Genomic DNA, 57431 nt, shown 5'->3' with positions numbered 1-57431 from the left:
TACTGATATTTAGATTCATAATTTTCTTATCATTGCTGCAAATGCTCCAACCTTGATAATATTCAATTTTTTCTATATTTTTTTCAGTATTTTTATATAGAAATATACAATGTTCTACGTCTTCAATTATTGTATTAAATGAAAGGAAAATTGTAGTTTTCCTTTTATTTAGAAATAAAGCTAGATTATTGAATACTAACTGAACTTCATAGCTATAGTAGTATTTGTTGTAATTACTTGTATCTATTTCAGTGTAGATAAATCCTATAAAGCACTCTACATGATCCTCCAGTGCAGCAGACGATGTTAAATTGAATATTGAGTGTTGACTCGATGTACCCTTCAAACATTCGATATACGCGCAATAGAGGGCTACTAGTGCAGTAAGCTTATTAAGCTTCTGTTCTTCTTGTTTTAGCCAGTAACGGCTAGCAATATCTAAAGTGTCTGAGTGATCATAATCCTTAAGGTATTTAACTTTCACAGAATGTTCCATCCATGACGATTGTCAAATAAATTAAAGGTTAAAAAATGTACTATGTCAATGAAAAATCTATAAAGAATCAATTTGACAACTTTGGTCAATTAGGAAAAGACTGCGATCATCGAGTTCAATAATCACCACAACCGCTAACTGTTCATCTAATAAAACGAAGTCGGTGACTTTACGGTTAAATTTGGCCCGTATTTTATAGTGATCACTGGTAATCAGCGAACTAAATGAAACTTGAGCTAGAACATGATGGCGTGGAAAGGCTTCTTTTAAGCGAATAAACATTTTACGTTCAAATGGCGTAATGACGTGTTTGGCATAAAACTTTTGTTTACGGCGAAATAGGTCAGGGTAGACCATCATCACTAACGTAATAGTAGAGAAGCAGCCGATGATAAAAAAGATGATTTGACTCAGATCGAACACAATATTTTCTAGCGCAAAGAAAAAACCCACTCGAATGGAGTGGGTTTTTAGAATTTTGGCTCTCCAACCTGGGCTCGAACCAGGGACCTGCGGATTAACAGTCCGTCGCTCTACCGACTGAGCTATTGGAGAATCTGCACGCATTCTATGTGGCAAAGCTCAAAGGGTCAAGTCTTTGGCCTGATATTTTTATATAATCTGCTTTAAATGATTTAAAAATAAACGGTTTAGCTTTTATTGATACGATTTGATTCAATCTTTTTAGTTTTCCATGGAGATATTTGGGAGATTCAAGCTGAGAAGGGCCTGTATGGAAAGCTGCTTTGGAGTGATTTTGAGAGATTGGTTTTACGTATGGGTGAATGTCATTTTTATAGACAGAAAAAAGCCCAAGTCATAATGCTTGGGCTTTTTAAAATTTGGCTCTCCAACCTGGGCTCGAACCAGGGACCTGCGGATTAACAGTCCGTCGCTCTACCGACTGAGCTATTGGAGAATCTGAAATGCAGTATAGAGAAAATTACACATCGGTCAAGTTACAATTCTAAAAAAAGTCGAATTTTAGATTAAATGTTTTTTTTATAAACAATTTGATATGTCATAGCTGTATACCAGAAGGGTATAGGGTGTGAATCAAAACAATGAGTGATAAAAAAAGCCCAAGTCACGATGCTTGGGCTTTTTAGAATCTTGGCTCTTCCACCTGGGCTCGAACCAGGGACCTGCGGATTAACAGTCCGTCGCTCTACCGACTGAGCTATGGAAGAATAGTGGCTCTCCAACCTGGGCTCGAACCAGGGACCTGCGGATTAACAGTCCGTCGCTCTACCGACTGAGCTATTGGAGAATCTGATGCGCATTTTAGGGAGGAAAGGAAAATGGGTCAAGCAAAAAATATTGAGAAATGAATTGTTTGCTTTATAAATATGCGTTTAGGTAGCAAAAACAAAAAAACCGCTCAAAAAGAGCGGTTTTTTAAACAAGACGAATCTTATTTTTCAACGCCAGCAGCTTGACCTGCATATTTCGCGTTTGCATAATCCCAGTTTACAAGGCTTTCAAGGAAAGTTTTGATGTAAACAGGACGCGCATTACGGAAGTCGATGTAGTAAGCATGTTCCCAAACGTCAATGGTTAACACTGCAACTTTACCGTGTGCAAGTGGAGTGTCTGCATTTGAAGTTTTAAGAATAGAAAGGTTGCCATTTACTTCGTCAGCAACTAACCAAGCCCAACCTGAACCGAATTGAGTTGTTGCAGCAGCAGCAAATTCTTCAGCGAATTTTTCGTAAGAACCGAACGCTTCATCAATTTTAGCAGCTAAAGCACCTGTTGCTTTACCACCACCGTTTTTAGCCATACAGTTCCAGTAGAATGTGTGGTTCCAAACTTGTGCTGCGTTATTGAAGATACCTGCTTTAGCTGCATCACCAGCAGAAGCTGTGATGATTTCTTCTAAAGTTTTGCCTTCAAGGTCAGTACCCTTGATTAGGTTGTTTAGGTTAACAACATAAGTATTATGGTGTTTGTCGTGGTGGAATTCTAAAGTTTCTTTGCTGATGTGCGGAGCAAGATCTTCGTAGCCATATGGAAGTGCAGGTAAAGTAATGGTTGTCATGTTTCATTCCTTGCAGATTTGCTGGGTTTTACTTTAAGTGCATTTATTGTAAATGATTCTATAGACAATAGGGCAGTCTTTTAATACACAAAATATGCAAAAAACTTCGCAAGGAGACATATACGATACACAAGATATCGTTAGAGTCTTTTGTACAGAATGTGTTCATTTCAAAAGACTCTAAGCTGTAGATGGATTGAGGTGGTTGATTAATTTTTAGCTTGTAACGCAGTATGGTAACGGCGATTCACTTCATCCCAATCGACCACATTATAAAAGGCATTGATATATTCAGGACGGCGGTTTTGGTATTTTAGATAATACGCATGTTCCCATACATCTAAACCGAGAATAGGGATATGACCCTCCATCAGTGGGGAATCCTGATTTGCACTGCTCTCAACAATTAGGTTGTGTTCAGGTGTCACGCTCAGCCATGCCCAACCACTGCCAAAACGGCTAATCGCGGCTTTGGTAAATGCCTCTTTAAAAGCATCAAAACCACCAAGTTGCTCATCAAGAGCCTTTGCCACAGCTCCAGTCGGTTGCCCACCACCTTGTGGACTCATGACCGTCCAAAACAGTGAGTGGTTGGCATGACCACCTGCATTATTGATCACCATATTTTTAAGATCAGTAGGGACTTCATTGACTTTGGCAACCAAATCTTCCACAGACAGTTTCTCCCATTCTGTGCCTGCAATCGCGCCATTAATGTTATTGATGTAGGTTTGATGGTGTTTACTGTGGTGAATTTCCATCGTTTTCGCATCAATATTGGGTTCGAGTGCATCATAGGCATAAGGAAGAGTAGGTAAAGAATAAGCCATGTGTTTGATTCCTTTAATCATCAAAATTGTTTTATTGGGATTTTTCAAAGCAGTTTTATTATCCACTTAAAAGTTAATGAGAATCAATATGTTTATTATTTGTAATTTTGAAGCGAAAGGTCGCAAGTTTTATTGTTCATGTTAGGTTGGAAGTTCAGTATGTATAACAAGAATGAGATGCAAAGCGTTTTTGAACTGATGCTATGTTTTGATTTAAAAAGATGAAAGGCTAGGAATAATATCTTATAAATTAATAATTTGCTGAAATGGAAGTGATGTCGGATGTCATGCATTGTAAGCGCATTGAAAGGACTGGGATGAAAATAGTTTCATCCCAGCGATTGCTTAGATCGGGTTGTTTAACTCGAAATAAACATATTCAATATCAAATTGTTCTGAAATGGCTTGACCTAATCGCTGCACACCATAGCGTTCAGTCGCATGATGTCCACAAGCAAAATAATGTACGCCTAATTCTTTAGCTTCATAGAAGGTACGTTCACTGACTTCGCCTGAAATATAGGCATCACAGCCTTGTTCAGCGGCTTTTATAATAAAATCTTGTGCACCACCGGTACAAAAACCGACTTTTTCAATCATGGTCTTGTCCGCAGGAAGATGGATGGCATCAAACTTTAATTTCTCAGACACAAACTTTTTAAAGTCTTCCACAGGCATGGGCTGGTTTAAATAACCAGTATTACCAATAGAATGACGCTCAGATGGATCAAGTGCCTCAATAAGTTCCAGTTTGAGCAAATCTGCAATCGCTGCATTATTTCCAAGACTCGGATGGCTGTCGAGGGGGAGGTGATATGCCAACAAAGAAATGTCATGTTGAATCAGACTCTTGATCCGTTTACCGCGCATACCTGTGATGGGGTAGGCTTCACCTTTCCAAAAATAACCATGATGCACCAGTAAAAGATCCGCATTTTCTCGGATCGCGGCATCTATGGCATCTTGCGATGCAGTCACCGCCGCTAAAATTTTACGCACTTCGGTTTTACCTTCAATTTGAAGGCCATTCGGTGCATAGTCCTTAAACTCAGGTGATTTGAGGGTTTGATCACACCACTGAATAATGTCTTGTAATTTTGCCATATCGACTTAAAAACTCTTTTAAATTGATTACATCGGGACCTATTGTTTATTGTAACTAAAGCATGACAAAACTCTTGCTTATTTTTGTGCTTCGGCTTGAATTTCGCTTTACAATAGGCATAAATTACTTAGTCATCAATGAATTAAAACATTTTAGAGGGTGAAATCGTGCGCAGGACCTTTTCCTGGTTACCTTGGGTATTACTCATTTTAGTCATTGCTGGATTTTTTGCTTGGCAGCAGTATCAAAAGCCAAAAGCGCCTGTGGCGTCAGATGGTATTAAGATGCCTGCTGAAAAGGTTGAGCCTTTAATTAACACCACGCGTACCGGTGGGGTGGTTTCTTATAGTGCCGCCGTGAAAGTGGCTGCGCCAGCAGTAGTGAATATTTTTACCACGCAAAAAGTCAAACAACTTGACCATCCATTGCTCAATGATCCTGCGTTCCGTGAATTTTTTGGCAATCAAATTCCAGATCAGTTTAGCCAAAATAAAAATGAAAACAGTTTGGGTTCAGGTGTGATTGTTCGCCCTGATGGTTATATTTTGACGAATAATCATGTGATTGCTCAAGCCGATCAAATTGTTGTGGCATTACAAGATGGCCGTCGTGCAGTGGCAAAAGTGATTGGTACCGACCCCGATACCGATTTGGCTGTGATTAAAATTGAGCTGGCGAACCTGCCTGTTTTACCCTTTAAGCTAAGCGGCAACGAAGTGGGTGATGTGGTCTTGGCCATTGGTAATCCATTTGGTGTGGGGCAAACGGTTACGCAAGGTATTGTCTCTGCTACAGGACGCTCTGACCTAGGTATTAACACTTATGAAGACTTCATTCAAACCGATGCTGCAATTAATCCCGGCAATTCAGGCGGTGCTTTGATTGATGTTGCGGGGAATTTGATTGGAGTGAATACGGCGATTTTCTCTCAGTCAGGTGGGTCTTTAGGTATTGGTTTTGCCATTCCTGCAAGAATTTGTCAACAAGTGCTGAACTCTATTCTCAAAGACGGCCGTGTGGTACGTGGTTGGCTAGGTATCAGTTTACTGCCTGTTGAACAAGTCAATATTCTAGAGCCTAAAGGGCCTGGTGTGGTTGTCGCGGACGTATTAAAAACGGGACCTGCTGCAAAAGCTGGTTTAAAGAAAGGCGACAAGATTGTGAAAGTGAATGATGAAGTGATTACTTCAACCTCACATTTGATTAATTTTGTGGCTCTACAACCGCCAAATAGCACCATTCAGATTTCACTTGAGCGCGATGGCAAACCTTTAGATGTGGCTGTGGTTGTTGGGGAAAGAAAAGAGCAAAATCAAGACTCTCAATTTATCCCATTACCTGAATAAGACTTAAGAACGTAAATAAAAATGCCTCTTTTATAGAGGCATTTTTTATGAGTAGATGATTTACAGTGTGAATATTAAATGCAGAGCATGATCAATAGAAAACCTAGTGCATTTTAAATGCCTAAGATTGGTAAATGATGATCTCAGTTTTAGTCGAAAATCAAAGCTCACTTATTTTTAGATCTTGCCCATTCGCATCAAGCATGAATAACGCGATTAACTTATGTGGAGTGGAAGTGTAGGTCTAAGCTAAAAGAAGGCGTGTGATTGAGGATGCATTGTACAGCCTTTCATTACGCTTCTTATTTAACATAGATGTTACAGGAAATGTTGAGCGTAACTTTTAGGACAACCATTGCTTTTATCGTTTTAAATGGTGTTTTTGTTTAAGCGAGTCGTTGATGGCTAGGTTGAATCGACAGGAGGATTTATAAGCACAAAAAAACAGCAACCGAAGTCGCTGTTTTTATATATCTGGAAATTACGCTTCTTGTTGGATACCCGCAACGAGCCAGTCTTGGGTAGAACCCGCAGGTTTTACAAAGTGCCAAACTTCAGCAAAAGGTTGCGGTAAGCTGTTGAGGTCTTCACTTACTGTACCAGTAAAACGTACGCTAACCACGTATTGGCCATTTTCTGTCGCAGAGTCTGAAACCATCGCATTAAGGTTTGAAAACTCAGCTACATCTTGATCTTGGTTTGCCATAATGTCTTGATACATAGACTGGTAAAGATCAGGTGTTAAGTAACGCTGAATTTCAGAAATGTTACTTGCAGTGTTCATCGACTGAATATGATTGAAACGTTGACGAGCAATACGTAAGAAAGCAGCGGGTTCTGTTCCGTCTGGCAGTTGACTACCACTATTGGTATAGGCAGCGCCAAAAGGTGCATTGTTTTGTGGTGCAGCAGCTGAACCACCTACAGACTGACCAAAAATATTGCTATTGTCATTTGATGTACGTGGTGCAGCTTGTTGGCCAAACGGTGCTTGAGTTGAACCATTGTTTGGCGCGTATGGATTAGCTGCTACTTTTTTTTTTGCGCCCATTTTACGGAAAATGAAGAAGGCAACAGCAGCGGCAAGAAGAATCCAAATCCAGCTCGGAATACCACCTTTTTCTTCCTGTGCTTGCGCTTGAGAAGCAGAGTTGTCATCTGCCAATGCATTTGCAGCAACAGCACCAATTGCAGCACCAGCTACACCAGCCGCAACCATACCGCCGACGCCTGGACCAGATTTAGCTGGAGCCGTAGCAGGCGCGCTAGGTTGTTGAACTGGAGTTGCTTGACGAGGTTGTTGATAAGACTGAGTTGGTGCAGCTTGACGGCTCATGCCGTGGCTTTTACCACCACCTGCACGTTTAGCTTCTGCGGCTAAGGGTGCAACTAAAAGAGCCGCTGTTAAAAAACCAGCAATCAAACCACGCTGTCGAACTTCCATCAAATTTTCCTACTCTATAAAAAATAAATTTTAACTCTACCTTTATGCAGTCTTTCATCCTAAATTTCAATAAAAAACGTGTTTATTTTATGAGAAATCCAAATGAATGGAATTTAGCTTAGTTGAGTTCGTCACTTAAGCTCATGGCTTCAGTGAGTGCCTCATGTAAGCGCGCCACAGCGATGACCTTCACCCCAGCAATGTCTTTTTGCGGTGCGTTGCCTCGCGGTAGAATAATGTATTTAAAACCATGTTTAATAGCTTCTTTTAAGCGTTCCTGTCCATTGGGGACTGGGCGAATTTCCCCAGAGAGTCCTACTTCACCAAAAACAGCCAATTGTTGTGGCAGCGCTTTACCCCGCAGACTCGATGCACAGGCCAATAAGACAGCCAAGTCAGAGCCTGTTTCCGTGATTTTTAAACCACCGACAACGTTGACGTAGACATCTTGTCCAGATGTTTGCACGCCACCATGGCGATGCATCACCGCCAAGAGCATATTTAAACGGTTTTGTTCTAAACCTAAGGCGACTCGGCGCGGTTGACCATGTGCATCATCAACCAAAGCTTGAACCTCAACCAACAGAGGACGTGTGCCTTCACGGCTGATCATCACGATTGAGCCTGCAATGGCTTCATCATAACGGCTTAAGAAAATGGCTGAAGGATTCGCTACTTCTCTTAAGCCTTTATCGGTCATGCCAAAAACCCCGAGTTCATTGACTGCACCAAAACGGTTTTTAACAGCTCGAATCATCCGATAACGTGAGTCGGACTGACCTTCAAAGTACAGAACACAGTCCACCATATGTTCAAGCACACGTGGACCAGCCAGTGCACCTTCCTTGGTGACGTGTCCGACGATGAACAAGGCTGTGCCACTATTTTTAGCAAAACGAGTTAGTAAAGCAGCAGATTCGCGAATTTGAGAAACGCCGCCCGGCGCTGACTGGAGTGTTTCGGTATACAGGGTTTGAATGGAATCTAAAATTGCCACGGCGGGACGCTCATGGGCAAGCATTTCACATATCCGCTCGACACAGGTTTCAGCCATGACTTTGAGTTTATCTGTGGGTAGATCAAGACGATTTGCACGCAAAGCCACTTGAGAGAGTGATTCTTCACCTGTGACATACAATGCCGCACTGTTGGCCGCGGCCATATGCGTTGCCGTTTGCAATAAAATGGTCGATTTCCCGATGCCCGGATCACCGCCAATCAGCACCACGGAACCCGTGACGAGACCACCCCCAAGAACACGATCAAACTCACCAATTCCTGTAGCCAGTCGAGTCTCATGTGAAACTGAAATTTGATTTAAGGTGCTAATAGCAGCAGCTTGACCTGCATAGCCGCCACCCATTTTGGGCTGCGCACGATGTGTGACTGCAGGTGCAATATTGACTTCAACTAGACTATTCCATTCTCCACATTCAGAACATTGGCCCGCCCATTTTGAATGGTCAGCGCCACATTGTTCACAGCGGTAAACACTTTTTGCTTTTGCCATACCTTATTTGATGCACTATTTGGAGTATTCGATGGTTCAACAGCATACAGAGGATTGGATTTGAAATGAATGCTCTGAATCAAAAAGCCACCCGAAGGTGGCTTAGCGATTGAAGATTTTATAAATTTGCTTTGAAAATAGCCTTAGTACAACTCACCTGATTTACGTTTTTCGACAAAATCACGCGACTCTTTCACAATCACGGTCGACAGCAATAACAAGGCAATTAAGTTTGGAACTGCCATTAAACCATTAAAGGTGTCGGCAAATAGCCAGACTAAATCAAGAGATGCCACGCAACCAATAAAGACTGATGCGATGTAAATGAGACGGTACAACAGAACATACTTTTCACCGAGTAAATAAGTACAGCATTTTTCGCCGTAATAGCACCAACCTAAAATGGTGGAGTAAGCGAAGAAAACAATACCAAAAGTCACGATCCAGCCTCCGACACCCGGCAGTAATTGGTTAAAAGTATGGGTAGTTAATACCGCGCCTGTTTCGCCACCAAAACTATTGCCCGCCATGATAAAGCCCATAACCAAAACGATCCCTGTAATACTACAGACGATAATGGTATCGATAAATGTACCTGTCATTGAGACTAAGCCTTGACGTGCAGGGTGGTCGGTTTTTGCAGCAGCTGCGGCGATCGGCGCCGAACCCATCCCTGCTTCATTTGAGAAGACGCCACGAGCGACACCGTAACGAATGACAGCACCAATTGCGCCACCTGCTACAGCTTCACCCGTAAAGGCATCACGGAAGATCAGTTCAAGTGCAGGCATGACGAGTTCAAGATGGTTGAAGATAATAATGAGGCCACCGAGGACATAGCCAATCGCCATAATCGGAACGATGAAAGAAGCGGCTTTAGAAATAGATTTAATCCCGCCTAAAATAACCAAAGCAGAAAATACCGTAATGACGATACCTGTGATCCATGTTGCAACTCCCGTACTGTTTTCAACAGCGAGCGCAACTGTGTTGGATTGTACTGAACTACCAATCCCAAAAGACGCCAAGGTGCCAAATAGTGCAAAAATCAGTGCTAACCATTTCCATTTTAGGCCGCGTTCAATGTAGTACATTGGACCGCCAGACATTTCACCTTTTTCATTTTTGATTCGGTATTTAACTGCCAGTACGCCTTCACCATATTTGGTTGCCATACCGAACAGGGCTGTCATCCACATCCAAAACACCGCACCTGGGCCACCAAGGACACAAGCGGTTGCAACACCAGCGATATTACCCGTACCAATGGTGGCAGAGAGTGCTGTCATGAGGGATGCAAAGTGGGAAATATCTCCAGTATGAGAATGTGCTTGGTCATGTTTGCCAAAGACTTGTTTAAAAGCAAGAGGCAACATGCGGATTTGCCAGAAAAACAAGCGTAATGTGAGGAATATCCCTGTTCCGACAATGAGGACCAACATATAGGGTCCCCAGACCCAACCACTGATGGTTTCCATAAAAGTTTGTAAACTTTGTGTATTCATTTTTCTTTTAGTCCTCTATGTTTTAAAACTTGAAATTTCTAGAAAAATTTTGAGTTTTATTAAGCAATTGATATGCCACAGTCATGCTTCCTGCACGATTTTTTATTGATTTTTAATCTTGTTGTATTTGTTACACGGAAATTTATTTTTGACAAGTGTTTTGCTGATTTTTTCAACAGGAACTTTTACGTGTCCTTTGTCGTATTAAATATAAGAAAAATTAATTAACTTTTCAAAAGATGTTGAAAATATAGATTAATACAATTTTATTTTTATTTTTTTGTTCTTTTCGGGTAATTTTGGCGACTGGAAATAAAAGACGACATCAAGAATGAGTTTAGAAAATACAGAATCGACCTCTGAACAAGGTGATTTAAAACGGAGTTTATCCAACCGCCATTTACAACTCATTGCGATTGGCGGTGCGATTGGTACGGGTTTATTTATGGGGTCGGGGAAGACGATTAGTCTCGCTGGGCCATCTATTTTAATCATTTACATGATTATTGGTTTTATGGTGTTTTTGGTCATGCGTGCGCTTGGCGAATTACTGCTGTCTAACTTAAAGTACAAATCGTTTATCGATTTCTCTACCGATTTGATTGGGCCGTGGGCAGGCTATTTCGTTGGCTGGACCTATTGGTTATGTTGGATCACGATTGGTATTGCGGACTTATCAGCTATTATTTATTACCTTCAGTTTTTTAATGGAGGGATGCCGTTCACACCTGGGGAAGGGGTGATGATCAGTGTTGCGGCCATTGTGTTCATCATGGGCTTGAACTTGGTTACGGTGAAACTGTTTGGTGAGCTAGAGTTCTGGTTTGCACTGATTAAGATTATTGCCATTGTGGTGTTGATTGGTGTTGGTTTATGGATGATCTTTACAGGGTTCACTTCTACGGCGGGTAAAGTTGCATCATTTAGTCATCTTTGGTCACATGGCGGCATGTTCCCAACAGGTGTAACAGGCTTCCTTGCAGGTTTCCAAATTGCGATCTTTGCCTTTGTGGGTGTAGAACTGGTCGGTACTACGGCTGCTGAAACCAAAGATCCAGAGAAAAATTTGCCTAAAGCTGTGAACTCGATTCCAATTCGTATCATTGTTTTCTATGTGCTGTCTTTAGTGATTGTAATGTCTGTGACACCATGGAACGTGATCGATCCTGCAGTTTCGCCTTTTGTGAACTTGTTCAGTCAAGCGGGTATTGCAGCAGCAGCAATTATCATGAACTTGGTGGTATTGTCTTCTGTGATGTCATCAATGAACAGTGGTGTGTTTTCAACGTCGCGTATGTTGTTTGGTTTGTCTCGTGAAGATCAAGGGCCAAAAGCATTTGGGCATTTAAACAAGCGTGCTGTTCCTGCAAATGCATTGTACTTTTCAGCCATTTGTTTACTGTTAGGTGCTGCACTACAGTACTTTGTACCAAATACTGTTGAAGCCTTTACTTTGGCAACTACACTGTCGACGATTTTGTTTATCTGCGTCTGGATTATGATTATCTGGAGCTACATTGTGTATTACAAAACACGTCCAGAGTTACATGCAAAATCGACCTTTAAATTACCGGGTGGTCTGTTTACCTGTTGGTTTGTGATTGTTTTCTTCATTGGCGTGATCTATGTGTTATCACTAGAAGCAGATACCATGAAAGCTTTAATGGTGAGTCCAATTTGGTTCATCATTTTGATTATTGGTTATTTTGGTTTCTACAAACCGAAACATAAATAATCGATGCGATTGAGAAAAACGCCAGTCTTTAACTGGCGTTTTTTTTTAACTCACTATAATCTTTAGCGCTTAGTGGTTTGGTCATGTATGTTGATCAGGTTATACTTCTTCAAAATATCAAATAGGTGATCAGATGCGTTCTGTCATTTGCTGCATCAGTGTCTTGGTGATGAGTACTGCATTCGTCGGTTGTGGTCAGTCTGGTACATTACATATGCCAAATGATCCAAACTACGATAAGCGAGCGAAATATTTGCTTTATAAAGACGCAGCATCTAAGCCGTCTGCACAAAAGGAAGATACAGCGCCCGTGAAGCAAGAGTTTGCTGCACCTTCAGTTGAAACCAATCAGCCTTAATACCTTAAACGCTTCATAGAAAGGATACATTCATGAGTTTTACCCGCAATCATGGGGTTTTGCATGCTGAGCAATGCTCACTGCAACAGCTTGCGCAGCAATTTGGTACACCACTGTATGTTTATTCAAAAGCGACTTTTGAAAAACACTTTACAGAGATGGATCGTGCTTTTGACTTTATCGATCATCAAATTTGTTTTGCGGTTAAGTCAAACTCAAACATTGCGGTATTGAATGTCCTTGCAAAGCTCGGTGCGGGTTTTGATATTGTGACCGGCGGAGAACTGGCTCGTGTACTAAAAGCGGGTGGCGATGCTTCTAAAATTGTCTTTTCGGGTTTAGGTAAAACTGAGATTGATGTTCAAAAAGCATTAGAAGTGGGTATTGCATGCTTCAATGTCGAGTCTCATGCAGAGCTGGATCGTATTCAAAAAGTTGCAGCGAAGCTGGGCAAAAAAGCACCCATTTCATTGCGCGTCAATCCAGATGTAGATGCGAAAACGCATCCTTATATTTCAACAGGCTTAAAAGAAAATAAATTTGGGATTCCGTCTGATACGGTGTTTGAAACCTATCAATATGCTGCAACGCTGCCGAATTTAGACATTATTGGGATTGACTGTCATATTGGTTCACAGCTGACTGAAACACAGCCTTTTGTGGATGCATTAGATCGTGTGATTGTGATGATCGATCAGCTTAAAACCATGGGTATTCAGCTGAAACACATCGACATTGGTGGTGGTTTAGGCGTGACCTATAAAGATGAAGTACCGCCTACCGTTTTTGAATATGCCAATGCAATGAAGCCCGCTTTAGAAAAATTGGGTTTGAAAGTGTATATGGAACCGGGACGCAGTATTTCGGCAAATGCAGGAGTACTCCTGACCAAAGTAGATTTACTCAAACCGACTATTCACCGTAACTTTGCGATTATTGACGCAGCCATGAACGATTTGATTCGTCCTGCACTGTATGAAGCATGGATGAATATTCAGCCCGTTACACCGCGTTCAGATGTCGAGGCAAAAGAATGGGATGTGGTTGGTGCAATTTGTGAAACAGGAGATTTCTTGGGGAAAGAGCGTGTGCTTGCACTCAAAGAAAATGACGTACTGGCTGTATTGGGCGCTGGTGCTTATGGTTTTGTCATGAGTTCAAATTACAACAGTCGCGGTCGTGCCGCTGAAGTGATGGTGGATGGTGAAAACGCACATTTGATTCGTGAGCGTGAAACCATTGAGTCGCTTTGGGACAAAGAACGTTTATTGCCTGAAGGATAATTCAAGATGTTATTAGAATTTACCAAAATGCATGGTCTAGGCAATGACTTTATGGTGGTTGATTTAATCAGCCAAAGAGCATTCCTTGATACTGTTACGATTCAGCGCTTGGCGGATCGTCATTTCGGCATCGGTTTTGATCAGTTGTTGATTGTTGAGCCACCCGATTTACCTAATGTCGATTTCAAATACCGTATTTTTAATGCTGATGGTTCTGAAGTTGAACAATGTGGTAATGGCGTGCGCTGCTTTGCACGCTTTGTACATGAGCGTCAGCTCACGACAAAGACCAAGATTAAAGTGCAAACCAAGGCAGGGATTGTAGAACCCGAACTCGGTCAAAATGGCTGGGTACGCGTGAATATGGGTTATCCAAAATTCTTACCACAGGAAATTCCATTTATTGCGGATGCACCAGAAGCTTTGTATGACATTGCTTTGACGAACAATGAGCAATTGACCATTGATGTGGTGAATATGGGTAACCCTCATGCAGTTACTATCGTTCCTGACGTGATTACAGCTGATGTTGCACGTCTGGGCCCTCAGGTTGAATCGCATGAGCGTTTTCCGCAGCATGTGAATGCTGGGTTTATGCAAATCATTGATGAAAAGCATGCGCGCTTACGAGTGTTTGAACGTGGAGTAGGCGAAACCTTGGCCTGTGGAACAGGAGCTTGTGCGGCTGCGATTTCAGGTATGCGCCGTGGTTTACTCGATTCATCTGTTGAGATTGAGCTCGCAGGTGGTAAGTTACATATTAAATGGCGTGAAGGTGATGTGGTTTGGATGACGGGACCAACCTCAAATGTCTACGAAGGACGTATCGATCTGAGTTACTATCAAAACTAAGTTTAGCCTCAAACAAGAAGCACTGATTCATCAGTGCTTTTTTTATGAAAAATGAACATAGGCATATAAAGAGCTGAGACAGTGCTACTATGCAAAAGCCAATTAATTTTTCACCGAATAGAACTATAGAGGCTGACTTGTGACTTTTGAGCCGATGCAACTGCTCGCGATGTGGTTAAAACAACGAGAAATACAAAATCAGTCTGTTCATACTTTGCAGGCCTATGAACGAGATGTGTCTGATTTTTTGCTATTTTGCGAACAGAAAAAGCTTGAGTTAGGCGATGTTGAAGCCACTGATTTGCGCGAATTTATTGCACAAAAAGTTGAATATCAACAGTTGAGCTCCAGCAGTTTACAGCGGATGTTGTCCTCTATTCGTCAGTTTATGAAATGGGCTGAGCAGGGGCAACATTTGGCTTTTAACCCTGCCGATGACTTTCAACTTAAACGTAAACCTCGTCCTTTACCAGGGCTAGTGGATATTGAAACCATCAATCAAATTTTGGATCAGGCCTTGCCTGAGAAAGAAGTCGAACAGCAAATGTGGTATCGAGACAAAGCTTTGCTTGAGCTGCTTTATGCCAGTGGATTACGCTTAGCGGAAGTGCAGGGCTTAAGAATTAAAGACATCGACTTTAACCGACAGTTACTCCGTATTACAGGTAAGGGCAATAAAACTCGGGTTGTACCTTTTGGTTCAAAAGCCAAAGATGCGGTAATGAAATGGCTGAGTATTTATCCGCTGTGGAATGGTGATTTTGTGCCAGATGCACAAGTTTTTATTACTCAAAAGGGCAATCCTTTGGGGATGCGCCAGATTGAAAATCGGGTCAAGTTCCAAGCACAGCGTGCAGGCGTAAATATTGATCTGCATCCGCATTTACTCCGCCATTGTTTTGCTAGTCACATGCTGTCAAACAGTGGTGATTTGCGCGCAGTGCAGGAAATGTTAGGACACAGTAACTTAAGTACCACCCAAATTTATACCCATGTCGATTTTGACAGACTGGCTCAAGTGTATGATCAGACACATCCACGAGCACAGCAAAAGGTGAAAACTTAGTTCATTCATACTTTAAAAATAGTGTCACATAATGCATGCACTATAGCGCTGTGTTTTAGGTTAAATGCCAAAGGTCAGAACAAACGGCGTAAACACATCCGTAGATAACTATTGTACGCATGTACGCACTAGGGCGGTCTGTGAGATTCGGCATTATTCTTGCTTTACTTACTCTTGCTTGAATCAACTTGATCAATAAGTAGCAATGATCGCTCACTTTTGTTGGAAAAAGTGTGATTATGAACTTTTGTAGAATAATAAATCGGCAAAAAATAGAGTATAAACTTAAAAGAGGATGGGCTTAATGTTCCAGTTTAATGAAACGGTAGATTTAAGCTTATATTGAAGATGACAAATGCGAAAATAGGTCAGTATATGATTTCAGATATACAAGCAAAGTATGATCAACTCAGCTCCGCGCAAAAAGATATTTTTGCGGGCTATGGTTTGCGTCAGGTCAAACACTTTGTTGAAATTAGTTTAGCCAATATTGAGCCTGTACTGCCTGAAAATGCATTTGTTCAAGGCGTCAATGCAGCAGGTAAAGTTCAGGCTTTTAATGCAGAGACTGGGCAATACTATTTATGGATTTCCGATTTACAGTGGCAAGCGACTGCACAACCCTCAAATAGTATTGATTTAAAAGACGACTTTCTTGAAGTCTGGAAAATTTTTAATCTTGGACAATATGAATTGATTGATTTAAGTCATATTCATCGTGATTTTTTAGAAAGTCAGTTGGCTTAATGGCATAGAGCGTATGTCGAAGCAGAGGGCTATTTTGGTCGAGTTTAGGATGATTAAAATAGCCACGATGTTGCATGCCGAGACGTTTCATTACCGCTTCAGAAGCCCTATTTTGAACTGCGGTAAAACCAACAACTTCATCCAGTTTTAAAACCGAAAAAGCAAAATATAGACAAGCCTGTGCAGCTTCTGTGGCATAACCCTGATGCCAAAACTTCGAGTCCAATCGCCAACCAATTTCGACACAGGGTGAAAAATCAAAGCACTCAGGTTGAGCATCTAAGCCTGTAAACCCAATGAATTCCTGACTATGCTTCAGTTCGACTGCCCAAAAGCCCCAACCATTTTGATTGATGAATTGCTGAAACGTTTGCGCAAGGGCATCGCTTTATGTTTGCGTGAGTGGACTAGGAAAATAACGCATCACTTGAGCATCGGCATTTAACTGCGCAAATACAAGAAAGTCATCTGCGCGCCAAGCTCTTAGACGTAAACGCGCTGTTTCTATCGCAAAATTTAAATGCGCTGACATTAGATTTCATTAAGCGGGAGTTGGAAACTTTGTTTAATGATTTGACTTGGCAAGTCTGTTTTGACACTGGTAATGCCATTTTTTTTGGTCAAATGTGTGGATTGGAATTCACGATAGCTTTCTAAATCAGGTACTACAACTTTCAGCATTGCATCGCATTCCCCTAAAATAATGTAGCATTCCATGACTTGTGGAAGTTCTTTCATGGCTTCAATAAAGGTGTCGATGGTTTCGGCATCTTGACCGACCAGCCAAATACGCGAGAACAGAATCAGTTGAAGGCCAATTTTTTGTGGATCGACCACTGTGGTATAATTTTGAATGACGCCTGCTTCTTCTAATAGTTTGACGCGTCTTAGGCACGAAGACGGCGATAGACCGATTTCTCGTGCTAAGTCATTATTTTGAATGCGGCCATTGTCTTGTAAGTGGCGAATGATATTTTTATCAATACGGTCAAGTTTTATGCGCACAGACTTTGGTGATTGTTTCATATCTTAGAATATAATTTGAAAAATACGTTTTATTATAGAATAAATTGAAAGCCAATTTTGTATTATTTCGCACATACTAATTTTCACTTTCTAATAGATGAAAGGGGAAAGGAAATGTCTGTATATGTACTCTTTGCACTGACCGTGCTGCCGCTGATTTTTACACCTGGGCCAGATATGTTATTTATTCTGTCTCAAGTTATGGGCAAAGATGCAAAAGCAGGCATGATGGCGACTGTCGGCGTATGTACAGGCTATTTACTACATTCAATTTTAGTGGCTTTGGGTATTGCTGCCATTATTGTGTCTTTCCCGCTTTTGTTTGAAACCATCCGTTGGTTGGGCATTGCCTATTTGTTGTATTTGGCCTTTGGTTTATTAAAGTCGGTTTTTAGTTCTAAAAAATTGCAACTAGACCGAAAAACGGAAAATAACCCAATCAAAAAAGGCTTTTTTACCGCACTATTAAATCCTAAAGGTATGCTTATCTATTTTGCAATCTTGCCGCAATTTATCGATAAATCTGCCAACACTGTCAGTCAAGGTTTGATTTTATCTTTACTCTTTATCGCGATGATTTTTGTGGTCTACTGTAGTTTGAGTCTGGTTTTTGCAAAACTGACACAGAAGTCCCCAATAGATGAACGTAAGCAAAAATGGATTGATGGTACTTCAGGTGGTTTGCTGGCATTGGCCGCGACATGGCTGATTGCCAATTAAACTCAGAGAAGAATGTCAAAATGGCATGCTTTTTTTTTGAGGAAGTTTTTTAGATTGGTTAATAAAGAAGCAATACTGTGTCATCGTATGTCTAGAATAATGAGTATTTGAATCTAAGAATGTGTGATCTATCTTAAATGACAGATTTGTGAAGCCTGATAAAGATGTGAACAGACAGTCAATAATCTATTTAATGGTGAATATTAGAGAAAAGAAATCAAATCTTTGAATAATGTAAATCAGATAAAAATATAATAAAAATCATAACTTAATCTGAGTGCGATTTTGTGCAAATATAGTGCGTACAAAAAAGTATGAACGCGTCGTTCAGCTAAATTTACGCATTTTTACAGCTCTTTGGTGAATTGTGACTTGACCGAAATGCCGTACACATTGCAAGATAGGGCACCTAAAAAAATTTAAGTGAAGAGTTAAACTAACTTTTCTCAACATTTACATTTGCTAAAACAGCCGAGGATTACATGAAGGCTCTTGTTGCTGTAAAACGTGTGGTTGATGCCAACGTTAAAGTTCGCGTTAAGCCGGACAACAGTGGTGTTGACTTAACCAACGTTAAAATGTCAATTAACCCATTCTGTGAAATCGCAGTGGAAGAAGCGGTTCGCTTAAAAGAAAAAGGAACTGTTTCAGAAATCATCGTTGTTTCTATTGGTCCTAAAGAAGCGCAAGAGCAAATCCGTTCTGCTATGGCGCTTGGTGCTGACCGCGGTATTTTAGTTGAAGCTGATGACAGCCAACTGGGTGCTTTAGAAATTGCGAAAGTGTTGAAAGGCGTTGTTGACGCTGAACAACCTCAGTTGATTCTTCTTGGTAAGCAAGCAATTGATGATGACTCTAACCAAGTCGGCCAGATGCTTGGTGCGCTTCTAGGTGCAGGTCAAGGTACTTTTGCTTCTGAAGTTAAAGTTGATGGCGACAAAGTGCAAGTAACTCGTGAAATCGACGGTGGTTTACAAACTGTTGAACTTGCACTTCCAGCGATCATCACCACTGACTTACGTTTGAACGAGCCACGTTATGCTGCTCTTCCAAACATCATGAAAGCGCGTAAAAAACCGCTGGATACGAAGTCTCCTGCTGATTTTGGTGTTTCTACGACAACTAAACTTAAAACAGTTAAAGTTGAAGCGCCTGCTGAACGTAAAGCTGGCGTACAAGTGAAGTCTGTAGACGAACTTGTAGAAAAACTAAAAAATGAAGCGAAAGTGATCTAATACAGAAGGATAAAATCATGAGTATTTTAGTTATCGCTGAGCACGACAACAAAGCACTAAATGGTGCAACTTTAAACGTTGTTGCTGCAGCTCAAAAAATCGGTGGTGATATCACTGTATTAGTTGCTGGTTCTGGCGCTCAAGCTGTTGCTGATGCTGCTGCAAAAGTTGCGGGTGTAAGCAAAGTATTACTTGCTGACAACGCAGTTTACGCAAACCAATTGGCTGAAAACGTTGCAGCTTTGGTTGCAGATATTGCTAAAGGTGGTTTCAAACACGTATTGGCTGCATCAACTACAACGGGTAAGAATATTCTTCCACGTGTGGCTGCTCTTCTTGATGTGAGTATGATTACAGACATCATTGCTGTTGAATCTGCAAATACGTTCAAGCGTCCAATCTATGCAGGTAACGCGATTGCAACAGTTCAGTCTGATGAAGCAATCATTGTTGGTACTGTACGTGGTACAGCATTTGACCCTGTCGCTGCTGAAGGTGGTTCTGCTGCGGTTGAAGCTGTAAGCGAAGCAAAAGATGCTGGTATCTCTAAGTTTGTTGCTGAAGAGATAGTGAAATCTGAACGCCCAGAATTAACTGCTGCGCGTATCGTGGTTTCAGGTGGTCGTGGTGTGGGTTCAGGTGAGAACTACCATACTGTTCTTGATCCATTGGCTGACAAATTGGGCGCCGCTCAAGGTGCATCACGTGCTGCGGTTGACGCTGGCTTCGTTCCAAACGACATGCAAGTAGGCCAAACAGGTAAAATTGTTGCGCCTGACCTGTATATCGCTGTAGGTATCTCTGGTGCGATCCAGCACTTGGCGGGTATGAAAGACTCTAAAGTGATCGTTGCGATCAACAAAGACGAAGAAGCACCGATCAATGCAGTAGCGGATTACTGGTTAGTAGGTGATTTGAATACCGTTGTTCCAGAGTTAGTATCTAAAATCTAATTCCTGACAACGTTTCAAAAAACGCTTTTGTGCAAGCAGTTTAAGCAATGCTTAGCTGTCATGTGCAGGAGTGTTTTTTTATGTGCGTAAATCAATCTCAATATTATAAAAAATCAAAATTACTCGATATTTATTTTGTTATTTTAAGTCCTTGTATTCTGCAAATAATAATAAAAATTTAAGCATTTCTTAAGCTGAGTGTGCATCTGAATATTCAGATTTATGATACTATTTGCCATTCATTTTTAAGCTTAACTTACATAAAACTTTTTTTGTTAAGTTGGGAGTTGTAATCTTGCTGATTGATACTCGCGTATCTTGGTCTGTTCTGATCCTTGCTGTTCTGTGTTTAATCTTTCCATTTTTAGCTGATCTACAGTTTCCACTTTTAGGTGGTGCTGTTGTACGCGGCGTGGAAAATATTCAAGCGTTACTTTTATTGATATTTGCTGTATTTAGCTATTTTTACATGCAACCGATGCGTCTGCCTGAGGGTAAAAAGTATTTTTGGATCTGGGCTGTACTGTGGTGGTTGCTTTTATTTGGGCGTAGCACCAGTTGGGGTAGAGACTATTTCCCTGAAGTCCCAAAAGTATATTTTCGTGGCATCTCGGTGGTTTTGATTGGTTCAGTCGTATTTATGTTATTGGTTAAACCATTGCGCGATGAGATTGCGATAAAAATGAAGAACATTACGATACCTGCTTGGGCAATGCTGCTCACGGTGTTGGGATTGATTATTTCTGACGGCATTGAACACAGTCGCATTTATGGTGGAATTTTCTTACATCAGATTGCTTATAAAGACCTAATGGAGGAGCTATATGAGTTTCCTTTAATATTGGGCTTGTTTATGGTGGCATTTCATATTATGCGGCGCGATAAGCAAGAGATCGATCAGTAAGTCCAAAGATAGGCAAGACATGGCTTAAAGCTCTCAAAAATGAGGGCTTTTTTGCATTTTACGCAACGTTAATAGGGAATGTGATGGAGCTGTAAATGTACATCCTATACATGTGTAAAATATAACCCCTAAATTAAAGAAAATTAACGAGATTAACTGTGGTGACGTGACACAAAAATCAGAGTGTTTATGCTATAATTTACGGCTATATTTCAGTTTTTAGTTCAGTATTTTGAACTAATAATTTTGCAAGTTTTACGACATATAAATGCAAGCGGTTTTACGTTTGTAGAATAAGGAGTATGCATGAGCGTATCGGAAATCAGACCGATTGCGATTGAGGATGAACTCAAGAACTCGTATCTTGACTATGCAATGAGCGTGATTGTTTCTCGTGCTTTGCCAGATGTTCGAGATGGTCTAAAACCTGTTCATCGTCGTGTGCTTTATGCAATGCACGAATTGGGTAATGACTACAACAAAGCTTATAAAAAGTCTGCCCGCGTGGTTGGTGATGTGATCGGTAAATATCACCCACACGGTGATTATGCTGTTTATGAAACCATTGTTCGTATGGCTCAAGACTTTAGCTTGCGTTATCAATTGGTTGATGGTCAGGGAAACTTTGGTTCGGTCGATGGCGATAGCGCAGCTGCAATGCGTTATACCGAAGTTCGTATGCGTAAGTTGACTCATGAAATTCTTGCCGATCTTGAAAAAGATACGGTGGATTGGGAAGATAACTACGACGGCTCTGAACGTATTCCGCAAGTGATGCCAACGCGTATTCCTAACTTACTGATTAACGGTACTACAGGTATTGCTGTGGGTATGGCGACCAATATGGCGCCGCACAACATGACTGAAGTCGTGAACGCTTGTTTGGCCTATGCTGAAAACCCAAATATTTCAATTGAAGGATTGATGGAATATATTTCGGGTCCAGACTTTCCTACAGGTGGCATTATTTACGGTAAAGCGGGCATTGTTGATGCTTACCGTACGGGTAAAGGTCGTTTGCATATTCGTGGTAAATACCACTTTGAAGAAGACCAAAAAACAGGTCGTACCACGATCGTTTTCACAGAAATTCCATATCAAGTCAACAAAGCGAAAACCATTGAACGTATCGCTGAGTTGGTGAAAGAGAAAAAACTGGAAGGCATTTCTGAGCTACGTGATGAATCTGACAAAGACGGGATGCGTATTGCCATTGACTTAAAGCGTGGTGAAAACGCTGAAGTTGTGGTAAATAACTTATTCCAAAACACGCAGTTGGAAAACTCATTCAGCATTAACATGGTGTGCTTAGACAACGGCCAGCCAAAGTTAATGAACTTGAAAGACATTGTTGCGGCATTTATTCGTCACCGCCAAGAAGTGGTGACGCGTCGTACCATGTTTGAGTTGCGCAAAGCACGTGAACGTGGCCATATTTTAGAAGGTTTGACGGTAGCATTAGCAAATATTGATGCGATCATTGAAACCATTAAAACTTCTGCAAATCCGGCTGAGGCGCGTGAGCGTTTACAAGCAGGTGAGTGGGCAGCAGGCAATGTAATTGCACTGCTTGAAAAAGCAGGTTCTGTTTCTGTACGTCCAGACGAAATTGAAGGTGAAGACCCAAGCCGTCCGTTTGGTTTAGATGGTCAGATATATCGTTTATCGCCTGCGCAAGTCGGTGCTATTCTTGAGCTTCGTTTGCACCGTTTAACAGGTCTTGAACAAGACAAGTTACAATCTGAATATACTGAAATTTTAGGTCAAATTGCTGAACTCACAGCGATTTTAAATGACTTCAATTTATTGATGGCAGTGATTAAAGAAGAATTAGCTTTAATTTTGCAACAATACGGTGATGCTCGTCGTACCGCAATTGTTGAGTCTCGTATTGACTTCTCGCGTGAAGATTTAATTCCTGAAGAGCAAGTGGTACTGACTGTTTCAAAAACAGGTTATGCGAAAACACAACCGCTTTCAGACTATGCTGCGCAGCGTCGTGGTGGACGTGGTAAATCTGCGACCTCGATGAAAGAAGATGACTACATCCAGCATCTGATTGTGACATCTAACCATGCCACAGTGTTGTGCTTTACCAATGTTGGTAAAGTCTATCGCCTGAGAGTGTTTGAAGTGCCTCAAGCATCGCGTGGTTCGAAAGGTCGCCCAATGGTGAACTTATTGCCACTGGATGCCGATGAGACGATCACAGCAATTCTTCCTGTGATTGATGCGCCGAAGAAATTTAAAGAACGCTTAGCTGAGTTCAAAAACTTTGTGCGTAGCAATGTCGCGACATTACGTGAAAATAGTATTATCGACGCGCATTATGACGCGTTAAAAGCTTCATTCGATGAGTTGGCTGAAGATGCTGATGAACTCTCTGATGCATTACGTAAGCAATTGAAAGAGTTGGGTGTTGAGCTTTCAACAACAGATTTGGACAATGAAACAGTTGTTGAATTTGCTGATCTTGCAGAGAAAATGCGGAAGAATTTCTTTGTATTTATGGCAACAGCGTCTGGTACAGTCAAGCGTGTTGAATTAGAACAATTTAGTAATGTTCGTTCAAATGGCTTACGTGCGATTGAGCTAAAAGAAGAAGATACCTTGATTGGTGTTGCAATCACCGATGGCGAACAGCAAATCATGTTGTTCTCAAATGAAGGTAAAGCAATCCGCTTCTCTGAAACTGATGCACGTGTGATGGGACGAACTGCAAAAGGGGTACGTGGTATGCGTGTCACTTTAGCTGCAGCCCAGACCGAAGATGATGTTGAAACCGACACAGATTCAGATGATGAAGAATCTTCTGATTTAAATGTGGCGAGCCGTATTGTTTCATTAGTTGTTGTACCTGAAACTGGCGAAGTACTGTGTGCTTCTGCAAATGGTTATGGTAAACGTACGCCAGTAGATGACTTCCCAACCAAGAAACGTGGCGGTAAAGGTGTCATTGCAATCAAAACATCTGAACGTAACGGTGAGTTGGTCGGTGCGGTTGCCATTGATGAATCTAAAGAGTTGATGTTGATTTCTGATGGCGGTACTTTAGTTCGTACTCGTGCCTCTGAAGTTGCTAGAACGGGTCGTAATGCACAAGGTGTACGTCTGATTCGTTTAGGTAATGAAGAAATCTTGGTCGGTGTCGTTGCTGTTGAAGCAGTTGAAGTCGAAGATGATATTTTAGATGCTTCTATGGAAACAACTGAAGAAACTGTGGTTGACGAAGTAAATGTAGATGCATCTGAAAATACAACAGATACCAACACATCGAACGAAGACTAACTGAATGAAAAAGAAAAGGGCGCTTCGGCGTCCTTTTTCGTGTTGGCGATGACCGAGTGGTGGATAAGATTTTATGAAAGCAAAATTACTGGTTTTGAGTTGTGCGTTGGCTTTAACAGCGTGTGATAAATTGGGACAACAGGCATTGGATTCGATCCCAAATCCGAGTCCTGCTCAAGAGAAAGCAGCTCAGCAGGCTTATCAAGCCTTTACTCAGGGCGATTTTCCGCAGCTATATACTTATTTTGAGCCAGAGTTACAGCGTAAATTTAAAACTCATGAAAAAGACATGCGCAAATTTGCAAAATCGATTCCTAAACAAGCCATAACGACTCAAAAAATTGTATCGAAACACATTGAAAAATCGACGGAAAAACCAAGTTTGTATGCAGTTACCTATGAGTATGCTTATAGCAATAAAAACCTAGTTCAATACGATGTTGGTTTTGACAAAGCCGGCGGAAGCACAAAAATTCGCAGCTTTGATGTCAAACTTTATGGGGCTTCAACGGATTAAATTGGTAGGATTGCTATCAATAGGTTCTAAAATTTAGCGATGCTTGAGACGCCAATAAGCAAATGCTGCGCACGCTATACCAAACACAAAGAGATAGAGTAGTTTCGGCAGAATAAGTGTAGTTGGTACACCCATTTGGTTCAGTTGAATAAACATTTGAATCCCTTGGGTCGATGGCAAAACATTGCCCAAGTATTGCATCCAAGCGGGCATTGCGGCGTGTGGCCATGCTGTTCCTGAAAGTAGAAATAGCGGAATAGAGGTAAATACAATGACATGTCCCGCACGTTCAGGCATATCGAAAAATGTTGAAATCAACATGCCTAAAGCCACGATACAGCCTATAAAAATCGGCACGGCCAGTAACATACCACTAAAATTTCCCCCATGTGGGTAGTCATTTAACCAATAAATAAAGCCAAATAAATATAAACAACCGAGCATACCAATGGTCAGGATGGCGCAAAAAATCGCAAAAAATTCCGTCGTCGTTGGTCGCCATTTCTGTTCGCGGTATCCGGCCAATAACATCCCTAAACCGAGCACGATGGTTTGATGAATAATCAGCGGAGCAATAGCGGGGAAAATATAACTGCCATAACCCGACATGGTGTTAAAAAGCGGCGTTTGATGAATGGAAATGGCTGGTGAAAAGTGTGAAATATTGCCAAATTTTTCCATGTGTTCGCGTACAGCATTTTCAATTGAGGTAGCGAGACCTAGCCCAATTTGTTTGGTTTTTAAAAAGTTTGCCGCGCTGAGATAGAGCCCAATCCCACCGACTTCGCCATGCCGAAGACTATTGGAAAGATTTTCGGGTAAGAGCAAAATACCATCGGCTTGCTGTTGTTTAATCATATTTTCAGCATCGAGAAAATTGCCCGTCACAGCTTTCACTTCAACATTTGGACTGAGCGAAACTTGCTGAATGATGTTATTGGTCACGATACTTTGTTCTTCATCCACAATCACAATGGGCAAAGCTTCTGCTTGCTGTGCTTTGTAGGCAGTCGGATAGAAAACACTATAGAAAATCACCGAGAGGATGAGCGTGGTTAAAATCGACTGATTGGTGATAATGTCTCTAAATGTCTTGAGGTAATAGTGCAAAAATGACTTCATGACACTGCTCCTTTGATTCGTTTTTTGAGCAGCAGGACAGAGGTTACAGCGTAAAAGACCACATAGAGAATAAGAATGAGTAAAGGCAATAGCGATGAACTGATTGGGCTACCAATGACCCATTGTTCGGTTTGTAGTTTGGCATAATGTGTGTAAGGAATAATATTGGCCCAAAATTTGGTAAACAGTGGTGCGTTATTTAAGGGGAGCGTCACTCCTGCAAAACTGAGCGAAGAGCCACCATACACAGCAATTAAACCAAAGGTTTTAGATAAGTTGTTGGTGGCTAAAACAATGGTGCTACTGATCAAGGCATAGGCGCTATAAAATAAAAGCTGTGCCAACATTATCAACCAAAGCTGACCTGCAACAAACCAACCGCGAATCTCAATCAGCCAAAACATCCACGCCCATGTCCATAAGGTAAAAATTAGTACATAGGTCAGGTTTTTAGTGAGGATGGCTTTAAAAGCAGATTGGTTGTTTAGCCAATTTTGCGCTGTATCAAACTTAAATTCTTGACCGACTGAAAATGCGACACAGCAGCAGAGTAGTAAATGCAAAATTGCAGGAATCATAAAGGGTTCTAAATAGAACTCATAACTCAAATTTGGGTTGTATAAGGTCGAAATTTTAACGTGTGGTGTAGGTACATCTAAATAAGGAATAGTATTTTCTAAATAGCTTTCACCAGCATAGTCTGCCATGGCTTCAACTGTGCTGAGTAACATGGCTGATGAAATGGTGTTCCCCACACTAAAGTAACTTTGGTTATAGGCAATGCTGATTTCAGCATCTTTAGCTTGAACAAAACGTTGCTCGGCACCATGGGGAATACTGACGTAACCCCAAACTTTAGTTTGGTTCAGCAGCTTTTCAACTTCGGCATTTTGATCACTGACGATGGCGACATCTAAAGTATGGTTGAGTCTCAAGTAGCGCTGTATATTTTGGCTCAGTTCACTTTGGTCTTGGTCAATAATCGCAATAGGCAAATGTTCGGGTTTACCTTGGGCAAACATGCTGGAAAAAAGCACGATAATAAACAGTGGGGCAAGCGTGACTAAACATAGATCCCACTTATGCTTCAGTAAATAGTTCAGTTCCCGCAGTAGCCCGCTTAGCATTATTTGCTCTCTTTGACTTTAAACAACACACTCATGCCAACTTTTAGGTCTGGAATGGCTTGCGCAGGCGTCAAATGAACTTTAAAGCTACGAATGTCATAGCCTCCTGTTTGGCGTGTAGTCTTAATAGTGGCAAATTCGCCTTCGGCATCAATATTCTTAATATTAAAGTTGGTATTCAGGTTTAAGGCTGGAATAAAGCCTTCAATTTGTTTTGCTTGGTAGATGTTGGCGTATTGGTCTTCACGAATATTCAGTGATACCCAAAGCTCGCGATCTTGAATAATACTGACAATCGGTACCCCCATTGCTACCAATTCAGAGGGTTTGCCATAAGTTTTAGAGACAGTACCGTCAATGGGGGAGAGTAGTTTGGTTTCAGCTTCAAGTGCATTGACTTCAGCAACAGCTGCTTTTGCAATTTGCACTTGAGCATCTGCTGAACTTTTTTGCTGTGGAGTGCTGCCACGTTCAGCCCGAGCGTATTGTTGATATGCCGCTTCTGTCATTTGAGCAGCTGATTGCGCCGCAGCATGCATTTCATCACGACGTTGTCGGGAGATGACACCTTGTTGGTACAGGTTTGCACCACGTTGATAGGTGGTTTGTGCCAAAGTTTGCTGTGCTTTCAGTGCTTGCCAGTTGGCGTATAAACTCGCAATATTTTCTTCCTGAGAACCACGGTCAGCGGTGGACTGGAGTGCTAAAGCAGCCTGTAAGCTGGCCAATGCTTGCTGTTTTTTGGCATCGACTTCAGGGCTATACAGTCGAACGAGTTCTTGGTTTTTACTGATCTTTTGTCCGTCATGTACATAAATCTCATCAATTCGACTGGGCACTTTGGTGCTAACATGGATCGTTTCTGCCTCAACCCGACCTTGGATTTCAACCGTTTTCGGTTGATAGGCCTTCCACAGTCCAAAAGCAATCACGATGAATAGAATTATAAGAGCAAGCCCCCCAATCAGCTTGATCGCTTTGGACTTTTGCTCGGGGTTTGTATTGGCTGATGCTGGCTCAGTCTGTTCTCTCTCAGTCTGTGCTTGTTCTTGAGTATTATTTGTGGTTAATTCCTCTGTTGATGGCTCTACTTGATCTTCTTGTTTTTCAGGTTTTTGCGGATCAGATTGGTTTTGATCTTGATTCATTAAATGGCTCTCATCAAGGAATTAACGAATAAATCGCGTATTGGGTTGCAGAAGATAGGTTTGGAACTGATGGATCGAACCATGACTTTGTAGAAGCGTCGCCAGTGACATGACATATTTATACGCATTCAGTGCGGTTTCTGCTTTTAAAGCACTGAGCATATTTTGTGCATCGATCACTTGGGTCGCTGTTCCCATATCTTCTTTAAAGGACAGTTCTTGTATACGTAAATTTTCTTGCGCTGCTTTTATATTTTGCTGTAATAACTGATCACTTTGCTGCGCTGTGGTGGCTTCGCTATACGATTTATAAATCACATTTTCAATTTCTTGTTTAGTTCGTGCTGTCATCAGTTCAGAAGCGTAGCGTTGTAACTCTGCTGCTTGGACATTTTTGTTTTTATCAATGCCTGAAAACAGATTGTACTGTGCGGCTAAGCCAACGATCCAGTTATTTTTATCGTCTAGACTGTATTCACCAAAGGCAAAAATATGTGGTTTCTTGGCGGCTTTTTGTGCGGTGACATTGGCTTGTGCCAATTGAGTGTCCATTTGCAGTTTTTGTACTAAAGCCGATTGATCTGCATATGATCTGAGTAGGGTATTCAGATCTTGGTTTTGGGTACTGTTAATAAAGAGTGGTGTGGTGAGTTCAGTAATTTGGCTGCTTTGTAAAAGGTTATTCAGTTGAAATAAACTGGCTTTTAAATTGGCCTGACTGGCTTGCTCACTGCGCTGTGCATTGTTTTTTGCCACTTCAAATTGCATGCGCTGGCCTTTACTAATAAAGCCCTGTTGTTCGAGTTTAAGAGCATTGTCATAGTGTTTTTGCATTGCATGCCAATTATATTGGCTAGACGCGAGCAACTGTTTTTGCAGTTGAACATTGAAATAGGCTTGAATCAGCTCAAAGCGTTGTAGGTCTTGCTGTTGTTTTGTATTGAGTTCGCTACGTTTGGCTTTGATATTGGCGACTTGTTTCGCACTTGAGGTTAACCCACCTGTATAAAGCGGCATCATTGCAGAAATCGTCGGGCGTATGACTTGATCTTCTAAGGTAATTTGCGAGCTATTCGGAATAAGCCCGACACCTTTGTGGATGGTTTGATCAATACCTTGCTCTAAACCACTTAAATCGCCCAAATTTGGATAGGCGTTTTGCCACTCATCAATTTTCGTGGCTACACCATCAGTCAGTGTGTGTTCTAAATTATTTTTGAGTGCACCCAGAGGCACATCGAGCTCATTATGAAAAGCATAAGCACGTACGTTCAGATCGATACGAGGTAGCCCCAAACCTTTGACCGCTTCTGCTTCTAGTTTTGAAGCTTGTTGTAAGGCTTGGGTGGCCTGTGTGCTATACGAGTCTTGTAACACACTTTGCTCAGCTTGTTGATAGCTGATAGATGCAGCAAAAGTCGTCGAGCTGATTCCGAGACTGAGACCGAACATGCTTAATGACAAGATTGATGGCAGTGATGTACGCAATAGGTATTTGTTGGCTGGTGTATTAAGCATGTTGAATAGTCTTTGTGGCATGAGCACGACTCTTTTCTATATTTTTGCACATTATACGCATAATCTAACTGTTCTGAATGCTGACTCAGTTACTGAATTGTTTAATTTGCAAATGTATATCAATAGATTAGCGACATTTTTAAGCAAAGGAAATGCTTTCGTTTGAACTTAGGTGAATGGGAAAGTGTTGCTGTAATTGATTGAGCAGTGATGAGTTCAAACTGGATCGTTGATCTTGATTGAGTTTTTGACTGTAAAGGTGAGATTACATTGAAATATTTTCAGTTGAATTTACTGCAAGCACTGGCTATCTGTGGTTAAATGCCATCATTTTATTGTGTTTCACTTTGAAAGGAAAAATCATGCGCGCGTACAACTTCTGTGCTGGTCCTGCTGCATTACCTACTGCCGTTTTAGAAAAAGCACAAGCTGAAATGCTTGATTGGCAAGGCAAGGGTCTTTCCATCATGGAAATGAGTCACCGTAGTAAAGACTATGTTGCTGTGGCTGAAAAAGCAGAAGCAGATTTACGTAAACTCATGAACATTCCAGAGAACTATAAAGTCTTGTTCCTTCAAGGTGGTGCTTCACTTCAGTTCTCCGCGATTCCTTTAAATTTGTTGGGTAAAAACAGCAAGGCGGACTATATCCATACTGGAATTTGGTCTGAGAAAGCACTGAAAGAAGCGCAGCGCTATGGCGATATCAACGTCATTGAAGCGGGTACGCAAATTGATGGAAAACTTGCCATTGCAGACTCAAGCACTTGGAACTTATCTCAAGATGCGGCTTATGTGCATTATGTAGACAATGAAACGATTGGTGGTCTTCAGTTTGCGGCTATTCCAGAAACCAATGCGCCATTGGTTGCAGACCTGTCTTCAAGTATTTTGTCTGCACCTGTTGATGTGACTAAATTCGGTATCATCTATGCAGGCGCGCAAAAGAACATTGGCCCAGCGGGTTTAACCTTAGTTATTGTTCGTGAAGATCTGCTAGATCAAGCCAAACCTGAAATTCCAAGCATCTTGAAATACGCTTCACAAGCGAAGAATGATTCGATGGTCAATACACCATCGACCTATGCATGGTACTTGTCAGGTCTGGTGTTTGAATGGTTGCTTGAACAAGGTGGTGTTGAGGCGATTCATAAAGTGAACCTTGAAAAGGCAAAACTGCTTTATGGTTATATCGATGCAAGCGATTTTTATGCGAACCCAATTGCTGTGCAAAACCGTTCAATTATGAATGTGCCCTTTACTTTGGCGAATCCAGACTTAGAAAAACTTTTCCTTAAAGAAGCTGAAGAAAACCATTTGTTGAATCTTGCGGGTCACCGTTCAGTTGGTGGGATGCGCGCAAGTATTTATAACGCGGTTCCATTAGAAGGCGTTCAAGCGCTAGTGAATTTTATGGATGACTTTGCGAAACGCAATGCTTAAGTCATAGAAATAAAAAAGCCCATCAAACGATGGGCTTTTTTTATTGGTTTTTTAACAGATTATCTAAAACAATCGTGACGTTTTGGTGTCATACCCATAAATTATTCATTTTATTTATCACCTAGTACGGACGCCCCCCTGCAAGACTAATACGTTTGAGTAAGCGACGTTGATCGACAGGGAAGGGACGACGTGAATGTAGTGTCACCTGATTATCCCAAAAGATAATATCTCCAGTTTCCCAGTGATGTTCATAGCGAAACTCAGGTTTGAGGATATGCGTACGAAGTGCAGCAATCAGTTCACTGCCTTCGGTATCATCGACATTGAGTAATTCAACTTCCGAACGGGTATTGAGCCAAAGCGCTTTACGCCCAGATTCTGGATGTGTGCGGACTAAGGGATGAGGATAGGCATGACCTAAAATGGGTTGATCTTTAAAGCGATAATAAGGACTGTCGCCATAACCCGTATTGCCTGTATTACTTTGCGCACAGACGAATGGGTTATAAGTAATCAGCTGTAGCTGGTCGATCTGCTTTTTGACGTCATTGGGAAGCGCATCATAGGCTTTGATGGTATTGAACCAAGAGGTTTGTCCGCCGTCTTGAGGAAGCTCAAGGGCATAGAGCAGAGAGCCAAAAGAGGGAAGAGGTGTCCACTGGTGATCTGCATGTGGGGTGAGTTCGCCATGACCAGTATAGTCGCCTTGACCGACCGCATTGGAAACAGGAACCACATCGGGTGGAACACCAGTCTCAGTCTGGCTAGCAAGCACTGGATTGTCTGCACTTGGGCGGAAAATAGAACCAAAATAGCTGGCAAAGGCTAAATATTGCAGATCATCCAAAGTTTGGTTTTTAAAAATTAAAATCAGATATTCGGCCAAAGTTTGTTTTAAGCGATAGATGGTTTCTCCTGCTTGGGCTTTACGGGCATCTAAACCAAAAACCACAGCACCTAAGGCTTCTTCCGCCAGTGGGATAATTTGTATTTCTTCTGGATTTTGAAATCGTTCAGGTTGATGCCAACGCGGGGCATCATGAATCGCTTGTGAAAGTTGGGTTAATGCGGTCATTTTGATTATTTTCTCTAGATATAGGGTCTAGAGAAAATGTAATCAAAATATGTGTAATCTTAAAATTAAAAGAAGTTCTAAACTTATGAAAAAATTTAAAAAAATGCTAAGCTGCTGATTATATTGCTTTTCTTTTATAATGAAATATTGAGCTCAAAATATGCAGATTTAATGTGCGCAAAATGCCTGATTAAAATACTCAAACAGGTCAGGCGTATTCAGCCAAAGGCTAATCGCCAGAGCAAACAAAGCAACGATGCTAATGCCGATACCACACTTAAGCCATAAAAATGAATTAGTCATGGACAACCGCCTTTTCATCGACAAAGAAATGTACTAGTACGCCAAAAACACTCAGAATAATAGAGAACAGCCAAATCAAGTCATAATTACCTGTCACGTCATGGTTCACACCACCTAGCCATCCACCGAAAAATGAACCAACTTGATGAGTAAAGAACACGATGCCACTCAGCATGCTGAGGTACTTAATACCAAACATATTAGCCACAATACCGTTGGTTAAAGGCACTGTAGATAACCATAATAAACCCATCACTACACCAAAGCTATAGATGGTGAGTGTGCTGAGCGGGAGCATCAAAAAGGCAATAATGGCAATGCCTCTGAGCCCATATAAGCCCATCAGCAACTTCGGTTTAGAATATTTTCCACCTAGCCAACCCGCAGTGTAAGTACCAACGATATTAAATAAACCGACCAGTGCTAAGAAAACAGTTCCGGTGGTTGCATTAAAACCATGGTCAATCAAATAGCCGGGTAAATGGATACCTATAAAGACCACTTGGAAGCCACAGACCAAAAAACCGAGAGATAAAAACCAAAAAGGTTTATGATTTTTCGCAATGACTAATATATCTTTAAAGCTGAGCTGAACTTGGTTGGTTGACGCATTCGGTACAACAAAGGCGGGAGCTTTGAGCATCCAAGCCAGAGGAACAATCATTGCAATTAAAAGTGCACTAACGACCAACGCCGCAGACCAGCCAAAGTTTTGTAACAGCAGTAAGGTTGACGGCAGCATAATGAACTGCCCAAAAGAACCCGCTGCACTGGCAATACCCATAGCAAGGCTACGTTTTTCAGGCGGTGCAGCACGACCCACCGCGGATAACAATACAGAAAAAGAGGTCGCAGATAATGCTAGGCCCAATATAAGACCGACACTTAAGTTGAGTAACCAACCCGTAGAGCTGACTGCCATGAGCAGCAAACCGATGGTATACAACACACCACCGACGGTAACCACGATTTTAGAGCCATATTTATCTGCTAATGCACCTGTAAAGGGCTGTGCAGCGCCCCAAATTAGGTTTTGCATCGCAATCGCTAGACTAAAAACATTATGTCCCCAGCCAAACTCATCACTCATCGGCACCAGGTAGAGTCCAAAGCCATGTCGGACACCCAGTGATAATGCCAGAATTATTGCACTTCCAATGAGCATGTAAATCAGCGGTTTGGAAAAATGAGTTTCTGACATATTTCAACCAAAAAATGAGCTTAGAGTTCGCTATATTAAGTGAATTATTTGCTGAAAGCGATGATAAAAAATTGACTATTTGATCAATAAAAATAATGAATATTCATGAAAAAAGACGACTTAGTGTCGTCTTTTTTGTAGTTCTTTTAAAGCTTAGAACCGGTAGCCGACACCTGCATACGCCAGAATGGGGTTAATTTCAATATCGGCTGTGGATTTAATCAGTTCACCGTGCGTGGCATCTTTGACGGTGATCGTGGTTTCATTTTTAAGATGAGCATAGGACACCGAGCCGACAGCAAACCATTTATCATTAAAGTCATAGGTGAAACCGACAGTTGCAATAGGCGCGAAGGCATCAGTTGCTTCTAGCTTAACTTTGGGATTGGCTAAGCTCTTTTTCCCCTCAAGTGATGCACCCGCATTTCCTTCTTTAATATTGGCAATCATATGACCTGCCGCAATTAAATCTTTTTCAGTTTGTGGGTTAATTTCCAACTCATTAAAGTATGCATACATCATTCCAACACCGACATAGGGACGGAATTTATTCACACCTGTTTTACCAAAGTGATATTGGAACTCGAAAGCAGGTGTCCATGCACGTGCAGATGCCGCAGGACCATGCGCTTCTAAGTCGGTAATGAAAATATCATTTTCAAGTTCTAAATTTCCTAAAGCTCCGCCCATAGGTGTTGCAGTTGCTGAAAAAGGTGCATAAATTTTTCCTTTACCTTGTAAATCGACTTTAGGCGGAATACCAGCTTTCATTTCAAAAGAAATATTGTCGGTAAAAAAGTAATTGGTCATGATGCCCAATGTGGTGACATCATCGGCTTCTAAACCTGTGCCTGGGTTGTCCCATTGACTGAGTCCACGGATTTCAGCAGTTCCACTTAGTGCTGAGGGGACATCAGCATTAATTAAAGCTAGCCCATCAAGAGTAGCCTTTAAGAGAGGATTGACGCTACTTCCTGGCTTGATATTGTCGAGCACCGTTTGTGCTTTGATATCTCCAACTTTTGCAGTTTCACCTTCTTTAACCGATGTGTTAACACGGAAAGGTTGGGCTTTACCTTGTGGCATGACATGTAAAGCACCGACCGATACAGAAAAGCGTTTAAATCCATCACCATCTTGTAGACTAAAATAAGGTGAATCTGCATGTGTGAGCATAGGTAAAGCAGCAATAGACGTTGCTACACAAAGCAATGTTTTTTTCATTCTGGGACTCCATGTCCAAATTAACTATTCGTTTTTATAGAGCGTATTATTAAGGTTGCTGCTACGATAAAGCTGTTGTTTTTAAAGGAGATGTGTTTTTGACATTTGTGAATGTCAAAACCTGTTTTGTGTGATCGTGTTACTATCTTGCAATCTTTGTTACAGGTGAATGAATATAATAGAGCGCTACTCTTGAGTGTTTTTTGATTCTAGGTGTTTGTAAAATAAAAATAAATTTAAAATTCAATATTTGCTTAGCCATAAAAAAGACCACCTGAAGGTGGTCTTTTTGACAGATGGCATCATATTTCATGCCAATGACATCATTTAAGACTGAAAACGTGATAAATCTTCTTCAGGTCGTGCAGTTAACACTTCAACCCCGTTTTTAGTGACCAACAACGTATGTTCATACTGTGCAGACAAGCTATGGTCTTTGGTCACTACCGTCCATTTATCGCCCAGTAATTTAGTTTTCCAGTCACCACCATTGACCATTGGCTCAATGGTAAAGGTCATGCCTTCTTCTAAAATCATGCCTGAGTTTGGCTGACCATAGTGTAAGACTTGAGGTTCGTCATGGAACACAGTTCCAATACCGTGACCACAGTATTCACGTACGACACCAAAACGTTCCGATTCGACATATTGTTGAATGGCATGACCAATGTCGCCAATGGTTGAACCCGGCTTCACTGTTGCTATTCCACGGTACATTGCTTCTTGTGCCACTTTACATAAACGATTCGCTAGAATAGAAGTTTCGCCACCCACGATGTACATCATGTTGGTATCGCCGTGGAAACCATCTTTAATGACCGTCACATCAATATTTAAAATATCGCCTTTTTTCAACACTTTTGCATCTGAAGGAATGCCGTGACAGACCACATGATTTACTGAAGTACAAATCACGTGTTGGAAAGCAGGGCGACCTGGTGCTGCACCGTAACCTAAACAGGCTGGAATCGCGTCTTGTTTATTGACAATATAATCGTGACAAATCGTATCTAACTCAAGTGTAGTCACACCTGGTTTAATATGTGGCTTGATCATATCCAAGACTTCAGCCGCCAGTCGTCCAGCCACACGCATCTTTTCGATGTCTTCAGCGCTTTTGATGAGTCGACGGGGTGCTTCGTAAGTACTGTTCATGATCTCTAAAAACTTTTGGAAATTTGTGTGTGACTATGGTATAAATAGCCGCCCATTTTATCAAATGCTTTTTCGTGAATAAATTTCACGGGCTTTGTGCGATGGGGCAATAAAATCCGCACATATATCGACACATTTCTCTGGGTGCCCGTTAGGGTGGAGGATGCGGATATATGGAGGCCTAACCCAAACTTTAAGGTAAAGAAAATGGCAGATTACAACGTAAGCATGCGCGACCTTCTTCAAGCAGGCGCACACTTCGGTCACCAAACACGTTTCTGGAACCCAAAGATGCGTCAATACATCTTTGGTGCGCGTAACAAAATTCACATCATCAACCTTGAGCACACTGTTCCTGCGTTAAATGATGCTTTGAACTTTGTTAACAACCTTGCTAGCAAAAAGAATAAAGTATTGTTTGTTGGTACGAAACGTGCTGCTTCTAACATCATCCGTGAACAAGCACAACGTGCTGGTCAACCATATGTTGATCACCGTTGGTTAGGTGGTATGTTGACGAACTGGAAAACACTTCGCCAATCTATCAACCGTCTTAAAGACCTTCAAACTCAATCTCAAGATGGTACTTTCGCTAAGCTTACTAAACGTGAAGCTTTAGAGCGTACTCGTGAGATGGAAAAACTTGAACGCGCTTTAGGCGGAGTTAAGAACATGGGTGGTTTACCTGACGCATTATTCGTAATCGACGTTGATCACGAAGCAATTGCAATTAAAGAAGCTAAAAACCTTGGTATTCCTGTAATTGGTATCGTTGATACAAACTCTAACCCAGACAACGTAGACTACGTTATTCCGGGTAATGACGATGCGATCCGTGCAGTTACTTTGTATGCTTCTGCTATGGCTGATGCGATTCTTGCTGGTAAAGAATATGCTCAATCACAAGCAAATGCACAAGCTAAAGTTGAAGAAGCTAAAGAAGCTCCTGAGGCTTAATGCGTTTGACGTAAGCTTGTCATTTTTGCGACATGTGATGGTGGCAAAGTAAGCGTCATGTATGCAGACGGCCCAAGAGACAGCTCTGGGCCGTTTCTGTTCTAAAAAGAATTCATTTTCTACCGTATTTAGGAGATTGACATGACTGCAGTTACAGCAAGCATGGTTAAAGAATTGCGCGATCGTACTGGTCTTGCAATGATGGAATGTAAAAAAGCATTAACAGAAGCGAATGGTGACATCGAATTAGCGATTGATAACCTTCGTAAATCTGGTCAAGCTAAAGCGGCTAAAAAAGCGGGTAACATTGCAGCTGATGGCGCAATCACTATCGCTCAAGACGGTAACAAAGCGCTTCTTTTAGAAGTAAACTGCCAAACTGACTTCGTTGCTAAAGACGAAAACTTTGCTGGTTTCTCTGCTCAAGTTGCTGCTGCTGCGTTAGCTGCTGGCGAAACTGATGCTGCTAAAATTGCTGAATTGAAACTTGAAGATGGTGCAACTGTAGAAGAAGCGCGTATTGCACTTGTTCAAAAAATCGGTGAAAACATCCAAGTTCGTCGTGCTCAAATCATTGAAGGCGAAAACCTTGCAGTTTACAAACACGGTTTAAAAATCGGTGTTGTTGTATCTTACACAGGTGATGCTGCGACTGGTAAAGGTATTGCAATGCACGTTGCTGCATTCAACCCAGTTGCTATCTCTGCTGAAGGTGTATCTGCTGAACTTATCGCTAAAGAGAAAGAAATTGCTGAAGCTAAAGCAATCGAATCTGGTAAGCCTGCAAACATCGTTGAGAAAATGGTCACTGGTTCAGTTGAGAAATACTTGAACGAAGTTGCTCTTGATCGTCAAATGTACGTAATCGACAACGACAAGAAAGTTGCGGACGTTCTTAAAGCAACTGGTACTACAGTTGTTCAATTTGCTCGCTTTGAAGTGGGTGAAGGTATTGAGAAAAAAGCTGAACTTTCTTTCGCTGAAGAAGTTGCTGCTGCTCAAGCTGCTGCAAAATAATTGAAAAATTATTTTGAGTAAAAAAAGCCCCTTTGGGGCTTTTTTTATACAATTAATAAAAATAAAACGAGGAAGTAGATAAGTGGCCAACAAAACCAACCTGAGTATTGGCGCGGTGATCGTACTTTTGATTGCTGCATATTTCGGAATCGATCTTCAAGAAAATCAATTACAAACATCGACACCATCAGTCGCGGTAGAGCCCTCTACACAGACCAGCCAACCGCAAAATCAAGTACTTGATGGCACAGCAAAAATTGCCCAAGCGTTTCAAAACCGGAAAAGTAATATTCAAGTTCAATCACAAGGGCGTGTTGTGGCTGTGCTTAAAGATGATAATAATGGTTCTCGTCATCAAAAATTTATTGTAGAACTCCCTAATACAATGACGGTTTTGGTTGCACATAATATTGATTTAGCACCCCGTATTGAACGCTTACAAAAAGGGGATACCGTTGGCTTCAATGGTGAATACGAATATAGTGAAAAAGGTGGGGTGATCCACTGGACACATCACGATCCACAACAGCGCCATGAAGGTGGTTGGTTAAAACACCAAGGAAAAACCTATCAGTAGTAGAGCAATTTTGTTCTATACGTTTTGCTGAATCGCAGTATGCTGAGTGTTCAGGAGAGGCCAACTCATGCACGAAATCAGACCCAGTGAATTTGTAAATTACCATCATGTTCAAGAACTTGACGGTCTTGAAATGTTAAAAGCCTCCTATCAGCATACGCAGTTTTCAAAACATACCCATGAAGGCTATTGCATTGGCTTAATTGATGAAGGTGCGCAGTCTTTTTTACGTACAGGAAATCAGCATATTGCACCGCAAGGCGACATTATTTTAGTGAATGCTGATGAGGTACATACGGGTTCTTCTGCTGTTGAAACTGGGTGGTGTTATCGGGCAATTTATCCGACTCCTGAAATGATCCAAGAGGTGAGTCAAGATTTTTTTCATGAAGCAGGGACTATGCCGTGGTTTCCGCAAGCTGTGGTTCATGATGAAGGACTAGCCGAACAATTGAATTTGCTGTTCGATTTGTTGTTACAGCCAAAAAATACACTGTTTAAACAAAGCTTATATATTTCAACTTTGGCTTATTTATTAAGCCGTTATAATCAATCTAAAAAAATATTAAAAGACTTACCCGAAGCACAGCGTAAAGTGGTCTTGGTACAAGAACTACTTGCTGCGGAACCTGAAAAAGAGCATCAACTGGCCGAGCTCGCCGCTGTCGTCGAGATGAGCCCATGGCATTTATTACGTCAATTTAAAAAGTTTACTGGACTTCCACCTCATGCATGGTTGGTACAGTTTCGATTACGTAAATCTTTATATTTACTTAAACAAGGCTGCGAGATTGCGACATTCGCACAACTCTGTGGTTTCTCCGATCAAAGCCATTACACTCGTCATTTTAAAAAGTCTTTGGGTTGTACGCCTGCGCAATATCTGGCACATAAAATTTAAAATAACAGCAATTTCATACAAGAAAGCCATCTAAGGTATGCCGCATATTGACTCTAGCGAATTGAAAAATGGAGTCTGCTGTGCAGTCGCAATTGATCCAACAAAAAAGTTTAAGCTTTTTCCGTGGTGTACAAGATATGTTGCCGCTTTCAGTCGCCGTTATTCCATGGGGAATATTGGCAGGCTCAGCAGCGATTAATGCGGGCCTGAGTGTCATACAAGCTGTAGGCATGTCAGCGTTAGTGTTTGCAGGTGCGGCACAATTGGTCAGTTTGAGTATGCTCATGACGGGTGCATCTTTACTGAGTATTCTGATCACCGTATTTTTTCTAACCAGTCAGCACTTTATTTATGCACTGAGTTTAAGAGAGGAGGTGAAGCCATGGTCACTCAAAAGAAGACTGAGCATCGGCTTTTTGCTGACCGATGAACTCTACGCCACCGCGATGCTGAAGGAAAAGCCGTCTTATGCCTATATGTTGGGTGCAGGATTTAGCTTTTATGTCAGTTGGGTGTTGTTTAGTCTAATGGGTATTTTGCTTGCAAATAAAGTACCTGATCTTTCAACTCTCCACTTAGAATTTTCAATTGTGGTGGTTTTTTTAGTTATGGCAGTGATGCTGATTCAAAATAAAGCCGCAATTTATGGCGTGGTGAGTTCGTCGATCATGGTGCTGATTTTGAGTTGGTTAGAGCTGGGATCAGCTATTTTGCTGGCTGGGTTTAGTGGGATGTGGGTTGCTGCGCTCTTTGATCAAGCGGAGGACTAAAACATGACCTGGTTATTTGTTTTGAGCTTGACCTGTGTGACCTTTTTTAATCGGTATTTATTTTTAGAGCCTAAAACTCAAATTCGCCTGCCTAACTTTGCGACACGCATGCTGAAATATGCGGCGCCTTGTCTGATGGTTTCGATTTGTTTGCCACTGGTTTTTTTCGAAGGCGGGCACTGGAAAGGGATACTTCAAAATAGTTATTTTTATGGGGCAATTTTTACGTTGTTAATCACTCTTTTGACGAGAAAATTATTGCTCAGTATTTTGCTGAGTTTAGGATTTTTTTACGGTCTGAATCTGTTATTCGATTTCTAGCATTTCATCAGCAAATAGGCCCATAAAATACCGAAAAAAGGATAAAAAAGTTTGAGAGCCCGATCTTTTTCATTGCTTTTAAATTTGTGTTGCTCTAAAAGCTCACCATTTGCGATTTTTACTATGTCTATCAAATTGGCGTAGCTTTGATTGAGGAACTAGAAAAGTTGAAAATAGAGCAAATGAGTCGTGTTTTGAGAACTTTGAAGAAATAACAAGGTTTTCTTTTGAGTTTTGGTCCATAGAATGGACTCAATTATATAAAAACATGTAGGGCAATAGTGAATCCAATATCCCCAAAATGGCGCTTAATTTACTAGGTAATTCATAAAATCATTTTAATTTGACGAATGCATAAAACTACAGTTCAGGGTAGGCAGAAAAATTGGCTTTGATCAGATAAGAATGAGCTGAGAAAATATTTAATTTTGCTAGTCTTTCACCGCTGTAAAAATGTGAGCGCACTCACTTCAAAAAATCGGATCGATTAGATTTCGCATCTTATTCAAACTAAGTATCTGGGAGGGATCAAATGCTGGAGATCGAGCTGTTTACGATTGTGTAAAACATTAGGTAAAGATAGGACAATAAAAAAGCCACATTACTGTGGCTTTGCTGTCAAATGCGTGCTGTAGGGAAGAATCTTAAGAGTTTGGTCCATCAATACGTTCAATACTGACTTTCGCAGTACCTGCATTGGTAATACCCAGTTGCTTAGCAGCACCATAAGAAAGATCAAGCACGCGATTACCGTGGAATGGGCCGCGGTCATTTACTTTAACCACAACACTTTTACCATTGGTTTTATTCGTTACACGAATAAAGCAGTTTAGTGGCAAACTACGGTGAGCTGCAGTTAATGCATTCATATCGAATGTTTCACCACTTGCTGTTTTACGACCGTGGAACTGACGACCATACCAAGACGCCATGCCCGTTTGACTAAACTTACGTACTGTATTTGATGCAACAGTATTTAACTTTTCAATCACTGAAGGCTCTTCTTCAGGGATCTCAATTTTTGCAGCGATTGTTTCGCGACGAATTTTATCGCCTGAACGTTCAGTGATTGAAAGGCTATTTAAATTTGAGAAGTGTGAGTTGAAGCCTTGAGCATCTTTATTCAAGACACGCGCAGCTAGGCGAGAGTTATCGTTATCATTGGTAAATGATGACTGAACCATCTCTGCTTGCGATTGGCTCAGCGCGATGGTCGAGGCAATGGCCAGTATATATTTAAGTGAAGACTGCATTTATAAACTCCAAAAGACAATACTTTTTTCTTTAAACTAAGTGGTTGAAAGATAAAAAAACTTGCCTGTTAATTCACTTTTGCAACAACATTTGACGAAATGGATAATATTCATGCAGTCATAAGCATGTCTAGTGTTTAATTAAAATAATGATAAAAACTACATAAACCGAACATTTTTTGCTTAAAAAATAACCAATATTGTAACAAGGTGTGAAAAATGCCGAAATTTACATCATTTTTAAATATTTTTTTATTGACATCTCAAGCTTGAGTAAAAAGCTAGCCCTATCGGCTAGCAATTTCAGCCCCTAATTGCCACACTGCAGTCGCATACATACGGCTCTTGTTATAGGTCGTAATCACTTGAAAGTTAGGGTAAGTAATGTAATAACTTTGCCCATAATTTTCCTGTAGTTGGATCACATTCACCATATCTAAATCATCGATTTTGACAATCGGATTGGTCGGTTGAATGCCCTGATTTTTTAAAACGCCATAAGGTGTCGGTAAAGTTAAATCTTTGGCAATGACCGCTTCAGGATTCGAGCCACTATAGCGTGCTGCGAATCCAATTGGTTGATTACGTTGCCAGCCATGATTTGCTAAATAGTTGGCAATTGAACCAATCGCATCGACTGCTGAATTTCGTAAATCGACATGACCATTGCCGTCATAATCCACACCAAACTTTGGAATATTGCTTGGCATAAATTGTGGGTAGCCCACCGCACCTGCATACGAACCTACAACCGAGTTGGTTGGCACGCCATCTTTATAGCTCCATGCGATTAAAGCACTGAGTTCATCTTGGAAATATTGCTTACGACGTTCGTAACCAAAACCTAAAGTGGCTAAAGCATCACGAGTGACAAAATTACCTTTATTGCTCCCAAAACCTGTTTCCACCCCTAAAATGCCGAGAATGACTGATTGCGGTACACCAAATTGTTGTTCGGCGCGGTTTAAAGTATCTGCATATTGGGCTTTGAAACGGACACCACGTTGAATGGTGCTTTCCGCCATAAAGTTGGTTTTATATTCGTACCACGGTTTACTTTCGCCAGGGCGGTTCATAATGTTGATGATGTTGGGTACATTTTTAGAACCATTCATCGCCCAATCAACTTGTTCAGCAGACAGACCATAATTTTGCATGGTTTTTTGTTTAAAGCTGTAATAGTCAGGATGAGAAGCGAAATCGTTGGCTTGGCAAAAACTGGTGATCGACAAAGCGCCAATCAATAAAGGTAAACGTTTAACTTTGTTATAAAAGTTTAAATTTAACATAGAAGTCTAATTTCCAGAGTCGTTATTGGCAGTGGAGCAAAGCGAATAGGGTAAAGCCCATAGTTCGCGTTTCTGTTATGTCGAAATTCTTGTGAACGGAGTCTATCGTGAATAGGCTTTAAGATAACATTGTCTGTACTGAAGCGGGCAAATAGGTATACAAAAAAAGACAAACTCAGCCTATATAAAGGGCAGATTATTCAAAATGACACTGATTTTCAGGCAGAGTATTTACGTGACTATATAAGTCAAGTTTTACTGACTGATATAAAAAGTCTTCTATATAGAAGCAATTAAAATTGTAGTGTTTAGGGTCTAGTGACAATGACAAAAAGATCTGGTCTCAGCTTATATATGGACTTTATATAAAGAGCAAGAAATCACAGCTTAGAAACCAAAATGACCCTACACAATTAGAGTCATTTTGATCTGAAAAGCCTCGAAAGACTTTTAGTACTTAAGCATGAAATAAGGTGTCGTGATATTCAGCTAAAGCTAAAAGTTCATCTTTGGTTAAATTGGGGATGATTTTATTGGCAGCAATATGGACTGCTTTAATGACAGCTGCAGAACCGATATCGGCCGCTTTACGCTTAATCATGCCCAAATCGAGGGTTTTATTAAAGTCATTCATGAAGTGACGTACAGTCGCTTCAGCAAACTGTTTATACAGTTCGGTTAACGCGGCTTTATCTACTTCATTGCCTGCTTTAATTTCAGCATAGTTATATTTGAGGTTGGTCACTAAGCTTGCATCTAGCGCTTCACCCACACGGAACTGACCTTCAGCATCTTTAAACAAGCTTTTTTCAGAAAACTGAATCGATGCTTGAACCACATCATTCGATGATTTGCCTAAAAGCTGCTTCAACAAAACCGCAACTGTTGACTTAATATAGCCAGCCAGTTTCTCGGCTGTGTCACGTTTATCACTCGGTGGAAAACGGCGAACTAACTCAGTCAAAATGGCATCAATAATTTCATCATTGATGAGGAGTGCTGTTTTATCACGAAGTGGATATAAAGGTTCACTTGAGTCTTTCTTCTGCTGAGCAGTTTGAATAGTCTGTAAAAGTTCAGTCGATGGAATAAAACCAAAAAATGGCATCGTGTATTAACCTCAATGTTCTTTATTTTATTGTCGCGCCAATCGAATTGGGCGGGGCATCCATGACACATCTGACACACGACAAGGGTTAATGTCTAAACCACCACGGCGTGTATAAGCTGCGTACACCATCAGCTTTTCAGGTTTCAAATTTTGCCAAATATCGGCAAATATTTGTTCCACACATTGTTCGTGGAAACCGTTGTGCTGACGATAAGAGATAATATAAGCCAGTATGCTGTTATAACAAGGCTTTTTACCTTTATATCGGATAAATACCGTGCCCCAATCAGGTTGTCCAGTGACTGGGCAGTTACTTCTGAGTAAATGTGAGTAAATCTGTACTTCAACATCTTCCGTAGCATCATCTAATGCCAACAGATTAGCATTGGGATGATTTTCCAATTGGGTCGGAGTCAGTTCATCTATACAGATGCCTTCAGGTTGACTAATTTCCACATCATCGACATGAAAAAGATCAATATTCACATCTGCGCCAGCCGCTGCCGATAAATCCTGTTCGACTGTTTCTTTAAACGTAGCTTTAGACTCAAACTGAGTAAAGTTCATGCTATTAAAGTAAAGTTTTAATGACTTTGACTCAATGAGGTTGGGCGAGGTGGCAGGCAGATTGATGCGACCAATGGCAACTTGTGGAACACCATGGTTATTTAACCAAGAAATTTCAAAAACATGCCACCAGTCTTTACCTTGTTGAATACCTTCAACATGTGCATAGTGCTCACGTGCTGTAGCACGGGCTATAGGAAAAAGAATATCGGGTTGATAAGTTGTAGGGTAATTGGTGTCTTTACCCAAAAGAGAATGTTCTACACTCATTATTCACGCATTCCTGAACCACGAGAAAGTAAATAGTAAGCAATGCCATAAAGCACTGCACAGCATATGGTCATAACAGACAGGGAGACGACGACGTTAACATCGCTATGACCTAAGATGCCGAAACGAAAAGCATTGACCATATATACAATTGGATTGATCAACGATAAATTTTGCCAAAAAGGGCTGAGTGCTGAAATGGCATAAAATACGCCACCTAAATAAGTTAAAGGCGTCAGCACAAAGGTTGGGATGATGGAGATGTCATCAAAAGATTTCGCATACACCGCATTGATAAAACCACCCAGTGAAAATAAGAACGAGGTGACCAAGACGGTGTAAATGGTAACAAACCAATTGGTAATATAAAGGTCAGTAAAAAATAAACTCATAGCCGTCACAATAATACCGACCAAGACCCCGCGACAGACACCGCCTAAAACAAAGCCCCATAAAATGGCATGCAAAGGTACAGGGCTCATGATCAGCTCTTCAATACTTTTTTGAAATTTGGCACTAAAAAAGCTCGAAGAAACGTTAGCATAACTGTTGGTAATCACCGCCATCATAATTAGTCCAGGCACGATGAACTGCATATAGCTAAAACCGCCCATCTCTCCAATACGAGAGCCGACCAAATTACCAAAAATCACAAAGTACAAACTCATGGTAATGGCAGGTGGAAGTAAGGTTTGCGGCCAGATGCGCATAAAGCGGCGAATTTCTTTATGCACCAGAGTATATAAAGCTACGCTAAGTTGATTTAAGTTCATAGCGTAGTTCCTTCGAGATTTTTTTCGACCATCTTCACAAACAGTTCTTCTAAACGGTTGGATTTGTTCCGCATACTGCGGACTTGGATTCCTTGCGATTCGAGTAATTGAAATAAGTCATTGAGGGTGTGCGCTCTATCCATAGTCACTTCTAAAGTCACGGCATCGACTAAATGAAAACGAACGCCAATGATGTCGATATGAATCGGTTCAATCGGTACTGCCAAATCAAAAATAAAGGTTTCTTCATTGAGTTGATTGAGGAAATTTTTCATGCTGGTGTCTTCTTTAATGACACCACGGTCAATAATGGCAATTCGACGACACAGCATTTCTGCTTCTTCTAAATAATGTGTGGTTAAAATGATCGATGTGCCTTTATTGTTCATTTCTGTGAGGAAGTCCCACATCGAACGACGTAGCTCAATATCAACCCCTGCTGTGGGTTCATCTAAAATAAGGAGTTTCGGTTCATGCATCATGGCACGAGCAATCATCAGGCGGCGTTTCATACCGCCTGAAAGCATACGGGCTTGAACGCCGCGTTTTTCCCATAGGCCGAGTTTTTCTAAATATTCTTCGGCACGAACTTCCGCAATTTTTTTAGGAATACCATAATAGCCCGCTTGTGTGACTAAGATATCGAAGGTTTTTTCAAACTGACCGAAGTTAAACTCTTGAGGTACAACCCCTAAGCACTGTTTGGCTTGAGAGGGGTGCGTGTCGAGATTATGTCCAAAAATTTCGACAGTGCCTGAGGTTTTCTTGGTCAATGAGCTGATAATACCAATCGTTGTAGATTTGCCTGCACCATTTGGTCCAAGAAGGGCATAGAACTCGCCTTCAGGAACAGTTAAATCGATGCCTTTTAAAGCCTGAAACCCATTTTTATAGGTTTTGGACAAATCTCTTAACGTCAATGCATCAGTCATGAAATTCTCGAATGATTAATAGTGGCACTATTGTGAGCGATTATGTCTAATAAACCAAGTAATCTGCTCGCAATTCTGTGTTGCAGATATGGAACATTGTATAAAGCATAAGCAGGAAAATCACTCTAAGCTATATAGATGCTTTACCTTGTGATTTTTTTTGATATGATGTGCTCGCGCGCTCATAGCTCAACTGGATAGAGTACAGGTCTCCGAAGCCTGTGGCGTGGGTTCGAGTCCCGCTGAGCGCACCATTTACTTATTTCAATACATACCAACATAGCCTCAAACACCTATAAATACTGTATTATCTGCCTTTTGCTTGTTTCAATTTGTTCCATACTGTACCGCTATAATCCATTTTTTTAGGGGCTATGCTTAGCAGTACATCAAAACAATAGTCTAAAATCTTTGCAAAAGCTTATTGACCCCATTCATTCGTGTGGCTTTCCCACCCGCTAAAATCACCAGTGTTGTTGCTGGGTTGTTTTGCATGATTTAGACCTAACATCTGTGTATAGGGGGAGCAATAACGATCGTTCAATATTGAGATGTACGGTCTAAGACCAAGCTGTCCAAGTCTTAGACCGTGTGCAAAAAAGTATTTGGTTTGTATCACTATCCAATCGATGTTCTTAGATCGAGATGAAATCGACATAGTCCAATGTTACAGGGGCATCAGATCGAGCAGGGATTCGAACTATACTATTGGCTCGATTTAAATTACTGAGCATGTGGGATTGTTGTTTGCCGAGTTTGGAAACGGTTAATTGTCCAAATTCGTTGACATCTAATACCATGCGAACCAGTTGCTCACGGCTGTCTTGTTTAATGCTGTCGTTGAAGCGAGCTTTTTTCCACGCGGGTGCAGGAGACGTAACCCCCTGTAAAGCCGCCAATAATGTCGATACATGTACAGCAAGACAGGTGAGTACAGCAGCAGGGTTTCCAGGCAAACCAATCAAATAAGAACGATGATGGTCTGTCTGATATTCAGCAAAATATAGTGGTTTACCCGGTTTTTGTGCAACTTGCCAGAAAATCTCTTTTGCACCTAAAGCCATTGAAACAGGTCGAATCAAGTCATAATCGCCTACCGAAACACCGCCTGTAGTAATGACTACATCATAATGATTCATGGCATTCGAGAGCGCTTGTGTGAGTATCTTCTCATCATCAATCACATGCTCTAAATAAACTTCAGCAAAACCGTGTTCTTTGAGCCAAGTACGGATCATTGGGGCATTGGCATCGAACACTTGAGAGTCATTGTCCAGTTGCGTATTGACTTCATCACCAGTAATAAGCACTGCAATTTTAGGTTGGCGATAAACCTCGACATGCTGAACACCCGCCATACTGAGTGCCGCAATTAAACCGCTGCCTAAACGCTGGCCTTGTTGCGCAAGTGTTGTCCCGATGGACAACTCCTCACCTTGATAACGAATGTCTACTCCTTTGTCCAAAGCTTGAGTTAGAGTCGCTTGCTTATGGCTACGCGTGATAATTTCCTGTCGAGCCACAGTATCTGTTGAGCTTGGCAGTTTGCCCCCAGTAAAAATACGAACGGTTTGTCCTATTTGAATCTCAATATGTTCTTCAATACCTGCACGAATTTCACCAACCAATTCAAAACTAGTAATTCCTGCTTGTAAGTCTTCAGAGCGCAGCGCATAGCCGTCAACCGCACTTTGGGTAAATAGAGGCAAGGCAACTGTTGATAAAACATCTGCCGCTAAAACATGCCGATGCGCCTGTACTAAAGGCATAGTAACGACAGGCAATGTTTGGACGGCGCTATAGTGTTCAAGAGCTTGATCGAGTGTAATTAAACCAACGCCAGAGCAACTCATTCATAGCCTCCCGGATGAGGTAGATCACGGCAGACATCAAAAATATGAACCAAAGCAGGTAAAATGGCTGCCATAGATTCACTTGCACCACCACGGCTGCCCGGAAGGGTAATCACCAATGAACGGTCGATAAAACCTGCAACGCCACGTGACATCGCAGCATAAGGGGTACGTTTTTGTCCGAAAGCACGTGCGGCTTCCATCAGGCCATTGAGCTCACGTTCCAGTAAAGGCTCAAGTGTATCTACTGTAATGTCACGTTTGCCAATGCCTGTTCCGCCTACAGTAATAATGCAGGCATAAGATTGAGTGAGCTCTAAGACCAATGCTTTTAACTGATCGGCTTCGTCAGGTAAAATTTGATAATGAATTGGATCAAAACCAGCTTCGGTTAAGGTCTCGACGACGGAGCGGCCAGCAGTATCGGGTTTTCGACCTGCGGCAACGGTATCCGACAGAACCAATACTGCCGCAGAAACAGGCTGACGCAAATGACGTTTAAAGTGTGATTTTCCGCCTTTTTTCAGATCGAGTTTACATTGCTGAATGATCAACTCATGCGGTTCGCAATGTGGTTTGAGCATGTCGTAAATGGTGAGAGCCGCAATACTGGCAGCAGTCAAAGCTTCCATTTCTACACCTGTCGGCCCAATCGTTTCCACGGTTGCATGAATAACCACACGGTCGACAAGCAGTTCAAAATCGACATCGGCGCGGTAAATAGGCAGTGGGTGGCACAGCGGAATCAGTTCATCGGTACGTTTTGCGGCTAAAATCCCAGCAATGCGGGCTGTTTTGAGAGCATCACCTTTTTCGGTATTGCCGTCGGCAAGAAGTTGTAAACAATGTGCAGGGGCAAGCAGTTCAGAGCTTGCAGTTGCAACGCGATAGCTTTCTGGCTTCATGCCAACGTTTTTCATAAAGTATTCCGAAACATTGAAGTGTTGATCTAAAGTGAAACTGTTCAATCAAGAGAAAAAGTTTATGACGTATTTAGATAACACAAAAATAAAAGCGGATACAGTCGAATGACTGACAAACTCAAAATTAACTAGTTGATTAACCCCCTATGGCATGCATACTGATTTTGCGTGTTGGGGCATGTTGATGTTCAATAAACCCCGCTTTTTTATGCCATACCGCCTTCAGAATCTGAGCTTGTAATAAAGTGGGATCTTTTTGTTGAAGTAAATGACGCAGCGGTGTTCCGGTATTGGCAAATAAACAGGTAAAAAGCTCTCCCGTTGCAGTGATACGTAAACGGTCACAGCTTTGACAGAACGGTTTACTGATGGTGGAAATAATGCCTAATGTGTACTGATCATTAAGCAGATAAATGGTTGCTGGGTCATGTTGTCTGGCTTGTTTCTGAATTTGAAAATGGGGTTCAAGTATTCGGATAATGTTATCTTCAGTGATGACTTTTTTAGGCTGCCAGTGCTCAGGTTGATCTAAAGGCATATATTCAATAAAACGTAATGCGATATTCTGCTGATAAGCCCATTGAGTCAGTTCAAGCACTTCATGATCATTTTGTCCTGCGACTAAAACACAGTTTAATTTTATCGGCAGATTGGCTTGTTGAGCTGCAGCGATGCCTTCGAGGACTGGTGCTATCGGACGCTTGGTCATGTTCATAAAGGTGTCTGCATGAATGCTATCGAGACTGATATTAATATCATCTAGTCCTGCCTCTCTTAGCGCTCGTGCATACTTGTTTAAATAAAAAGCATTACTGGTCATGGAAATACGTTCTAAACCGTGTGGCTTGAGCCGATTCAAAGTATCAATAAAATTGACCACGCCTTGACGCATTAAAGGCTCGCCACCTGTTAAACGAATGTGCCGAATGCCTAAACTGACCATCATTTCACAAAAGGTTAACAGCTCTTCAAAGCTTAAGATGTCTTTTTTGGCTAACCATTCAGGCGTATCGGGCATGCAATAACTACAACGAAAGTTACAACGATCTGTCAGAGAGATTCGGAGTTTATGTTTATGTCGGCCAAATTGATCGATCAGTTGTGCTGACCTATGTTCTAAGCGTGTAGTAGTCGAACCGTCCATAGTCGCTCCACCTCGTATTTACATACGATTTAGTTTTTATAAACGAGAGTATGAAATGTTTTATTTCAAAGATCAAACGGAGTCTTGAAGTCGCTTTGTTCGTTCATTTTCAAAAATTGAGTTGGTGTTCCTCGAATGCGATCCATTAAGTCTTTGCTCTTTGTAATAATTCATCTATTGAAATTACATGCCAAAAGGGTGATATTTTTGATCAGAAGTGTTTTTGGAATGGCGCCAAGAAACGCGGGCATGATGAATAAGAAATAGACAACAAAAAAGAGATGAGAAATCCAAATAGCTTACGAATGCTATGAGCAAAGTGAACAGTGAATTGATCATTGCAGAACTTTTTACCGAAGATAAATATTGAGGGCGGTGAGATGGAAAACACTGAAGATAAAAAGCATGACGATGAAGAAACCAGCTATGCGAGAATAGAGCCTTATACCAACCCTGCGGGTGGATGGGGCGCGTTGTTAAGTGTTGCAAGAAATTTAAAGAGACAGGAAGTTTTCAAAAAAGGTGCGATTACGCTTCTCAATATTAACCAACCCACAGGTTTCGACTGTCCAGGATGTGCATGGCCTGAAAAAAAAGATGCACATGCCTTTAACTTTTGTGAAAACGGTGCGAAAGCCGTTGCCTTTGAAGCCACTTCAAAACGTGTTACGCCTGATTTTTTTGCAACCCATACGGTCAGTTGGCTGTCTGAGCAAAGTGATTTCTTGCTTGAAGATTCAGGTCGTCTAACCGACCCAATGTGCTATGACAGCGCGACCGATAAATATGTGCCCATCTCGTGGGACGATGCTTTTACCTTAATTGCAAAACATTTACATGCCTTGGATCATCCAGATCAAGCGGCATTTTATACTTCTGGTCGTGCCAGTAATGAAGCAGCATTTCTGTATCAACTCTTTGTCCGTGCTTATGGAACCAATAACTTCCCAGACTGTTCCAATATGTGCCATGAGACCACTAGTGTTGGCCTACGTGACTCAATTGGTTTGGGTAAGGGAACGGTGACTTTAGAAGATTTTGATATCGCCGATGCGATTTTCAGTTTTGGGCATAATCCGGGCACCAACCATCCGCGGATGTTGGGGACTTTACGTGAAGTGTCGCGCCGTGGTGGCAATATCGTTGCCATTAACCCCTTAAAAGAACGTGGTTTAGAACGTTTCCAAGATCCGCAAGCACCTGTTGAGATGATGACCAATGGCAGTACACCTATTAGTCGTTATTATTTCCAACCCAACGTGGGTGGCGATTATGCACTCATGTTCGGGATGCTGAAACATTTACGTGAATGGGATATTCAAGCACTGGCAGCTGGGAAAAAGAGCGTTTTTGACCGATCTTTTATCGAAATGAATACAGTCGGTTTCGATGCCATGATGGAAGAAATAGATCGTACTGCATGGTCCGATATTCATGCACATACGGGACTTAGCCCCGAGCATTTAGAGTCTTTAGCTAAAATGTATTTGGATGCCAAAACGGCCATTTTCTGTTGGGGCATGGGGATTACACAGCATCGGCACGGGACTGCGAATGTACATATGCTCGCGAACTTAATGTTGGCAAGAGGGCATATTGGTCGTCCAGGGGCAGGCTTAGCACCGATTCGCGGGCACAGTAATGTGCAAGGCGATCGAACCATGGGGATCAATGAACGACCAAGCCCAAAATTGCTGGATAGTCTGGACCGAGTATTCGGCATTAAGTCGCCACGTGAACATGGTTTTGGCGTGGTGGATACCATTAAGGCCATGTATGAAGGTGGTGTAAAAGTTTTTATTGGTTTAGGTGGTAACTTTGCTGTTGCCACTCCAGATACACCGTATACACAAGAAGGCTTACGTCGTTGTGATTTGACGGTACAGATTGCAACCAAGCTGAATCGTAGCCATTTGGTTTGTGGTAAAGAGGCATTACTTTTACCCTGTTTGGGCCGTACCGAAGTTGATATGCAACAGCATGGGCCGCAGGCAGTCAGTGTTGAAGATTCCATGAGTAATGTACATCTTTCAGCAGGGCATAATGAGCCTGCTTCTAAGAATCTACTTTCAGAGCCTGACATTGTGGCGCGTATGGCAGCAGCCGTCTTGCCAGACAGTGATATCAAGTGGAAATGGTATGTAGAAAGCTATGACCGTATTCGAGATTCGATTGAAGAGGTCTTTGATGAATTTCATGATTTCAATGCACGTGTCTATCAGCCGGGTGGTTTTCACTTAGAGCATCCAGCCAATCAGCATGTATGGAATACGCCTGCAGGCAAGGCACAGTTCTTAATTACGCCGTTGGCTGAAGTGTATGCAGATAAAGAGAATAAATACGCTGAACAATATACAGAGGCCAAAGTTTATACCCTAATGACCACACGCTCTCATGACCAATACAACACCACCTTGTATGGACTGGATGACCGTTATCGTGGGGTATTTGGTCAGCGCCGTGTTTTGTTTATGAATGCAGAAGATATCGCTGCGGCTGGTTTTGTTGCAGATCAATGGGTGGATATCGAAAGTATTTATTCGGATGGTGTTAAACGTGTGGTTCAAAGCTTCCGTATCGTCCCGTATAACATTCCACGGGGTAGCCTTGCAGCCTATTATCCGGAGACCAATCCATTGGTTGCACTCAGTAGCCATGATAAATACGCCAAAATACCAGCTTCGAAAAGCGTGCCTGTGATTTTGCATGCAGGCCAAGCGCCTGAACATTTCAACTTGGCACAAGCGGTTGATCCTGAAGATGCCAATCAGATCGTGAATCGAGAGGTTAGTTGATTCAATGCTGAAATGACGCCTGATTTGCAGGTGTCATTTTTTTCATGATTGAAGGGTTGAGTGTTTAGGGAAGATTGGAAAATTATTATGGATATTCGGGCGTCTAAGTTGAATTCTCTGGGCTATGAAACTGTTGATATTCAGCGTTTAAGTGAAAATAGAGCTGTTGAACAATCTGATTTTGTGGTGCAAGAATACCCTATTGCCTTGGTTTATAATGGGATTTCGCATGCAGTAATGATGGCAACGCCAGCAGATATTGAAGTTTTTGCCAAAGGCTTTAGCTTGTCTGAAGGTATTTTGACGAGTTTGAAAGAGCTTTATTCTTTAGACATACACGAAACGGAATTTGGAATCCAAGTCGAAATGACGATTTCTACTCGGACCTTTAAGGCGCTCAAACAACATCGACGGATGATGGTTGGACGCACGGGTTGTGGTCTCTGTGGGATTGAAAGTTTACAGCAGCTTCATTTGGATTTACCTCAAATTACCACAGCCGTCTGTGAGGGATGGTTGGCTCAAATTCCGCAAGCCATTGCTCAACTCAATACTCGACAGAAAATTACCCAAATGACGGGCGGTGCACATGCTGCTGCATGGGTTGAAGCGGGGGAAGTAGTGGCTTTGTTTGAAGATGTGGGCCGACACAATGCTTTAGATAAACTATTGGGTTATATTGCAGAACATCATTATGATGTAAATCAAGGTTTTGTGGTGATGACCAGCCGCGCCAGTTATGAGTTGATTCGTAAGTGTGCTCAACTGAATATTGCCTTGTTGGCGTGTATTTCAGCTCCAACAAGTATGGCGATTAATATGGCAAAGCAGTCAGGTTTGACCTTAGCGAGTTTTTGCCGCGGTAATGGTTTTGTTTTATATACTTGATATTCAAAATTTTGCTGTATAAAAAGTAAAAGGTTTTTCTTTAGGTCATCTGCTTTGATGACCAGTCTTTATTTGAGTGAATGTATGCAGGACGTCAAATTAAAATTACAGCTCAGAATACTTCTCAATCAAGACATTGCCTTTGGGCCAGGTAAGGCCGAGTTATTGGAAGAAATTCGCCGTACAGGTTCAATTTCTCAAGCTGCAAAAAGTATGAATATGAGCTACCGCCGTGCATGGCAGTTGGTTGAAACCATGAATCATAGCTTTCAGTCAGGATTGGTCGAAACTCAAAAAGGTGGAACGCATGGGGGTGGGGCAAAACTCACAGACTTGGGCGAAAGTATTTTAAGTCAATTTAGACAAATGGAAATAAAAGCACGCCTTGCAATTGAGCAGGATTTTGCAGAAATAGCTCAACACCTGAAACAATAATCTATTCAGTTCAACTAGATGCTTCTCGTAGTCAGTCATTGCATACACGAATAAGCTTCCTCTATTTGATAAAACCTCTTATCTACTCACTCGATTGCAAGAGCAGTATCAGTCACGTGATTAAGATACAAATCCTTTAACTTGAATGATAAATAATCTGTTTCTGGAATTGACGTTGCTTATGTATCCATATATTTTTGAAAACATATCGGTCAATTTATAACACTTAAGGTGAACATGGTGCTGCTCAATTTTAAGAATAAGTATATGCAATATGCGATGTTATGTTGTGGTTTGACTCTTGGGGCACAGGTACATGCAGAGCAAGCTATTACCGTTTATGCAGCAGCCAGCTTGACCAATGCTATAGCAGATGTCGATGCAATGTTTGAACAACAAAAAAGAGTACGCGTGAAAACCTCTTATGCAGGCTCGTCGACTTTGGCCAAGCAAATTGAAGCGGGTGCACCTGCGGATGTTTTTATTTCGGCAGATGAACAGTGGATGAATTATCTGCAAAATAAAAAGTTAATTGTGCCGGATAAACGTGTGAATTTATTGGGCAATCGTCTTGTATTGATTTCGCCAAAAGCTAAGCCCGTCAAAATAAAAATGGATAAAAGTTTTGATCCTTCTACCGCTTTTCAAGGCAAGCTTTGTACAGGTGACACCAAAAGTGTCCCAGTCGGAAAATACGGGAAACAAGCACTGACCGCATTGGGGTGGTGGTCAAAACTTGAACCAAGATTGGTTGAAACTGAAGATGTCAGAGCTGCGCTCAACTTTGTCGCACGTGGTGAATGTCAGCTTGGCATTGTCTATGCAACCGATGCTGCTATTAGTAACGATGTCACCGTCGTTGGCGTTTTCCCTATCAGCACCCATACCCCGATTGTTTATCCCTTAGGTCTTGTCAAAAATAATCCAGATGCACTAGCGTTTTATCAGTTTATACAGAGTAAACAAGCACATGCAGTCTTTAAAAAATATGGCTTTACCGTTTTATCTGCTGCCAAGTGATGATGTTTTCTTTATCGGCTGAAGAAATAGAGGTACTCAAGTTATCCTGCCAAGTGGCTGCAACCTGTTTGGCATTTAGCCTGATCCCTGCGTTGGTAGTGGGTTGGGTTTTGGCACGTAAAGAGTTTTTTGGCAAATCATTATTTGAAACCTTTATTTTCCTACCTTTGGTGCTGCCGCCTGTAGTGCCAGGATATTTGCTGTTACAGGTTTTTGGAGGAAACGGAATACTGGGTAAATATCTTGAGCCCTTTGGACTCAATTTTGCATTTAATTGGAAAGGCGCAGTTTTGGCCTCAGCAGTGATGGGCTTTCCACTCTTGGTTCAATCGATTCGTTTGGCCATAGAGCTGGTGGATCAACGGCTAGAAATGGCGGCGAAAACGCTCGGTGCTTCCTCCTTGGGCACTTTTTTTTATGTCACTTTGCCTTTAGCCAGCAGTGGCATATTGGTGGGGGCAATTTTATGTTTTTGTCGCAGTCTGGGCGAGTTTGGCGCAACTATTACCTTTGTCGGTAATATTGCAGGGGAGACCAGAACTTTGCCCTTGGCCATGTATAGCCTGATGCAGCAACCCGACACAGAACAAGCGGTCTGGCGACTGATTATTCTGTCATTAACTGTGGCATTTTTCGCTTTATGGTTTGCCCAGTGGTTCCATCGTTATCAGAAAAAAAAACGGGAGCATTAAGACGATGATTGACTGTCATATTCTGTTAAATTTAGGCAAATTTAAACTCGATCAGACATTTTCATCTGAACATCCTGTCGTTGGTTTATTTGGAGCGTCAGGCTCAGGAAAAACCAGTATTTTGCATGCTATTGCAGGACTTAATACTCCAGTCAAGGGCTGGATTAAAATCAATCATCAGACATGGTTTGATGCGAAAAATAAGATTAATTTAAACGTGCAGCAACGTCATGTGGGTTTGGTTTTTCAGGATGCACAACTGTTTCCACATATGACGGTGATGCAAAATTTATTGTTTGGCTATAAGCGCATTCCGCCTGAAAGCCGACGTTTTGATCCCGATTATATTATTGAACTGCTTAAACTTAATCATTTACTCAGTCGTATGCCGACGAAGCTTTCAGGTGGTGAAATGCAGCGAGTTGCATTGGGTCGGGCACTGTTGTATTCGCCAAATTTATTATTATTAGATGAACCATTGTCTGCGTTAGACGCTGCACATAAACAGGAAATCCTTCCTTTTTTTCAAACCGTCCAACATGAAACCCATATCCCGATGCTGTATGTCAGCCATGATATGGATGAAATTAAGCAGCTGACCGAAGCAGTTTGGTTGCTTTAATTGAACACATTTTAGCTTCAACTTTTAAAGAGAGAACGAATA

The 57431-nt window shown here is 41.5% G+C and carries 53 protein-coding genes, 5 tRNA genes and 2 pseudogenes (1 of these 60 running past the window's edge); 27 read left to right on the top strand and 33 right to left on the bottom strand.

The window, feature by feature from the left end:
* From ACF8FD_RS10355 to ACF8FD_RS10315, 9 genes are all read right to left on the bottom strand, one after another.
* Window positions 1-484, bottom strand: the 5' end (the start) of a protein-coding gene (locus ACF8FD_RS10355) for a hypothetical protein (RefSeq protein ID WP_279678937.1). 629 nt of this gene lie to the left of the window's left edge; 484 of the gene's 1113 nt are visible here — the first part of the coding sequence; it begins with the start codon at window positions 482-484; its stop codon lies beyond the left edge, outside the window.
* A 69-nt stretch (window positions 485-553) separates the two neighbouring features.
* On the bottom strand, window positions 554-919 hold the full coding sequence (locus ACF8FD_RS10350; protein WP_234304672.1) for a DUF2726 domain-containing protein: 366 nt from the start codon (window positions 917-919) through the stop codon (window positions 554-556).
* A gap of 56 nt (window positions 920-975) precedes the next feature.
* Window positions 976-1051, bottom strand: a tRNA-Asn gene (locus tag ACF8FD_RS10345).
* 288 nt (window positions 1052-1339) lie between these two features.
* Window positions 1340-1415, bottom strand: a tRNA-Asn gene (locus ACF8FD_RS10340).
* 195 nt (window positions 1416-1610) lie between these two features.
* Window positions 1611-1686: transfer RNA gene (locus ACF8FD_RS10335), tRNA-Asn, on the bottom strand.
* Between the two features lie 4 nt (window positions 1687-1690).
* Window positions 1691-1766 (bottom strand) — tRNA-Asn (locus tag ACF8FD_RS10330).
* 144 nt (window positions 1767-1910) lie between these two features.
* On the bottom strand, window positions 1911-2537 hold the full coding sequence (locus ACF8FD_RS10325) for a superoxide dismutase (protein WP_058870028.1): 627 nt from the start codon (window positions 2535-2537) through the stop codon (window positions 1911-1913).
* A gap of 209 nt (window positions 2538-2746) precedes the next feature.
* A complete protein-coding gene (locus ACF8FD_RS10320) occupies window positions 2747-3367 on the bottom strand; it encodes a superoxide dismutase (protein ID WP_279678936.1) in 621 nt (206 codons plus the stop codon).
* A 345-nt stretch (window positions 3368-3712) separates the two neighbouring features.
* Window positions 3713-4471 (bottom strand): Nif3-like dinuclear metal center hexameric protein, encoded by a 759-nt coding sequence (locus tag ACF8FD_RS10315; protein WP_234304674.1) that lies wholly within the window; start codon window positions 4469-4471, stop codon window positions 3713-3715.
* Window positions 4472-4639: 168 nt separating this feature from the next.
* On the opposite strand from ACF8FD_RS10315, the gene ACF8FD_RS10310 reads away from it, so the two are divergent.
* Window positions 4640-5818, top strand: coding sequence for a S1C family serine protease (locus ACF8FD_RS10310; protein ID WP_004982593.1), 1179 nt, complete (start codon window positions 4640-4642; stop codon window positions 5816-5818).
* 481 nt (window positions 5819-6299) lie between these two features.
* Here ACF8FD_RS10310 and ACF8FD_RS10305 read toward each other — a convergent pair whose 3' ends face one another.
* The 3 genes from ACF8FD_RS10305 to ACF8FD_RS10295 all read right to left on the bottom strand — a co-directional run bounded on the left by ACF8FD_RS10305 (window position 6300) and on the right by ACF8FD_RS10295 (window position 10277).
* The gene (locus ACF8FD_RS10305; protein WP_234304675.1) at window positions 6300-7262 is read right to left on the bottom strand and encodes a Tim44 domain-containing protein; all 963 of its coding nucleotides are present in this window, start codon (window positions 7260-7262) and stop codon (window positions 6300-6302) included.
* Window positions 7263-7380: 118 nt separating this feature from the next.
* Window positions 7381-8772 (bottom strand): DNA repair protein RadA, encoded by a 1392-nt coding sequence (gene radA / locus ACF8FD_RS10300; protein WP_004695771.1) that lies wholly within the window; start codon window positions 8770-8772, stop codon window positions 7381-7383.
* 143 nt (window positions 8773-8915) lie between these two features.
* On the bottom strand, window positions 8916-10277 hold the full coding sequence (locus tag ACF8FD_RS10295) for a sodium:alanine symporter family protein (RefSeq protein WP_005400491.1): 1362 nt from the start codon (window positions 10275-10277) through the stop codon (window positions 8916-8918).
* Window positions 10278-10608: 331 nt separating this feature from the next.
* On the opposite strand from ACF8FD_RS10295, the gene ACF8FD_RS10290 reads away from it, so the two are divergent.
* The 6 genes from ACF8FD_RS10290 to ACF8FD_RS10265 all read left to right on the top strand — a co-directional run bounded on the left by ACF8FD_RS10290 (window position 10609) and on the right by ACF8FD_RS10265 (window position 16318).
* Entirely contained in the window at window positions 10609-12012 is a 1404-nt protein-coding gene (locus tag ACF8FD_RS10290; RefSeq protein WP_183174816.1) for an amino acid permease, read from the top strand.
* 133 nt (window positions 12013-12145) lie between these two features.
* On the top strand, window positions 12146-12370 hold the full coding sequence (locus ACF8FD_RS10285; protein ID WP_004982578.1) for a hypothetical protein: 225 nt from the start codon (window positions 12146-12148) through the stop codon (window positions 12368-12370).
* A 32-nt stretch (window positions 12371-12402) separates the two neighbouring features.
* Window positions 12403-13653: a diaminopimelate decarboxylase gene (gene lysA, locus ACF8FD_RS10280; RefSeq protein WP_279678934.1), complete on the top strand. Its 1251-nt coding sequence runs from the start codon at window positions 12403-12405 to the stop codon at window positions 13651-13653.
* Between the two features lie 6 nt (window positions 13654-13659).
* On the top strand, window positions 13660-14505 hold the full coding sequence (dapF, locus tag ACF8FD_RS10275; RefSeq protein WP_392453355.1) for a diaminopimelate epimerase: 846 nt from the start codon (window positions 13660-13662) through the stop codon (window positions 14503-14505).
* Window positions 14506-14659: 154 nt separating this feature from the next.
* Window positions 14660-15571, top strand: a complete 912-nt coding sequence (locus tag ACF8FD_RS10270; RefSeq protein WP_058870070.1) for a tyrosine recombinase XerC — start codon at window positions 14660-14662, stop codon at window positions 15569-15571.
* Window positions 15572-15919: 348 nt separating this feature from the next.
* Window positions 15920-16318, top strand: coding sequence for a hypothetical protein (locus ACF8FD_RS10265; protein ID WP_087013279.1), 399 nt, complete (start codon window positions 15920-15922; stop codon window positions 16316-16318).
* Here ACF8FD_RS10265 and ACF8FD_RS10260 read toward each other — a convergent pair.
* Window positions 16245-16850, bottom strand: a pseudogene (locus ACF8FD_RS10260) (GNAT family N-acetyltransferase). The gene ACF8FD_RS10265 and the pseudogene ACF8FD_RS10260 overlap by 74 nt on opposite strands.
* The gene (locus ACF8FD_RS10255) at window positions 16850-17344 is read right to left on the bottom strand and encodes an Lrp/AsnC family transcriptional regulator (protein ID WP_058870018.1); all 495 of its coding nucleotides are present in this window, start codon (window positions 17342-17344) and stop codon (window positions 16850-16852) included. Before ACF8FD_RS10255 ends, ACF8FD_RS10260 begins: the two are co-directional and overlap by 1 nt.
* 114 nt (window positions 17345-17458) lie before the next feature.
* Between ACF8FD_RS10255 and ACF8FD_RS10250 the strand changes: the two genes are divergently transcribed.
* The 6 genes from ACF8FD_RS10250 (at window position 17459) to ACF8FD_RS10225 (ending at window position 24961) form a co-directional block, all read left to right on the top strand.
* Window positions 17459-18064: a LysE family translocator gene (locus ACF8FD_RS10250; protein ID WP_234304677.1), complete on the top strand. Its 606-nt coding sequence runs from the start codon at window positions 17459-17461 to the stop codon at window positions 18062-18064.
* Between the two features lie 482 nt (window positions 18065-18546).
* Entirely contained in the window at window positions 18547-19299 is a 753-nt protein-coding gene (locus tag ACF8FD_RS10245; RefSeq protein ID WP_005400499.1) for an electron transfer flavoprotein subunit beta/FixA family protein, read from the top strand.
* Window positions 19300-19316: 17 nt separating this feature from the next.
* On the top strand, window positions 19317-20252 hold the full coding sequence (locus ACF8FD_RS10240; RefSeq protein WP_004982561.1) for an FAD-binding protein: 936 nt from the start codon (window positions 19317-19319) through the stop codon (window positions 20250-20252).
* A 295-nt stretch (window positions 20253-20547) separates the two neighbouring features.
* Entirely contained in the window at window positions 20548-21156 is a 609-nt protein-coding gene (locus ACF8FD_RS10235; RefSeq protein ID WP_201952015.1) for a hypothetical protein, read from the top strand.
* Window positions 21157-21462: 306 nt separating this feature from the next.
* Window positions 21463-24444, top strand: coding sequence for a DNA gyrase subunit A (gene gyrA, locus ACF8FD_RS10230; protein WP_392453354.1), 2982 nt, complete (start codon window positions 21463-21465; stop codon window positions 24442-24444).
* A gap of 73 nt (window positions 24445-24517) precedes the next feature.
* Window positions 24518-24961, top strand: a complete 444-nt coding sequence (locus tag ACF8FD_RS10225) for a hypothetical protein (protein WP_004982555.1) — start codon at window positions 24518-24520, stop codon at window positions 24959-24961.
* A 33-nt stretch (window positions 24962-24994) separates the two neighbouring features.
* Here the strand turns inward: ACF8FD_RS10225 and ACF8FD_RS10220 are convergent, their stop codons facing one another.
* Genes ACF8FD_RS10220 through ACF8FD_RS10205 form a run of 4 tightly spaced genes read right to left on the bottom strand, consistent with a single transcriptional unit; the run spans window position 24995 to window position 29897 of the window.
* Window positions 24995-26083, bottom strand: a complete 1089-nt coding sequence (locus tag ACF8FD_RS10220) for an ABC transporter permease (protein ID WP_234304679.1) — start codon at window positions 26081-26083, stop codon at window positions 24995-24997.
* Complete coding sequence (locus ACF8FD_RS10215) at window positions 26080-27210, bottom strand: ABC transporter permease (RefSeq protein ID WP_234963599.1); 1131 nt, start codon at window positions 27208-27210, stop codon at window positions 26080-26082. Before ACF8FD_RS10215 ends, ACF8FD_RS10220 begins: the two co-directional genes overlap by 4 nt.
* Window positions 27210-28358, bottom strand: a complete 1149-nt coding sequence (locus ACF8FD_RS10210) for an HlyD family secretion protein (RefSeq protein WP_234304681.1) — start codon at window positions 28356-28358, stop codon at window positions 27210-27212. The genes ACF8FD_RS10215 and ACF8FD_RS10210 overlap by 1 nt, the downstream gene beginning before the upstream one ends.
* A 21-nt stretch (window positions 28359-28379) precedes the next feature.
* On the bottom strand, window positions 28380-29897 hold the full coding sequence (locus ACF8FD_RS10205; RefSeq protein WP_392453353.1) for a TolC family protein: 1518 nt from the start codon (window positions 29895-29897) through the stop codon (window positions 28380-28382).
* A 341-nt stretch (window positions 29898-30238) separates the two neighbouring features.
* Here ACF8FD_RS10205 and serC point away from each other — a divergent pair, with 341 nt between their 5' ends.
* Entirely contained in the window at window positions 30239-31318 is a 1080-nt protein-coding gene (gene serC, locus ACF8FD_RS10200) for a 3-phosphoserine/phosphohydroxythreonine transaminase (RefSeq protein ID WP_004982544.1), read from the top strand.
* 121 nt (window positions 31319-31439) lie between these two features.
* On the opposite strand, the gene ACF8FD_RS10195 is transcribed toward serC, so the two are convergent.
* The 5 genes from ACF8FD_RS10195 to map all read right to left on the bottom strand — a co-directional run bounded on the left by ACF8FD_RS10195 (window position 31440) and on the right by map (window position 36279).
* Entirely contained in the window at window positions 31440-32396 is a 957-nt protein-coding gene (locus tag ACF8FD_RS10195; RefSeq protein WP_234304682.1) for a TauD/TfdA family dioxygenase, read from the bottom strand.
* Window positions 32397-32564: 168 nt separating this feature from the next.
* Window positions 32565-32699, bottom strand: a complete 135-nt coding sequence (locus ACF8FD_RS10190) for a hypothetical protein (RefSeq protein WP_017397043.1) — start codon at window positions 32697-32699, stop codon at window positions 32565-32567.
* Complete coding sequence (locus ACF8FD_RS10185; RefSeq protein WP_234304683.1) at window positions 32692-33900, bottom strand: MFS transporter; 1209 nt, start codon at window positions 33898-33900, stop codon at window positions 32692-32694. Before ACF8FD_RS10185 ends, ACF8FD_RS10190 begins: the two co-directional genes overlap by 8 nt.
* A gap of 153 nt (window positions 33901-34053) precedes the next feature.
* On the bottom strand, window positions 34054-35124 hold the full coding sequence (locus tag ACF8FD_RS10180) for an OmpW family protein (RefSeq protein ID WP_058870010.1): 1071 nt from the start codon (window positions 35122-35124) through the stop codon (window positions 34054-34056).
* 327 nt (window positions 35125-35451) lie between these two features.
* Window positions 35452-36279, bottom strand: coding sequence for a type I methionyl aminopeptidase (map, locus tag ACF8FD_RS10175; protein WP_004695821.1), 828 nt, complete (start codon window positions 36277-36279; stop codon window positions 35452-35454).
* A 207-nt stretch (window positions 36280-36486) separates the two neighbouring features.
* Between map and rpsB the strand changes: the two genes are divergently transcribed.
* The 6 genes from rpsB to ACF8FD_RS10145 all read left to right on the top strand — a co-directional run bounded on the left by rpsB (window position 36487) and on the right by ACF8FD_RS10145 (window position 40822).
* Entirely contained in the window at window positions 36487-37236 is a 750-nt protein-coding gene (rpsB, locus tag ACF8FD_RS10170; protein WP_004982536.1) for a 30S ribosomal protein S2, read from the top strand.
* Window positions 37237-37377: 141 nt separating this feature from the next.
* A complete protein-coding gene (gene tsf / locus ACF8FD_RS10165) occupies window positions 37378-38253 on the top strand; it encodes a translation elongation factor Ts (protein ID WP_004695824.1) in 876 nt (291 codons plus the stop codon).
* A gap of 82 nt (window positions 38254-38335) precedes the next feature.
* A complete protein-coding gene (locus ACF8FD_RS10160; protein WP_058870009.1) occupies window positions 38336-38830 on the top strand; it encodes a DUF3465 domain-containing protein in 495 nt (164 codons plus the stop codon).
* A 67-nt stretch (window positions 38831-38897) separates the two neighbouring features.
* Window positions 38898-39731, top strand: a complete 834-nt coding sequence (locus tag ACF8FD_RS10155; RefSeq protein ID WP_279678932.1) for an AraC family transcriptional regulator — start codon at window positions 38898-38900, stop codon at window positions 39729-39731.
* Window positions 39732-39799: 68 nt separating this feature from the next.
* Window positions 39800-40501 carry an AzlC family ABC transporter permease gene (locus ACF8FD_RS10150; protein ID WP_392453351.1) on the top strand — a complete coding sequence of 234 codons (702 nt, stop codon included), beginning with the start codon at window positions 39800-39802 and terminating at the stop codon, window positions 40499-40501.
* 3 nt (window positions 40502-40504) lie between these two features.
* Window positions 40505-40822 carry an AzlD domain-containing protein gene (locus ACF8FD_RS10145; protein WP_130234928.1) on the top strand — a complete coding sequence of 106 codons (318 nt, stop codon included), beginning with the start codon at window positions 40505-40507 and terminating at the stop codon, window positions 40820-40822.
* Between the two features lie 644 nt (window positions 40823-41466).
* Here the strand turns inward: ACF8FD_RS10145 and ACF8FD_RS10140 are convergent.
* The 6 genes from ACF8FD_RS10140 to ACF8FD_RS10115 form a co-directional block, all read right to left on the bottom strand.
* Complete coding sequence (locus ACF8FD_RS10140) at window positions 41467-42075, bottom strand: septal ring lytic transglycosylase RlpA family protein (RefSeq protein WP_004695839.1); 609 nt, start codon at window positions 42073-42075, stop codon at window positions 41467-41469.
* Between the two features lie 287 nt (window positions 42076-42362).
* Window positions 42363-43364, bottom strand: coding sequence for a lytic murein transglycosylase B (gene mltB / locus ACF8FD_RS10135; RefSeq protein ID WP_062033930.1), 1002 nt, complete (start codon window positions 43362-43364; stop codon window positions 42363-42365).
* 457 nt (window positions 43365-43821) lie between these two features.
* Window positions 43822-44472 carry a hypothetical protein gene (locus tag ACF8FD_RS10130; RefSeq protein WP_234304686.1) on the bottom strand — a complete coding sequence of 217 codons (651 nt, stop codon included), beginning with the start codon at window positions 44470-44472 and terminating at the stop codon, window positions 43822-43824.
* 27 nt (window positions 44473-44499) lie between these two features.
* Window positions 44500-45312, bottom strand: coding sequence for an NADPH-dependent 7-cyano-7-deazaguanine reductase QueF (gene queF, locus ACF8FD_RS10125; protein WP_279678930.1), 813 nt, complete (start codon window positions 45310-45312; stop codon window positions 44500-44502).
* Window positions 45312-46085: an ABC transporter permease gene (locus ACF8FD_RS10120; protein ID WP_004982514.1), complete on the bottom strand. Its 774-nt coding sequence runs from the start codon at window positions 46083-46085 to the stop codon at window positions 45312-45314. The genes queF and ACF8FD_RS10120 overlap by 1 nt, the downstream gene beginning before the upstream one ends.
* Window positions 46082-47017, bottom strand: a complete 936-nt coding sequence (locus tag ACF8FD_RS10115) for an ABC transporter ATP-binding protein (protein ID WP_234304688.1) — start codon at window positions 47015-47017, stop codon at window positions 46082-46084. Before ACF8FD_RS10115 ends, ACF8FD_RS10120 begins: the two co-directional genes overlap by 4 nt.
* A 178-nt stretch (window positions 47018-47195) precedes the next feature.
* On the opposite strand from ACF8FD_RS10115, the gene ACF8FD_RS10110 reads away from it, so the two are divergent.
* Window positions 47196-47271: transfer RNA gene (locus tag ACF8FD_RS10110), tRNA-Arg, on the top strand.
* A 151-nt stretch (window positions 47272-47422) separates the two neighbouring features.
* Here the strand turns inward: ACF8FD_RS10110 and ACF8FD_RS10105 are convergent.
* The 4 genes and pseudogenes from ACF8FD_RS10105 to moaA all read right to left on the bottom strand — a co-directional run.
* Window positions 47423-47512, bottom strand: a pseudogene (locus ACF8FD_RS10105) (molybdenum cofactor guanylyltransferase); the annotation flags it as partial.
* A 140-nt stretch (window positions 47513-47652) separates the two neighbouring features.
* On the bottom strand, window positions 47653-48870 hold the full coding sequence (locus tag ACF8FD_RS10100; RefSeq protein WP_234304704.1) for a molybdopterin molybdotransferase MoeA: 1218 nt from the start codon (window positions 48868-48870) through the stop codon (window positions 47653-47655).
* Window positions 48867-49790, bottom strand: coding sequence for a bifunctional molybdenum cofactor biosynthesis protein MoaC/MoaB (moaCB, locus tag ACF8FD_RS10095; protein ID WP_183175981.1), 924 nt, complete (start codon window positions 49788-49790; stop codon window positions 48867-48869). The genes ACF8FD_RS10100 and moaCB overlap by 4 nt, the downstream gene beginning before the upstream one ends.
* Window positions 49791-49929: 139 nt before the next feature.
* Window positions 49930-50937: a GTP 3',8-cyclase MoaA gene (moaA, locus tag ACF8FD_RS10090; protein WP_234304705.1), complete on the bottom strand. Its 1008-nt coding sequence runs from the start codon at window positions 50935-50937 to the stop codon at window positions 49930-49932.
* 380 nt (window positions 50938-51317) lie between these two features.
* On the opposite strand from moaA, the gene ACF8FD_RS10085 reads away from it, so the two are divergent.
* From ACF8FD_RS10085 to ACF8FD_RS10060, 6 genes are all read left to right on the top strand, one after another.
* Entirely contained in the window at window positions 51318-53732 is a 2415-nt protein-coding gene (locus ACF8FD_RS10085; protein ID WP_234304706.1) for an FdhF/YdeP family oxidoreductase, read from the top strand.
* Window positions 53733-53819: 87 nt separating this feature from the next.
* Window positions 53820-54620 (top strand): formate dehydrogenase accessory sulfurtransferase FdhD, encoded by an 801-nt coding sequence (gene fdhD / locus ACF8FD_RS10080; RefSeq protein WP_279678929.1) that lies wholly within the window; start codon window positions 53820-53822, stop codon window positions 54618-54620.
* Window positions 54621-54704: 84 nt separating this feature from the next.
* Window positions 54705-55055 carry a winged helix-turn-helix domain-containing protein gene (locus tag ACF8FD_RS10075; RefSeq protein ID WP_183173302.1) on the top strand — a complete coding sequence of 117 codons (351 nt, stop codon included), beginning with the start codon at window positions 54705-54707 and terminating at the stop codon, window positions 55053-55055.
* Window positions 55056-55322: 267 nt separating this feature from the next.
* Window positions 55323-56075 (top strand): molybdate ABC transporter substrate-binding protein, encoded by a 753-nt coding sequence (gene modA, locus ACF8FD_RS10070; protein ID WP_234304708.1) that lies wholly within the window; start codon window positions 55323-55325, stop codon window positions 56073-56075.
* Window positions 56075-56767: a molybdate ABC transporter permease subunit gene (gene modB / locus ACF8FD_RS10065; protein ID WP_234304709.1), complete on the top strand. Its 693-nt coding sequence runs from the start codon at window positions 56075-56077 to the stop codon at window positions 56765-56767. Before modA ends, modB begins: the two co-directional genes overlap by 1 nt.
* A 4-nt stretch (window positions 56768-56771) precedes the next feature.
* Window positions 56772-57389 carry an ATP-binding cassette domain-containing protein gene (locus ACF8FD_RS10060; RefSeq protein WP_279678928.1) on the top strand — a complete coding sequence of 206 codons (618 nt, stop codon included), beginning with the start codon at window positions 56772-56774 and terminating at the stop codon, window positions 57387-57389.
* The last annotated feature ends 42 nt before the right edge of the window (window positions 57390-57431 follow it).

Source organism: Acinetobacter sp. TYF_19 (genome assembly GCF_043105125.1).
Taxonomy (GTDB): Bacteria; Pseudomonadota; Gammaproteobacteria; order Pseudomonadales; family Moraxellaceae; genus Acinetobacter; species Acinetobacter johnsonii.
This window is presented reverse-complemented; position numbering and strand designations above follow the sequence as displayed.

What these genes read in the sequence shown, in the direction of transcription:
- modB (WP_234304709.1), top strand. Translation starts at nt 56,075, where the DNA reads ATGATGTTTTCTTTATCGGCTGAAGAAATAGAGGTACTCAAGTTATCC.
- ACF8FD_RS10265 (WP_087013279.1), top strand. Translation starts at nt 15,920, where the DNA reads ATGACAAATGCGAAAATAGGTCAGTATATGATTTCAGATATACAAGCA.
- ACF8FD_RS10215 (WP_234963599.1), bottom strand. Translation starts at nt 27,210, where the DNA reads ATGCTAAGCGGGCTACTGCGGGAACTGAACTATTTACTGAAGCATAAG.
- ACF8FD_RS10060 (WP_279678928.1), top strand. Translation starts at nt 56,772, where the DNA reads ATGATTGACTGTCATATTCTGTTAAATTTAGGCAAATTTAAACTCGAT.
- ACF8FD_RS10245 (WP_005400499.1), top strand. Translation starts at nt 18,547, where the DNA reads ATGAAGGCTCTTGTTGCTGTAAAACGTGTGGTTGATGCCAACGTTAAA.
- ACF8FD_RS10250 (WP_234304677.1), top strand. Translation starts at nt 17,459, where the DNA reads ATGTCTGTATATGTACTCTTTGCACTGACCGTGCTGCCGCTGATTTTT.
- moaCB (WP_183175981.1), bottom strand. Translation starts at nt 49,790, where the DNA reads ATGAAAAACGTTGGCATGAAGCCAGAAAGCTATCGCGTTGCAACTGCA.
- ACF8FD_RS10225 (WP_004982555.1), top strand. Translation starts at nt 24,518, where the DNA reads ATGAAAGCAAAATTACTGGTTTTGAGTTGTGCGTTGGCTTTAACAGCG.
- ACF8FD_RS10205 (WP_392453353.1), bottom strand. Translation starts at nt 29,897, where the DNA reads ATGCCACAAAGACTATTCAACATGCTTAATACACCAGCCAACAAATAC.
- ACF8FD_RS10085 (WP_234304706.1), top strand. Translation starts at nt 51,318, where the DNA reads ATGGAAAACACTGAAGATAAAAAGCATGACGATGAAGAAACCAGCTAT.
- ACF8FD_RS10295 (WP_005400491.1), bottom strand. Translation starts at nt 10,277, where the DNA reads ATGAATACACAAAGTTTACAAACTTTTATGGAAACCATCAGTGGTTGG.
- ACF8FD_RS10240 (WP_004982561.1), top strand. Translation starts at nt 19,317, where the DNA reads ATGAGTATTTTAGTTATCGCTGAGCACGACAACAAAGCACTAAATGGT.
- ACF8FD_RS10120 (WP_004982514.1), bottom strand. Translation starts at nt 46,085, where the DNA reads ATGAACTTAAATCAACTTAGCGTAGCTTTATATACTCTGGTGCATAAA.
- ACF8FD_RS10100 (WP_234304704.1), bottom strand. Translation starts at nt 48,870, where the DNA reads ATGAGTTGCTCTGGCGTTGGTTTAATTACACTCGATCAAGCTCTTGAA.
- ACF8FD_RS10285 (WP_004982578.1), top strand. Translation starts at nt 12,146, where the DNA reads ATGCGTTCTGTCATTTGCTGCATCAGTGTCTTGGTGATGAGTACTGCA.
- ACF8FD_RS10315 (WP_234304674.1), bottom strand. Translation starts at nt 4,471, where the DNA reads ATGGCAAAATTACAAGACATTATTCAGTGGTGTGATCAAACCCTCAAA.
- ACF8FD_RS10155 (WP_279678932.1), top strand. Translation starts at nt 38,898, where the DNA reads ATGCACGAAATCAGACCCAGTGAATTTGTAAATTACCATCATGTTCAA.
- ACF8FD_RS10320 (WP_279678936.1), bottom strand. Translation starts at nt 3,367, where the DNA reads ATGGCTTATTCTTTACCTACTCTTCCTTATGCCTATGATGCACTCGAA.
- queF (WP_279678930.1), bottom strand. Translation starts at nt 45,312, where the DNA reads ATGAGTGTAGAACATTCTCTTTTGGGTAAAGACACCAATTACCCTACA.
- tsf (WP_004695824.1), top strand. Translation starts at nt 37,378, where the DNA reads ATGACTGCAGTTACAGCAAGCATGGTTAAAGAATTGCGCGATCGTACT.
- ACF8FD_RS10150 (WP_392453351.1), top strand. Translation starts at nt 39,800, where the DNA reads ATGGAGTCTGCTGTGCAGTCGCAATTGATCCAACAAAAAAGTTTAAGC.
- ACF8FD_RS10115 (WP_234304688.1), bottom strand. Translation starts at nt 47,017, where the DNA reads ATGACTGATGCATTGACGTTAAGAGATTTGTCCAAAACCTATAAAAAT.
- ACF8FD_RS10190 (WP_017397043.1), bottom strand. Translation starts at nt 32,699, where the DNA reads ATGACTAATTCATTTTTATGGCTTAAGTGTGGTATCGGCATTAGCATC.
- rpsB (WP_004982536.1), top strand. Translation starts at nt 36,487, where the DNA reads ATGGCAGATTACAACGTAAGCATGCGCGACCTTCTTCAAGCAGGCGCA.
- serC (WP_004982544.1), top strand. Translation starts at nt 30,239, where the DNA reads ATGCGCGCGTACAACTTCTGTGCTGGTCCTGCTGCATTACCTACTGCC.
- moaA (WP_234304705.1), bottom strand. Translation starts at nt 50,937, where the DNA reads ATGGACGGTTCGACTACTACACGCTTAGAACATAGGTCAGCACAACTG.
- modA (WP_234304708.1), top strand. Translation starts at nt 55,323, where the DNA reads ATGCAATATGCGATGTTATGTTGTGGTTTGACTCTTGGGGCACAGGTA.
- ACF8FD_RS10255 (WP_058870018.1), bottom strand. Translation starts at nt 17,344, where the DNA reads ATGAAACAATCACCAAAGTCTGTGCGCATAAAACTTGACCGTATTGAT.
- ACF8FD_RS10325 (WP_058870028.1), bottom strand. Translation starts at nt 2,537, where the DNA reads ATGACAACCATTACTTTACCTGCACTTCCATATGGCTACGAAGATCTT.
- ACF8FD_RS10075 (WP_183173302.1), top strand. Translation starts at nt 54,705, where the DNA reads ATGCAGGACGTCAAATTAAAATTACAGCTCAGAATACTTCTCAATCAA.
- ACF8FD_RS10210 (WP_234304681.1), bottom strand. Translation starts at nt 28,358, where the DNA reads ATGAATCAAGATCAAAACCAATCTGATCCGCAAAAACCTGAAAAACAA.
- radA (WP_004695771.1), bottom strand. Translation starts at nt 8,772, where the DNA reads ATGGCAAAAGCAAAAAGTGTTTACCGCTGTGAACAATGTGGCGCTGAC.
- ACF8FD_RS10270 (WP_058870070.1), top strand. Translation starts at nt 14,660, where the DNA reads ATGCAACTGCTCGCGATGTGGTTAAAACAACGAGAAATACAAAATCAG.
- ACF8FD_RS10140 (WP_004695839.1), bottom strand. Translation starts at nt 42,075, where the DNA reads ATGCAGTCTTCACTTAAATATATACTGGCCATTGCCTCGACCATCGCG.
- ACF8FD_RS10290 (WP_183174816.1), top strand. Translation starts at nt 10,609, where the DNA reads ATGAGTTTAGAAAATACAGAATCGACCTCTGAACAAGGTGATTTAAAA.
- ACF8FD_RS10130 (WP_234304686.1), bottom strand. Translation starts at nt 44,472, where the DNA reads ATGCCATTTTTTGGTTTTATTCCATCGACTGAACTTTTACAGACTATT.
- mltB (WP_062033930.1), bottom strand. Translation starts at nt 43,364, where the DNA reads ATGTTAAATTTAAACTTTTATAACAAAGTTAAACGTTTACCTTTATTG.
- ACF8FD_RS10180 (WP_058870010.1), bottom strand. Translation starts at nt 35,124, where the DNA reads ATGAAAAAAACATTGCTTTGTGTAGCAACGTCTATTGCTGCTTTACCT.
- ACF8FD_RS10195 (WP_234304682.1), bottom strand. Translation starts at nt 32,396, where the DNA reads ATGACCGCATTAACCCAACTTTCACAAGCGATTCATGATGCCCCGCGT.
- gyrA (WP_392453354.1), top strand. Translation starts at nt 21,463, where the DNA reads ATGAGCGTATCGGAAATCAGACCGATTGCGATTGAGGATGAACTCAAG.
- ACF8FD_RS10185 (WP_234304683.1), bottom strand. Translation starts at nt 33,900, where the DNA reads ATGTCAGAAACTCATTTTTCCAAACCGCTGATTTACATGCTCATTGGA.
- ACF8FD_RS10145 (WP_130234928.1), top strand. Translation starts at nt 40,505, where the DNA reads ATGACCTGGTTATTTGTTTTGAGCTTGACCTGTGTGACCTTTTTTAAT.
- map (WP_004695821.1), bottom strand. Translation starts at nt 36,279, where the DNA reads ATGAACAGTACTTACGAAGCACCCCGTCGACTCATCAAAAGCGCTGAA.
- dapF (WP_392453355.1), top strand. Translation starts at nt 13,660, where the DNA reads ATGTTATTAGAATTTACCAAAATGCATGGTCTAGGCAATGACTTTATG.
- ACF8FD_RS10305 (WP_234304675.1), bottom strand. Translation starts at nt 7,262, where the DNA reads ATGGAAGTTCGACAGCGTGGTTTGATTGCTGGTTTTTTAACAGCGGCT.
- ACF8FD_RS10220 (WP_234304679.1), bottom strand. Translation starts at nt 26,083, where the DNA reads ATGAAGTCATTTTTGCACTATTACCTCAAGACATTTAGAGACATTATC.
- lysA (WP_279678934.1), top strand. Translation starts at nt 12,403, where the DNA reads ATGAGTTTTACCCGCAATCATGGGGTTTTGCATGCTGAGCAATGCTCA.
- fdhD (WP_279678929.1), top strand. Translation starts at nt 53,820, where the DNA reads ATGGATATTCGGGCGTCTAAGTTGAATTCTCTGGGCTATGAAACTGTT.